The 44,332-nt window shown below is 49.9% G+C and carries 49 protein-coding genes; 34 read left to right on the plus strand and 15 right to left on the minus strand.

All coding sequences use genetic code 11. The annotated features are described in order from the left end of the window. Positions 1-485: 485 nt before the first annotated feature. Positions 486-1,211, minus strand: a complete 726-nt coding sequence (locus NP589_RS13655) for a hypothetical protein (RefSeq protein ID WP_256607497.1) — start codon at positions 1,209-1,211, stop codon at positions 486-488. Between the two features lie 61 nt (positions 1,212-1,272). Continuing rightward, positions 1,273-1,830, minus strand: a complete 558-nt coding sequence (locus tag NP589_RS13660) for a hypothetical protein (protein ID WP_256607498.1) — start codon at positions 1,828-1,830, stop codon at positions 1,273-1,275. Between the two features lie 782 nt (positions 1,831-2,612). Between NP589_RS13660 and NP589_RS13665 the strand changes: the two genes are divergently transcribed. The 26 genes from NP589_RS13665 to NP589_RS13790 all read left to right on the plus strand — a co-directional run bounded on the left by NP589_RS13665 (position 2,613) and on the right by NP589_RS13790 (position 25,655). Then, positions 2,613-3,548, plus strand: coding sequence for a DNA-binding protein (locus NP589_RS13665; protein ID WP_256607499.1), 936 nt, complete (start codon positions 2,613-2,615; stop codon positions 3,546-3,548). Between the two features lie 443 nt (positions 3,549-3,991). Beyond that, positions 3,992-4,270, plus strand: coding sequence for a hypothetical protein (locus NP589_RS13670; RefSeq protein ID WP_256607500.1), 279 nt, complete (start codon positions 3,992-3,994; stop codon positions 4,268-4,270). A gap of 84 nt (positions 4,271-4,354) precedes the next feature. Next, entirely contained in the window at positions 4,355-4,810 is a 456-nt protein-coding gene (locus tag NP589_RS13675) for a hypothetical protein (protein ID WP_256607501.1), read from the plus strand. A 160-nt stretch (positions 4,811-4,970) separates the two neighbouring features. Beyond that, positions 4,971-5,330 (plus strand): TrbC/VirB2 family protein, encoded by a 360-nt coding sequence (locus tag NP589_RS13680; protein ID WP_240348419.1) that lies wholly within the window; start codon positions 4,971-4,973, stop codon positions 5,328-5,330. Between the two features lie 3 nt (positions 5,331-5,333). Further along, complete coding sequence (locus NP589_RS13685) at positions 5,334-5,699, plus strand: VirB3 family type IV secretion system protein (protein WP_205454547.1); 366 nt, start codon at positions 5,334-5,336, stop codon at positions 5,697-5,699. 18 nt (positions 5,700-5,717) lie between these two features. Further along, positions 5,718-8,243, plus strand: coding sequence for a VirB4 family type IV secretion/conjugal transfer ATPase (locus NP589_RS13690; RefSeq protein ID WP_256607502.1), 2,526 nt, complete (start codon positions 5,718-5,720; stop codon positions 8,241-8,243). Further along, positions 8,240-9,022 carry a TrbJ/VirB5 family protein gene (locus NP589_RS13695; protein WP_256607503.1) on the plus strand — a complete coding sequence of 261 codons (783 nt, stop codon included), beginning with the start codon at positions 8,240-8,242 and terminating at the stop codon, positions 9,020-9,022. Before NP589_RS13690 ends, NP589_RS13695 begins: the two co-directional genes overlap by 4 nt. Before the next feature lie 11 nt (positions 9,023-9,033). Next, entirely contained in the window at positions 9,034-9,357 is a 324-nt protein-coding gene (locus NP589_RS13700) for a hypothetical protein (RefSeq protein ID WP_205454549.1), read from the plus strand. A gap of 13 nt (positions 9,358-9,370) precedes the next feature. Beyond that, positions 9,371-10,378 carry a TrbL/VirB6 family protein gene (locus NP589_RS13705; RefSeq protein WP_205454550.1) on the plus strand — a complete coding sequence of 336 codons (1,008 nt, stop codon included), beginning with the start codon at positions 9,371-9,373 and terminating at the stop codon, positions 10,376-10,378. A 45-nt stretch (positions 10,379-10,423) separates the two neighbouring features. Further along, positions 10,424-11,128 carry a hypothetical protein gene (locus NP589_RS13710; protein WP_256607504.1) on the plus strand — a complete coding sequence of 235 codons (705 nt, stop codon included), beginning with the start codon at positions 10,424-10,426 and terminating at the stop codon, positions 11,126-11,128. Further along, positions 11,125-11,295 (plus strand): hypothetical protein, encoded by a 171-nt coding sequence (locus NP589_RS13715; RefSeq protein ID WP_256607505.1) that lies wholly within the window; start codon positions 11,125-11,127, stop codon positions 11,293-11,295. The genes NP589_RS13710 and NP589_RS13715 overlap by 4 nt, the downstream gene beginning before the upstream one ends. Before the next feature lie 534 nt (positions 11,296-11,829). Continuing rightward, positions 11,830-12,552 carry a VirB8 family type IV secretion system protein gene (locus tag NP589_RS13720; protein WP_256607506.1) on the plus strand — a complete coding sequence of 241 codons (723 nt, stop codon included), beginning with the start codon at positions 11,830-11,832 and terminating at the stop codon, positions 12,550-12,552. Then, positions 12,549-13,379, plus strand: coding sequence for a TrbG/VirB9 family P-type conjugative transfer protein (locus tag NP589_RS13725; RefSeq protein ID WP_256607507.1), 831 nt, complete (start codon positions 12,549-12,551; stop codon positions 13,377-13,379). The genes NP589_RS13720 and NP589_RS13725 overlap by 4 nt, the downstream gene beginning before the upstream one ends. Continuing rightward, the gene (virB10, locus tag NP589_RS13730; protein WP_256607508.1) at positions 13,372-14,616 is read left to right on the plus strand and encodes a type IV secretion system protein VirB10; all 1,245 of its coding nucleotides are present in this window, start codon (positions 13,372-13,374) and stop codon (positions 14,614-14,616) included. The genes NP589_RS13725 and virB10 overlap by 8 nt, the downstream gene beginning before the upstream one ends. Positions 14,617-14,657: 41 nt before the next feature. Beyond that, positions 14,658-14,975, plus strand: a complete 318-nt coding sequence (locus tag NP589_RS13735; protein ID WP_240348423.1) for an ASCH domain-containing protein — start codon at positions 14,658-14,660, stop codon at positions 14,973-14,975. 73 nt (positions 14,976-15,048) lie between these two features. Next, positions 15,049-16,065 carry a P-type DNA transfer ATPase VirB11 gene (gene virB11, locus NP589_RS13740; RefSeq protein WP_256607509.1) on the plus strand — a complete coding sequence of 339 codons (1,017 nt, stop codon included), beginning with the start codon at positions 15,049-15,051 and terminating at the stop codon, positions 16,063-16,065. 3 nt (positions 16,066-16,068) lie between these two features. After that, positions 16,069-17,931 carry a type IV secretory system conjugative DNA transfer family protein gene (locus NP589_RS13745; protein WP_256607510.1) on the plus strand — a complete coding sequence of 621 codons (1,863 nt, stop codon included), beginning with the start codon at positions 16,069-16,071 and terminating at the stop codon, positions 17,929-17,931. Between the two features lie 9 nt (positions 17,932-17,940). Next, a complete protein-coding gene (locus tag NP589_RS13750) occupies positions 17,941-19,632 on the plus strand; it encodes an LPD7 domain-containing protein (RefSeq protein WP_256607511.1) in 1,692 nt (563 codons plus the stop codon). Continuing rightward, entirely contained in the window at positions 19,629-20,159 is a 531-nt protein-coding gene (locus tag NP589_RS13755; protein ID WP_256607512.1) for a hypothetical protein, read from the plus strand. Before NP589_RS13750 ends, NP589_RS13755 begins: the two co-directional genes overlap by 4 nt. Positions 20,160-20,171: 12 nt before the next feature. Then, a complete protein-coding gene (locus NP589_RS13760; RefSeq protein ID WP_256607513.1) occupies positions 20,172-20,759 on the plus strand; it encodes a lytic transglycosylase domain-containing protein in 588 nt (195 codons plus the stop codon). 2 nt (positions 20,760-20,761) lie between these two features. Beyond that, the gene (locus tag NP589_RS13765) at positions 20,762-21,691 is read left to right on the plus strand and encodes a DUF6685 family protein (protein ID WP_256607514.1); all 930 of its coding nucleotides are present in this window, start codon (positions 20,762-20,764) and stop codon (positions 21,689-21,691) included. A 99-nt stretch (positions 21,692-21,790) separates the two neighbouring features. Then, positions 21,791-22,192, plus strand: coding sequence for a glycine zipper family protein (locus NP589_RS13770; protein ID WP_256607515.1), 402 nt, complete (start codon positions 21,791-21,793; stop codon positions 22,190-22,192). 463 nt (positions 22,193-22,655) lie between these two features. Further along, on the plus strand, positions 22,656-23,204 hold the full coding sequence (locus NP589_RS13775) for a hypothetical protein (protein WP_256607516.1): 549 nt from the start codon (positions 22,656-22,658) through the stop codon (positions 23,202-23,204). A 317-nt stretch (positions 23,205-23,521) separates the two neighbouring features. Then, a complete protein-coding gene (locus NP589_RS13780; RefSeq protein ID WP_256607517.1) occupies positions 23,522-24,379 on the plus strand; it encodes a DNA cytosine methyltransferase in 858 nt (285 codons plus the stop codon). Positions 24,380-24,407: 28 nt separating this feature from the next. Next, positions 24,408-25,217, plus strand: coding sequence for a CDC27 family protein (locus NP589_RS13785; RefSeq protein ID WP_256607518.1), 810 nt, complete (start codon positions 24,408-24,410; stop codon positions 25,215-25,217). Positions 25,218-25,523: 306 nt separating this feature from the next. After that, entirely contained in the window at positions 25,524-25,655 is a 132-nt protein-coding gene (locus tag NP589_RS13790) for a hypothetical protein (protein ID WP_256607519.1), read from the plus strand. An 18-nt stretch (positions 25,656-25,673) separates the two neighbouring features. Here the strand turns inward: NP589_RS13790 and NP589_RS13795 are convergent, their stop codons facing one another. Together NP589_RS13795 and NP589_RS13800 are read right to left on the minus strand one after the other, a co-directional pair. Continuing rightward, complete coding sequence (locus tag NP589_RS13795; protein WP_205454568.1) at positions 25,674-26,672, minus strand: relaxase/mobilization nuclease domain-containing protein; 999 nt, start codon at positions 26,670-26,672, stop codon at positions 25,674-25,676. A gap of 151 nt (positions 26,673-26,823) precedes the next feature. Beyond that, positions 26,824-27,390 (minus strand): hypothetical protein, encoded by a 567-nt coding sequence (locus NP589_RS13800; RefSeq protein WP_205454569.1) that lies wholly within the window; start codon positions 27,388-27,390, stop codon positions 26,824-26,826. A 254-nt stretch (positions 27,391-27,644) separates the two neighbouring features. Here NP589_RS13800 and NP589_RS13805 point away from each other — a divergent pair, with 254 nt between their 5' ends. Genes NP589_RS13805 through NP589_RS13815 form a run of 3 tightly spaced genes read left to right on the plus strand, consistent with a single transcriptional unit; the run spans position 27,645 to position 29,267 of the window. Beyond that, the gene (locus NP589_RS13805) at positions 27,645-28,085 is read left to right on the plus strand and encodes a hypothetical protein (protein WP_205454570.1); all 441 of its coding nucleotides are present in this window, start codon (positions 27,645-27,647) and stop codon (positions 28,083-28,085) included. After that, the gene (gene stbB / locus NP589_RS13810) at positions 28,066-28,779 is read left to right on the plus strand and encodes a StbB family protein (RefSeq protein WP_256607520.1); all 714 of its coding nucleotides are present in this window, start codon (positions 28,066-28,068) and stop codon (positions 28,777-28,779) included. Before NP589_RS13805 ends, stbB begins: the two co-directional genes overlap by 20 nt. A 2-nt stretch (positions 28,780-28,781) precedes the next feature. After that, positions 28,782-29,267, plus strand: coding sequence for a hypothetical protein (locus tag NP589_RS13815; protein WP_256607521.1), 486 nt, complete (start codon positions 28,782-28,784; stop codon positions 29,265-29,267). A gap of 244 nt (positions 29,268-29,511) precedes the next feature. On the opposite strand, the gene NP589_RS13820 is transcribed toward NP589_RS13815, so the two are convergent. The 4 genes from NP589_RS13820 to NP589_RS13840 all read right to left on the minus strand — a co-directional run bounded on the left by NP589_RS13820 (position 29,512) and on the right by NP589_RS13840 (position 33,237). Next, positions 29,512-29,916: a hypothetical protein gene (locus NP589_RS13820; RefSeq protein WP_205454573.1), complete on the minus strand. Its 405-nt coding sequence runs from the start codon at positions 29,914-29,916 to the stop codon at positions 29,512-29,514. A gap of 81 nt (positions 29,917-29,997) precedes the next feature. After that, positions 29,998-30,618, minus strand: coding sequence for a recombinase family protein (locus tag NP589_RS13825; protein WP_205454574.1), 621 nt, complete (start codon positions 30,616-30,618; stop codon positions 29,998-30,000). Positions 30,619-31,270: 652 nt separating this feature from the next. Further along, positions 31,271-31,525 (minus strand): hypothetical protein, encoded by a 255-nt coding sequence (locus NP589_RS13835; RefSeq protein WP_205454576.1) that lies wholly within the window; start codon positions 31,523-31,525, stop codon positions 31,271-31,273. Positions 31,526-31,539: 14 nt separating this feature from the next. Further along, the gene (locus NP589_RS13840) at positions 31,540-33,237 is read right to left on the minus strand and encodes a DUF4942 domain-containing protein (protein WP_256607522.1); all 1,698 of its coding nucleotides are present in this window, start codon (positions 33,235-33,237) and stop codon (positions 31,540-31,542) included. 663 nt (positions 33,238-33,900) lie between these two features. On the opposite strand from NP589_RS13840, the gene NP589_RS13845 reads away from it, so the two are divergent. Next, positions 33,901-34,236 carry a hypothetical protein gene (locus NP589_RS13845; RefSeq protein WP_256607523.1) on the plus strand — a complete coding sequence of 112 codons (336 nt, stop codon included), beginning with the start codon at positions 33,901-33,903 and terminating at the stop codon, positions 34,234-34,236. 46 nt (positions 34,237-34,282) lie between these two features. Here NP589_RS13845 and trfA read toward each other — a convergent pair whose 3' ends face one another. The 5 genes from trfA to NP589_RS13870 all read right to left on the minus strand — a co-directional run bounded on the left by trfA (position 34,283) and on the right by NP589_RS13870 (position 38,129). Next, entirely contained in the window at positions 34,283-35,194 is a 912-nt protein-coding gene (gene trfA, locus NP589_RS13850; protein ID WP_256607524.1) for a plasmid replication initiator TrfA, read from the minus strand. Then, positions 35,191-35,511 (minus strand): TrfB-related DNA-binding protein, encoded by a 321-nt coding sequence (locus NP589_RS13855; RefSeq protein WP_205454578.1) that lies wholly within the window; start codon positions 35,509-35,511, stop codon positions 35,191-35,193. Before NP589_RS13855 ends, trfA begins: the two co-directional genes overlap by 4 nt. 118 nt (positions 35,512-35,629) lie before the next feature. Then, positions 35,630-36,742: a ParB/RepB/Spo0J family partition protein gene (locus NP589_RS13860; protein WP_256607525.1), complete on the minus strand. Its 1,113-nt coding sequence runs from the start codon at positions 36,740-36,742 to the stop codon at positions 35,630-35,632. A gap of 33 nt (positions 36,743-36,775) precedes the next feature. Further along, a complete protein-coding gene (locus NP589_RS13865; protein ID WP_256607526.1) occupies positions 36,776-37,537 on the minus strand; it encodes a ParA family protein in 762 nt (253 codons plus the stop codon). Positions 37,538-37,655: 118 nt separating this feature from the next. Beyond that, complete coding sequence (locus tag NP589_RS13870; RefSeq protein WP_256607527.1) at positions 37,656-38,129, minus strand: DUF2958 domain-containing protein; 474 nt, start codon at positions 38,127-38,129, stop codon at positions 37,656-37,658. Between the two features lie 261 nt (positions 38,130-38,390). On the opposite strand from NP589_RS13870, the gene NP589_RS13875 reads away from it, so the two are divergent. The 4 genes from NP589_RS13875 (at position 38,391) to NP589_RS13890 (ending at position 42,300) form a co-directional block, all read left to right on the plus strand. Then, positions 38,391-38,738 (plus strand): hypothetical protein, encoded by a 348-nt coding sequence (locus NP589_RS13875; protein ID WP_256607528.1) that lies wholly within the window; start codon positions 38,391-38,393, stop codon positions 38,736-38,738. 135 nt (positions 38,739-38,873) lie between these two features. Continuing rightward, positions 38,874-39,614: a DNA adenine methylase gene (locus tag NP589_RS13880; protein WP_256607529.1), complete on the plus strand. Its 741-nt coding sequence runs from the start codon at positions 38,874-38,876 to the stop codon at positions 39,612-39,614. 176 nt (positions 39,615-39,790) lie between these two features. Further along, positions 39,791-40,768 (plus strand): XamI family restriction endonuclease, encoded by a 978-nt coding sequence (locus NP589_RS13885; protein ID WP_256607530.1) that lies wholly within the window; start codon positions 39,791-39,793, stop codon positions 40,766-40,768. A gap of 5 nt (positions 40,769-40,773) precedes the next feature. After that, entirely contained in the window at positions 40,774-42,300 is a 1,527-nt protein-coding gene (locus tag NP589_RS13890) for an Eco57I restriction-modification methylase domain-containing protein (protein WP_256607531.1), read from the plus strand. 287 nt (positions 42,301-42,587) lie between these two features. On the opposite strand, the gene NP589_RS13895 is transcribed toward NP589_RS13890, so the two are convergent. Next, positions 42,588-42,944 (minus strand): helix-turn-helix domain-containing protein, encoded by a 357-nt coding sequence (locus tag NP589_RS13895; protein ID WP_256607532.1) that lies wholly within the window; start codon positions 42,942-42,944, stop codon positions 42,588-42,590. Positions 42,945-42,997: 53 nt separating this feature from the next. Then, entirely contained in the window at positions 42,998-43,453 is a 456-nt protein-coding gene (locus NP589_RS13900; RefSeq protein WP_205454585.1) for a JAB domain-containing protein, read from the minus strand. Between the last annotated feature and the right edge of the window lie 879 nt (positions 43,454-44,332).

Raw genomic sequence — 44,332 nt, forward strand, 5'->3', positions numbered from 1 at the left:
AGTACGGGAAAAGTGCCAACACGGGAATATACGATGCATCGCCTTCGAAGTATAGCTCTACCGTTCCGGTTACTAAGATACAAAACCAGCCTTATTTGGCACCTAGCCATAGACCACAACCACCACACCCGTCCGATGCTCCGCTTTGCGCAGAAAACGGGTCTTGTTATGGCGACATTAGTCCCATTACCGAACTGCCAAAAACCGTCAACGTACATGGATATTTTCGCAGAGATGGAACCTATGTTAGAGGGCACTATAGAAGCCACAGATAGACGCATCAATACCTAATGTTTGATACCCTTTTTGACAAACCAGTGGTTATGCAAAGCTTTGCATAACGGCCATATAGCTGTCTATCGAGATGAGTTTTTGAATGGCCGGTTTATATCAGAAATTGCTGGTTTAGCGCGATTCATAAGCGGCCGTGGTGAGCCACCTACTTGCACGGTGGGTGAGCGAAGTGAACGGACTTGATGAATTTGTTAGGCGACAAAGGTTTCATCGAGTGCGGCAAAGATTGTTTGTGAACCCAGAATATGGACTTTTCCTGAGGAAGCAGTTCCGCGGATGGCAATGCCACAGAAGGTTGGCTGTGCCGCATTGGCCGAACCAGTGAAGAGACTAAAAACAGGTGAACCGCTCAGCCCATCAAAGGAGGTTAGCTTTAGTGGATTTTGGACGGCCAGCTTGTAGCAACCAAACGAGAGGCTATCGCCGATGTAGGCTCCGTGAAGCAAGTATTGGCTCGAGATGACCTTCGAGAGTTCATAGTCCACGCCCGTTGCGAGTTTGGGGTATCCGAAGAGAAAGAACAGCGCGTTGTTGCGAGTTCCGTACCAGTCCGAATTATCAGGTGGGGTCAGATTGATAACGTGGTTTTCCTCCCGTGCCGCCACCGATACATTCGCGATGTCAGCCTGAAAGATAACTAGATCGTTCTGATCTCCGTTCTCTTCTTCATCCTCAACCCGGATGTTCCAGCGATCCGTGAAAGTCACGCAGTCACCAGCTTCCGAAACGATCAATCTAAGTTTGTTCGTTGGCCATTCACCAACAACATGTTTGGCGGTAAGCACTAACAGATTATTTCGAAAAGCAACGATAAATGCGGTCCCTGCCACCGAGAGCGGAGTTTCTGGCACGCCAGTTTCAAACACCATTGGGCGCGCGCAATATCGGAGGCGTTTGAGATCTGGGGTTGGTTCCATCTGTCGCCTAGCGTGGAGCTAAGGGCCGCGCGCTTTTACGCAGTCCCGCTTGAGCGCAGGGTTAGAGCGCACTATCGTCGCCTTCATGTGTGGATGTTGCGGCACGAAGCTTCTTAACTTGGTACTCGGTGATGTTGAGTACAAGTGCAATCTTGTAGTCGTTAAGCCCTTGCGACTTTAAGTCCTGAACTACAGACCGACGCACAGCGATTGCGTTCTTCTTGTCGTAGTAGTCCTGCATGATGTCTCCGCCTTCAAAGACAACGGAGTTCAGATTCTGCGCCGGTGTTTGCCAGTAGGTGGGCGTATGGCATCTTGCGCCACGAATATAGTCGAACCCCAGCAGGCGCGAAGCTAGGCGAAGGAAGCGGTACACAATATCCCACGAAGGTTCGCTTTCGCGCTTGACTAGAGCTGCAATTGCTTCCAACTCGCACATGAGCATTTGCTTATGTCGTACCGTGGTGTCCAGAGTGTCGACCTCTCGCGTGAGCATTTCAATTGCTTTAGTCAACCACGCGCGACGACCCTTAGTGCTGCCGTGTTGATCGGCGATGTGATGCGCCTTCTCTCCGAAGAGAAGGCGCATCGTTATCTCGAAGTCCATTGCGACGTCCATTTGTTCTCCAAGCAGGGACAGCTTGCTTTGCGCTCTAACTAGTAATTAGAAAGTTCTGTATATCCACCAAAAAATGACTTGCGACAAGATAATTTATTGATCAGCATATGATTTTCCCTTCTGTATATCATCAATGATACGCGGATATGACTGGTAACGATCCAATCGCTGTCATTGAATCGCATTAAGCGATACGCAGCAAAGGGTCGGTTGCGACAATTCACCACTCTCAAAAGCCGACATTCGCTACTGCTGGATTCGAATCGGAATCGATGGCCTGAGTGGAAGCCGAACTGGTTGCTGGAATACGCAAAATAGGTTTATTTATTAAGCGTGACAAAATTTTCTGGGGTTCCGGCCTACAACACCTACGGTAACGAAGGGCTAATGGAAATAGCCTAGACGCTATTACCCATTTTCGCACGAATCCTTACGGTTACCCAAACACATCAAGTAGGGCGCAACTGGCTAATCGATGACGCCAGTGCAGTTGCAAACATGCCTCTCATTTAGGTTCTAAGAACCCAATCCACTCGGATTTTTTCAATATTTGTGTCACGAGTTTTTTCACTAATTTGGCACTCTTTTCACTTTTTGTGGCACCCGACACAAAATTATTGAATAGCCTCAAACGCAATCGAATTATTTCATTATTTTCGTCACTCAATAGCCGTCCGCCCTGCTATATTATTACTTAGTTTCTTAGTTTCTTTTTTGTTTTCTTGCTTTCTTTCTTTATTTTCTATACACTATCCACACCCTCACAATTCATGGAGATAGCCATGATCGACAATATTGATACCGTGATCGGTCGTCCTGCCGACATCGCAGATGACCGAATTATTGAAGCAGGCCAGGCGCTGGTAAAAGCCAATCGCAACGTAACCGGATTCGCGCTACGCAAAGTTGTCGGCGGCGGCGATCCCAAGCGCCTTAAAGATGTATGGGACCGACACAACGTCAGTCAATCAGTGACCAATGCCGAGCCGGTTGCAGAGTTGCCCATAGAAGTGGCAGAAACACTGACAAGCCTCACGAAATCACTCACTGAAAAAATTAATGCCTTGGCAGTCGATCTCAACGACAAAACCGTTAAAGCGCAAGAACGCCGGGTAGCCGATGTGTTAAGAGCTGCCGGCGAACAGCAGGCACAAGCGGAACGCGAACTCGCCGACGCATCACAAGCCGTTGATGAACTGGAGGCCATGCTGGCCGAAGAGCGGGCCAGAGCGGGGGAACTGGAAAAGCGACTAGCCGATTCCCAGGCGGCAAATCAAGCCCAGGCCGTCAATTTGGCCACCTTGCGCGAACGACTGGAAGCTATTGAAAAAAGCGCAAAAGCCGCAACCGAGCAACATAGCGCAGAACAAGAGCAATGGCGACAACTATTAGAAGACCAAAAAAGGGTCGCCCAAGTGGCAGCGAACGAACGGGATAACTTAAAAACGGAATTGACTAGAGTGCAGACCAAGGCTGAAACCGCCGAGGAATCCCATAAAGAAGAGCGTAAAAGAGCCGCAACGGAAATTCAACGTTCCGCCGAAAAGGTGGTAAAACTCGAAGGGGAGCGGGATAACGCCAAAATGGAAACAGGCCAAGCCCGTGAAGAAAACGCGAAATTAGCCGGCCAACTGGAAGCCATGAGAACCCAAGTTGCGCAATTAATGCAAGCAATTAGCAGCCAGAAACCGGCGGCGAATAACCCTCAAACAAGCTGAGGCGCATTTTTCGCGCCCGCGAAAACTAAAGTGTGCGCTAACCGAATGAACAGGTATCGCCGACAAAGCACCGGCAACCGGAAATGAGTGGGTTATGACATGGTTCAATAGACTTCGCCCGCTGATGATGAATACAACGCCAAAAGCTGCATAGGAAGCGATTTACCCACAACGATTCGCTTTTTCGGAGGATTGTTGAAGTACCCCCTCGCGAACCGATGTGGATAAATCAAACATTTGAACGCCACCTCAACATTTTCGCGCCCGCGAAAATCGTTGCCTAGAAACGCCACGCCACCAACAATAGGCGATATGCAAGGCCTACTATTGCGGCCAGCATAGACGCCGCTGACTATGCTAAGCCCACCACATCATTTAACATAGGCCATACTTGAAGAAAATATTTTGTGGTCGCTATGCGACGACCGGCTGATAAATCAATGATGAACCCTGAACAAGAACGAGAAAAAAACCAGAAAGAATTTCGCGCGATTCTGGAGAAATACGGCATTACCCAAAAACATGCGGCGGAATTGATTTCAAACGAAACATTTAAAACGGTAAATGTTAGAGCCGTTAGGGCGTGGTTAGCCCGCGCGGAGGCCGCAACAGCAACACCATGCCCGATGTGGGCAATTGTTGCCCTAAAACGGGCCACCGAGTCGCTTACTCCAATAAAACCAGACCCAACGCCACACAAATCAATAAAGCGCTTGACATAGGCTGTCACGCCCTATAACATCAAAACCAATTACACAGTTTTCCCGAAAAAAACCGGGTAAACCTCACACAATGGACGATGTTATATGTACACTCATTTTCGCGCTGCAACTATAGTACTCACCATTGCCGTAGCTACGCCGACTCAGGCCCAAACACCGGCCACCACCGTTGACAGCAGTCAACAATCTGCCCGCGATTCCGAAAAACTCACCATATTGCAAGCTGAGTTGACGGAACAAAAACAGATTGCCGCCAACCTTCAACAAACCCGCGCCGTTCAACTTGCTGCCAACAACAAAACCGAACTCGACAAAACCGAGACCAGACTGGAAGAGGTTGGCGGCAACATTGCCCAACTGCAACAGGAAATCGACGTCGCCCAAGGCAAAACCCGAGCTGTGAAAACGGTTGTGGTCAAACCGGTAGAGCAGGGCAGACAACCCGCCGGCAAACCCGCCCAAACCAATCCCGCGCAAGCCGCCACAGCGACCGGCCCCTGGTGGGATTTATACAACAGACAAAACGCTGCCGCAAAATGAGCACCTTAACCACCGCAAACATTTTGGCTTTCTGCTCGTGTGAGGGCTATATGTTGGGTAACAGATTTGCCCGACAAAATCAGAATTAACGGACCGGGCGACTACCGCTAAATTTTTCGCGCCCGCGAAAATGCAACAGCATCTAAAGGACACGGAGGTTATGCAACACAATGTTTCAATAATCAAAACAGCAACAACTAACCCCAATATCGCGGAGATAGACCGGATGAAACAAACCCATCGAAAACTGATTCAACAACTTCTGATTGTTGTGCTTTGCCTGACTGTTGAGCACATCGCCTACGCCGCAGGCCCATTCACCACCGGGGCCGGCGCACTCAACGCCGACATACTAGCCATTTTGACGCCAGTCGCCGTTATTGCCGTTATGGTGTTAGGCGCATTAGCCTGGTTCGGTCGCATAAGCTGGACCGTTGCGGTTGCTAGTATGCTCGGTATTGTCCTCGTATTTGGCGCACAACAAATTGTGACCTGGGTACGTGGCCTGTTTGGAGTGTAGGTAATGAGCCGCAACAACGGGCTGCAAGCCGACCCCTTGTTTGTTGCGGCCACCCGCCCCCCCATGCGCTTCGGTGTCACTACCGGAGGCATGGTATTAGGGGTAATGGCGGTGGCCGAACTGTTTTTAATGACCCGAAACCTGCTGTGGCTTCTGGCCTATATTCCAATACACGGCCTATTAGCCCTGTTGCTCATGCACGAATGCCGCTTTTTCCATTTGCTAACCATGTGGGCCAGAACCAAAGGCTTGAATTGGCTGAAAGGCAATATTCGGCAGTGGAAGGCCAGCAGCTACACCCCAAACCGCCACAACCTGCCAAATACCAAAGGGCGGCGCAAACTACCCCCCCACCTCACCACACCTTAACTGCACAGGGAACCCAACATGTCGGCCTTACCAGATTTAAGAAATTACAAAGCACTAATGAGGGAAGAGGCCACCGCGCTACACATTCCCTACACCATCCACGTCAACGAACACGTCGTCAAAACCCAAAACGGCTACGTTATGGCCTTCAAGCTGGCCGGCATCGGTTTCGAAAATGCCGACGACGATCAGCTCAACAACTTTCACGAACGCCTAAACGTCTTTTACCGCAACCTCGCAAAACCCAACATATCCCTGTGGCAAACCGTCGTCCGCCATCGGGAAAACGCATACCCGAACGGAGAATTCAAACCCGGATTTGCCCACGATCTGAACGAAAAATACCGGCAACGCATTGCACGGGAAACCCTGATGATCAACGACATTTACCTGGCGGTTGTATACAGGCCTCAACCCGGCCAAGTCGGGCAAACCGCCATGAGCATCCTGAACCGAATCAATAAAGACGCCATTCATCAGGAGCAGGAAGAGGCGTTAGAGGAAATGACCAAACTGCAACAGCATGTAATGGCCGCACTCAATCGCTACGATCCGGAGCCGCTAGGCGTATACCAAAAAGGTGAACATTACTATTCGACCCTGCTGGAATACTTTGGCCTGCTGATTAACGGCGAATGGCAACGCATCGCCTTACCGCGGTCCCCCCTCAGCGAAGTCCTGGCAACCTCCCGGCTATCGTTCGGCGCGGAAGCCATCGAATACCGCACCGCCACCGAAACCCGCGTAGCCGCCGTTCTGGGTATCAAAGAATATCCGACGCCTACCGTCGTCGGCATGTTTAACGGCCTACTCAAAGCGCCGTTCAGTTTCGTCATGACCCAAAGTTACACCTTTTTAACCAAACCCTCCGCACAGTCGCTACTGGTCAACCAATACAACCGGATGACCAATATTGGCGACCTGGCCCGCACCCAAACCGAAGACCTCGAAACCGCCATCGATCAAATCTCAGGCAATGAGATTGTGATGGGCGATCACCATTTCACACTGCTCATACAAGGCGAACCGTTCGAAGGCGTCAAGGAAGCGGAAAGCCCCGCCCGTCTCCGCGAACTTAACCGCAATATCGCCTGGGCAAAAACCGTACTTGGCGATACCGGCATGACCGTCGCCCGCGAAGACCTCGCCATCGAAGCCGCATTTTGGGCGCAACTCCCCGGCAATTTTGCCCATAGAACCCGACTATCGCCCATCACCAGCCGCAACCTCGCCGCCATGGCCCCTTACCACAACTATCCCGTAGGCCGAGCCACCGGCAACCACTGGGGCGATGCCATGGCCGTACTCATCAGCAACGCCAAAAGTAACTATTATTTTTCGCTCCACGCCAGCGATCCGAAGGACGCCAGCGGCGGCAAAAAAGACGTGGGCCATACCTCGATCTACGGACAAGTCGGCTCCGGTAAAACCGTGCTCATCGGGTTTTTGATCTGCATGAACCAAAAACTCAACGCCACCCAAATCGTTGCCGACAAAGACCACGGCCTCGAAATCCTGATCCGCGCACAAGGTGGCTGCTACCTGCCTATTCAAAACAAACAACCAACGGGTTTCAATCCACTACAACTAGAACCGACACCCGACAACATCGAGTTCATGAACCAATGGGTACAACAACTCGCCTACCACCCCAACCAACCTCTCACCGTTCAAGAAATCAAAGAAATTACCGACGCGATTAACGGCCTATTAGTGCCGGAAATCGAACGCAAGTATCGCCGCCTATCACGGCTAATAGAATTTCTCTCAAAAAGCGGCACCGCCGCCGCCGCCGGGATATTTGCCCGGCTGAGCAAATGGTGTGAACAGACCGGTGGCGAATACGCTTGGGTATTCGACAACGAAACCGACGTAACGCTTGAACTCATGAACAAAAACCCGCTGATCGGCTTTGATGTCACCGACTTCATCGACAACAAAACCACCTGCACACCGATAACCATGTATGTGTTTCACCTCATCAAAACACTCATGGACGGTCGTCGATTGATCTGCTGGATGGATGAGTTTTGGAAACTGCTCGACGACCCCGCCTTTCAGGAGTTTTCAAGGGACGGTTTAAAAACAGCCCGTAAAAAAAATGCCGCTTTCGCCTTCGCGACCCAAAGCGTCGGCGACAGCCTGGCTAGCCCAATCGCCCGCGATCTGGTCGAACAAACCGCTACGAAAATCTTCTTCCCCAACGACACCGCCCAGCCCGAGGAATATATCGACATTCTCGGACTGAGCGAACGTGAATACTTGTTGATCAAACAAGAACTGGAACCTGGCAGTCGTCAATTCCTGATCAAACAGGGCAACAGCAGTGTCGTGTGCGAACTGGACTTAAAAGGTTTCGACTTCGAACTCGATGTCATATCGGGCCGGGCGCATAACGTCGAAATTGTCCGAGAACTCATCGCCGAAGTCGGCGACGACCCAGCCGCCTGGCTCCCGCTTTTCCAACGCAATCAATTCCGCCGCATGACCGAAAAAGTTGATAGAACCCAAACCGCCCATCCACAACCCTTGGAGTCAAAATGAAAGCCGCGACCAGCCCCAACAAAACCCTATTCGCCGCCGCATTAGCCCTAGTGCTATATGGCAATACAGCATCCGCCGTCGACATTGTGAACGATCCCATGCATATGGCCGAAACCATTGCCGGCTGGGCGGCAAACCATTCAGATGAAATAGAACAGATAACCAAATTGACGGAACAACTGCAACAGCTACAACAGACCTATCAAATGGTCACGTCAACCTATAACAGCATGACGGGCAATCGGGGATTCGGGGCTGTGCAAACCCTCACCAATGCCGCCCGCAATTACCTGCCGGATAGCACGAACGGCATGCTCGACACCATCAACGGGGCGAACCAAACGTACAACCAAATGAGCGGCATGATTCAGGGCTTCACCAATCAAAATGCCATTCTCTCGCCTGGCGCCATTCAAGCGCTCAACATGAATGCAAATCAGCTCAAATTATTCACCGAACGCCGCAAAAACAACGCTGCCATCCAAGCCACCGCCTCACAAAGCATGGACGCAGCCAGCCAGCGGTTTGGCTACATCCAGCAACTAATGAACCAGGTCAATAACACCAACGATCCTAAAGGCGTCGCCGAACTGCAAGCGCGGATAGCTGGCGAACAAGTCATGCTGCAAAACGATCAAACCAAGATGCAACAAATGTACGCCTATCTGCAAAATCAGGAATTGGTAAATCAACAGCAGATGCGTGAATTAGCCATTCAACAAGTAGGTCGCACAAGCGATTTGGTCCAACCGAATTATTCTGTTACGAACAACCCCTAAAGGAGAGCATCATGAACTCAAACTTAACGCTATTGACCGCGATTACCTTAACAGCAGCCGCCACGGCTGGCGGGACATACTACCTCACTACACAAACCCAGCCAGACAATGCGGAGGTGAACGCACCAAGTGCGGCCATCGAGGCGCAACCAACCGCCACCATTCCCGTGCAGGTCGCGGCGAATCAAGACCCCAACCAGCCCATCACTATTATTGTTAAAACGGAACTGACGGAACATAAACAACCAACACGGGACCATGTCGGACATATTCGGGATTTAAAACAACCTCATTATGGCGTTACGCAAGCCCCCACCATTCCGCTAAATCACTAAACAAGGAATCGCCATGGGATTTTTCCTAACATTTTGGAACTATTTGCAAACTAACGTGTTGGCTACGATTTCGACCGTAACCGCCAATATTGCCAATAGCCTGCAACCCGCTGCCGTCACGTTTGCCACCATGTACGTCATGCTGTGGGGCTATTTGCATCTACGCGGTTCGATTGAAGAGCCAATCATGGATGGCACCATTCGAATCATTCGGTTGGCGGCAATATTAGGCGTTGCCCTGAGTTTATGGGAATACAACACCGTGTTGGTCGATTTTTTCATCACCACTCCAGCGTCTTTGAGCGACGCCATTTTAGGCGGCAATGCCGCTCTTAATATTGTCGATACGGTGTGGCAACAAGGGGCTGGCGTTGCTGAATCATTAACTAGACAAGGCGGAGCGACCGCCATAGATTTTTATTTAGCAGGCATTGCCGTGTATTTGTTCGTCGGTTTCATCTGCGTTTGGATGGCGTATTTGTATTGTTTGTCGCTGGTCGCAGTCGGTTTTTTGTTAGCCATCGGCCCGCTATTCATATTGGGATTAATGTTCGAAACCACGAAGCGTTTTTTTGAGAGTTGGATGGCTCAATTGTCAAATTACGCATTGATTATTGTCATTGCCGCCGTAGCCGCAAAAATATTGCTGAACATGTTGCAAGCTTACGCTGCCGACGCAGCCGCCAAAGGGATGGCGATCACCATTGCCGAAGCCGCGCAGTTGTGCCTCGCCAGTTTTTTCATTTTATTATTCATGCGTCAAGTGCCGACAATTGCCGCCAGCTTAGGCAGCGGTGTGGCACTCGGCACATTCAACGCATTGAGCCGGTTGTTAAAAGGCGCAGGCGGCGGCGCAGGCCGATCTTTGTACCAATTCGGTCGCGGCGTCGCCGATGGCCGGGCTGGCGAAAAACCCAGCCGTTACCAATCACTCACTCGCAACCTGGGCAACCGGTTAGGCGCTAGAAGCCAACGGTCAGCGCCAACGGGCGGCAAAATCCAACGCAGCAATGTTTTCTAACGATGTGATTTTTCGCGCCCGCGAAAAATAACCATGGAGTGACCAATGAATTTAAAAAACAAACCCTGGGCGCTGTATATCCTATTTGGCGCAATATTTACCGTGATATGGGGGGTCTGGTTTGATTACAGCTATTGGCAATGGCTGATCTGCTGGGCATTGACCACCGGCGCAAGCCTAGCCGCCGCGCACCTTATCAAATACCAATATCTAACCCTCGACAAGCGCATCACCTCGGAAAAAACAACCGAATGGGATGTGTATATCAACAACATCCGAATGGGAACCGTGACGGATGCCCAATACGCCTCGATGCAGCAACGCGTCTATATCGATCCGAAAAACAGCATGGCTCAAATCGTAAACATAGTTTACGTACTCCAAACGGTCATCATCAAATTAGCGGTCGCCATTCCCTTGGGGGTGTTTTGGATGATGGTGTTTAGCCTGGGCTACTCGCCGGATACTTGGGTCGGAACGATTCAACTACTCCAGACCGCCGACGCGGCCAGCTTAACAGCCGCCGCTAAATCTTTGCACGAAATGTTCTTCATGCTTGCCCTTTTGACGGCACTAATCGCCGGCGTAATGATGGCGTTAGGGGTTAAATTCGGTTTTAAAAACGTTTATGCCGATGCGATCGGCGTCCTGTTACGCCAGCATTTCAAAGTCCCCGCTGACGGCGAAATCAGGCTATGTAGACCTGTCCATTTCGATACTATCCACGAACACGGCAAGAGCGCCCCATGATGCCGTTACATAACAAAATACTGAACGATCCTGCCGCGTCAGACTGGTTAAAAAACACATTGCGTGCCGCCTTGGTACGCGATCCGGTGGATGCCGTGAACGATGCCGAAATATTGCTAAATGCGCTGAACGAACAGCTCCACCACGCACTCCTGCAATCGGCCTGAATTGTACGGTGCGGCCATGAGGTCGCCGCACCTGTTTTCAATAAACATCATGGAAACCCCCGGATGGAACAGACTGATGAACGAGAAAAAAACCAGCAACAATTTCGTCAAATCCTCTCCACGTACAACATCACACAAGCGAAAGCCGCCGCTCTAATCAGTCGTGAATTATGCAAAACAGTGAATGTTAGAGCCGTTAGGGCGTGGTTAGCCCGCGCGGACGCCACAACCGCGACGCCATGCCCTATGTGGGCAATTGTTGCGTTAAAACGCGCAACTCAAAAACTGTCATCAACACAGGACAAAACGACAAATAGAGGCACTAATTAACCACTTGACATAGGCTGTCACAGCCTATAGCATCATATCACCCTAACAACTAACCCTCAGTGCCGTCATGAACCACAAACCCCCAATACGCCTTATTTTTGCTCTATTTCTACTCACCCTCGTAACCGCCTGTGCCTCAACCAAGCCGCTACCCCGCTGCACCGATGAATTCACCCCCATCAACACCGATAAGGCGGTGCAACCATGAAACGCGACCCACAACTGGATAAATACCTGGAGGAAGCCCGAACCTGGGAAGCCGACAAACTCCGAGACGCCCTAAAACAAATTAAATTTCAAAAAGTGGTCATTGTGGGCCTGATCTTCGGGATAGGAAGCATGGCCTGGGCCATCAAAGGACTAACCCCGTTAAAAACAACGGAACCGTATGTTGTCCGCGTCGATAGCTCAACCGGGATTGTAGACGTGGTGCCGATGTACAACGGCGAAGCTGAGCTATCGGACCTCACCACCCGCCACCTGCTTACCCACTACCAAATCGCCCGTGAACGCTACTTCTACGCCATCGCTGAAACCGATTACGAAATGGTCGGAGCGTTTCACAACGCCAAAACCAATGACGAATGGGCGCTGGCCTGGCAGGAAACCAACCCCGATTCGCCTCTGGTGAAATACAAGGACGGCACAACCGTCACCGTTCACGTCAAAGGCATTACCTTCCTCGAACCGGACAGCGGCGCACGGGATACCGCGCAAGTGCGTTTCACCACTGAAACGCGCAAGGGCGGCAACGGCGCACCATTGGTAACACATTGGTTATCCACCATCAAATACGCCTACGGCGAACCGTCGAAAAACGACAAAGAGCGCAGCCTGAACCCAATGGGCCTACGCATCACCAGCTACCACAAAGAACCGGAAGTCATTGCCGACCAACCGCAAATTTTGAATGGAGGCCCACAATGAGAATAGTTTCCAAACTAACCGCCGTGTCGCTGTTGCTATGGGGAACGGTCTGTGTCGGCGAAATTCGCCCCGTACCGGGCATTACCGACCCGAGAGTTCGCGAAGTCGTGTACGACAAAGACGATGTCATCCGATTGATCGGCTATGTCGGCTATCAAACACATTTACGCCTGTCGCCAGACGAGCAATTTATTGGCGTTGGAGCAGGGGATACCGGTGGTCTGGATATTACCGCCGACGGCAACGACACTTGGATCAAACCCAAAGCGGAGCTAGTGAGAACCAACATAGACGTTAAAACCAATCTGCGGGTATACCACTTCGATTACGAAGTCCGCAAAGACCCGCCGAAAAACCGTAACAGCATGATTTACTCGATAGCCTTCCGCTATCCGGATGAGGAAGCCAAACAACGAGCAGACCGCGCAACCCGCAACAATCTGCGCGATAAACTCCACGCAGCGGCAGACAAAATTAACCGCGACTATTGGTATTGCGGCAATCCGTCCATGAAACCGATTGAGGCCTATGACGACGGCATACAAACCCATATCAAATTTAGCGCCCACGCCGAATACCCTGCAATCTTCGCCGAAAACGCCGACGAATCGGAATCATTGATCAATTTCCACGTAGACCCGGACAACGAAGAGGTCGTAGTACACCGCATCGCCCACCGTTTTATTCTGCGGCGGGGTGAACTGGTCGGCTGTATCGAAAACCGGCAATTCACCGGCGGCGGCAAGCGCCTCACCTCCGGCACCGTAAAAGACGAAGTCATACTGAAAACACAACCTACCGAAAACGAGGCTGCTGGTCATGAATAATGCGAAAGACCCCTACAATGACGAACTGGAACAAGCCGATAATGTCGTGGGTGAGCGCAAAATGCCCAGCGTCACGAAAGGCCAATCGCTGCAATCCAAGCTCAACAACATTTTCGCCATCGGCGTCATCATCTTGCTGGGAGGCGGATTTCTCACGTGGTATTACAGCAACCTCACGGGCAAACAAAAACAGTTGGATGAGGCCAAGCGCAAACAACAAGAACAATTGTTACAAAACAACGGCAGTCTGCCGAAGCTGGGGGCGGTGCCATTTCCAAACCAATCACCAACCCCAACCACACCGCCGCCGGAAGCCTTCAACGCCGGCAACATGTTTGGCCCACCGCCCGAAATAGCCGACAACGCCGTCGGCAACAACAGTCAGCCCAAACCCAAAACCCCGGAAGAATTAGCGGTTGAACGTCGCCTCAACACCCCGGTATACGTCAAAACCGGCTTACATAACGGCGTAAGCCCAAGCGGACAATCCAATGGCCGCGTAGCCGGCCAGAATACGGCTTTAACGGGCAGCACTGGAGGAAACACAACGGCACTCGGCGATGCGCTAAAGCCCACCACCATGGCGACCGCCCGTGCCCAAATGCTGCCATCCATGACCTACCTGATCCCAAAGGGCCGGAAAGGCGATTGCACCCTGGAAACCGCCATCGACTCACAACTCCCCGGACTCGTTACCTGTGTACTGGCTTATGACATATTCGGGGCGGACGGCAAAGTGCCGCTACTGAAACGTGGCACCGCCATTAATGGCGAAACCCGCGCAAACGTCCAGCAAGGCCAAAGCCGCCTCTTCGTGATATGGACAGAAGCCCGCACCGAACACGGTGTCATTGCCCAACTCGACTCGCCGGCCACCGATTCACTGGGTAGATCGGGCATTGCCGGTGAAGTCGATAACCATTTTTGGGATAGGTTCGGTGCGGCAATATTGATTTCGGTCATTAACGGCGCAATACAAGCCGGCACAAACTATGCCAGCGGCGCAGGCAATAGTGGTGGCACAACCCTGAACTACAACACCCAGCAGCCTAACAGCGTCATGACCGAGGTATTGCGAAACACCGTCAACATTCCACCCACCATCAACATCCCACAAGGCGAACGCGTACAAATTCTATTTGCCCGCGACGTGGATTTCCGCCCTGTTTACTCACTGGAGGACAAATACCAATACATCTACGACGAAGCGGCGGCGAAATACAGCCTCCCTCAATAAACGTTAGGAAAACGTTTATGCCCCGGAATATGAGCTTTGCAATGACCACCCAACAGGTGGCCAACCAAACAAAAACAGTCACTCGCCGCTTTGGTTGGTGGTTTTTGAATCCGGGCGACGTTGTTCAGCCCGTCGAAAAAGCCATGGGACTTAAGAAAGGCGAAAAAGCCCGAAAGATAGGAGGGCAGATTCGCATTGTATCGATTCGCCGCGAACCCTTATCCGCCATAGACAAAGCGGATTGCATTCGCGAGGGATTCCCTGACTACGAACCGAAAGACTTTACCGCCATGCTACAGCGCCGCTACAACTGCGGTGCGCATGACGAAGTGAACCGGATCGAATTCGAATACCTGTAAGCGATAGCCTAGCCAAACATTTTTCGCGCCCGCGAAAAATAGAAAATCAACTCCAACATAAAAGGCGAATAACATGGATATGGTCCATAAACGCGATAACGTTGAATACCTGAGTTCCTTGCATCTGTATTTAGTCCCGTTGCGGTTTGTACTGGACGACGACGATGTAACAGAGGTTTGTATCAACAAACCGTTTGAGGCGTATGTTCAACGTTATAGCGGCAAAACCTGTGAAAAATTACCATTCGCCTCGCCGGGTTGGTGTCGTAACATGGCAAACCTGGTTGCGAACAAGACCTCACAAGGCGCTGACGAAAGCACCCCGCTGTTATCGGCAGACCTGCCGACAGGTGAGCGGATACAGTTCGTGTTGCCGCCCGCCGCTGAACACGTATCGATTACCATTCGCCGACCCTCGAAAACCGTGTGGACCCTGGATGAACTTGACGAACGCGGGCTATTCAGCGAATGCCAGGACGCCAGCGATGAACTCGACGCGGTAGAGCGGGAATTACTCGAACTCAAGGAGAAACGCCAATATAAAGAATTTGTTCGGCTTGCCATCCTCGCGAAAAAAAACATCTTGTTATCAGGCGTGACCGGCTCCGGAAAAACCACTGTCAACAAATCTCTGATCCTCGAAATACCTGAACACGAACGCATCATCACGATTGAGGACGCCAAGGAGCTGGTGATTCTCAATCAACCTGACCATGTCCGCCTGTTGTATTCGAAAGGTGGACAAGGACAAGCCAACGTCACCCCAAAAACACTACTGGAAGCCTGTTTACGGATGAAGCCAGACCGATTGTTTCTAGCCGAATTACGCAGCGATGAAGCGTTTGAATATTTGCGGGCAGTGGCATCACACCCCGGTTCCATCACCAGCGTACACGGCCACACCGCACAACTGGCCTTGTCGCAATTGATGTTGCTGCTCAGGCAAAGCCCAGCCGGCCAATCTTTACAATCCGACGAAATAAAATCGTTGATCTACCAGACCGTAGACATTGTTCTGCAATTCAACCACCAACGGCGTATATCCGAAGCGTGGTTCAAGCCCGAGAAAAAACGCGCACACGGCCTGTAACCTATGAGACAGATTGCCAAAATAGTCGCCGGATTGCTCATTGCCATCGTAGCCGGACTGTATTTGTCCGGCTATTTCTTTCTGGTGGTCAATCACCAGAATCCGGCACAGACCACGCCGTTGACTTGGCTGCAATACGGCCACTACTACAGCCACAAACCAGACATTCGCCGAAGCCTGGTCGGCAGCGCGGTAGCCGGCTTTGCCGTGATAGGCGGTGTGGTGGCTATTCCATTCATTCCCCGTCGCCGGTTACTGCATGGCGATGCGCGATTCGCGACCGTCCGGGAAATCATGCAACGCGGCTTGTTAGACTGTGACGGCATCATCATCGGCAAAATTGGCGAACGATACCTATCCATTCCCGGCCAACAAGGTGCCATCCTGGCCGCACCGCCAAGATCGGGCAAAGGTGTTGGCGTGGTCATTCCAAACCTGCTCAATTTTGCCGGCTCCGTGATTGTGGTAGATGTCAAAAAGGAAAATTGGGAAGTGACTGCCGGTTTTCGGCAAAAATACGGCCAGGCTGTTCACCTTTTCGACCCGCTTTCCGAAACCGGCCAAACCGCCCGCTGGAACCCGTTTTTTTACGTGTCCGACGATCCCGGCATTCGGATTAACGACGTGCAACGCATTGCCGAAATGCTTTATTCAGTCGAAGCGAACAAGGACTCATTTTGGGTGTTAAGCGCCCGGACCTTGTTTTTAGGCATAGCGCTGTATCTGTTCGAAACCCCAAATAGCTTGCGCACCATAGGCGAGGTGTTGCGCCAAGGAATGTCGGGCGGAACGACCGGCGAAGGGTTTGTGGAACATTGGAAGGGGATACTCGCAAGACGAAGAGGCGGCAGCAATCCGCTCTCGTGGCAATGTGTATCATCGATCTATGAAGTTATCGATTTGCCGCCGCAAACAGCGGGCGGCATCCGTAAAGAGCTAACCTCAAAACTGGCACTCTGGCTAAACCCTTTACTGGACGCCGCTACATCGGGCAATGACTTCGATCTGCGCGACTTGCGCAAAAGGCCCACATCCATCTACGTCGGCGTCAAACCCGACGACCTCGACAGGATAAGGCCCGTACTAAGCCTGTTTTTTCAGCAGGCGATAGGCCTGCAAACCCGCGAATTACCTGAGCACAACCCGGCATTGAAACATCAACTGTTATTGCTGCTCGATGAATGTACAGCGCTAGGCCGGATACCGGTCATTGAAATATCCAGTGGTTTTCTACCGGGCTACAACGTGCGGACCTTGCTCGTCATACAAACGCCATCACAACTACGGTCCGTGTATGGCAGGGACGGGGCGGATACCATCGTCAAAACGTTGGCCGGGCGCATTATGTTTGCCCCCAAGGATTTCATGGACGCACAAGAAATTTCCAACGATCTTGGCTCAACCACGGTGAAGGGCAAAAGCCGTTCACGCCCTATGTGGGGAACGAAAGGCAATAGCACAACGGAAAGCGACCAACGCCGCATGTTACTCATGCCGCAAGAAGTGAAGGAAATCGGCGAAGACAAGGAAATCATTATTTTCGAAGGTATCCGCCCAATCCTGGCCCAAAAAATCATTTACTACAAAGACCGGCAGTTCAAAAAACGGCTACTCAAAGCACCGACTGTCAAACGTATCGAACCGGTTATCCGTGCAATGGAGGAAATCTACGCCGAAATCGAGGCAGACGACGAACCCCGTTATAGACCTGTCACGATAGAAGAACTCGAAAATTTCGACAGCCTATCGTTAAACGATTTTGATATTGACCCCGAATACATACTACCGCCGACCGACCAACCAATGACCGCCGAGGACATCAAGGCGGCTGCACAACGTTACCTTAACTTAGTCATTGATAACTAGGAGCGCCACATGGCCAATCAACCCAATCCGTCCGAAACAGCCCAACAACAACCGCAAGCCGCCGCAATTTTTACGGTCATGGCAGGTAAAAAATCTAAGGAATACACGGACCCCGAAAAGGCCGGCGCAGCCTACTTCACCGCTGACCCGGAAAAAAAACCGAGCGTCACATATGCGGAAAACAATCGTGGCCGCATCATGGCATCCACCGAAATCCACGGCACCTATGAGGACGGCCAGCCGCGACATTACAAAAGCGTACCGGATGTGTTCCCGGAGGACAAAGAGTTTCAAGCCGGCTTCTACGGCGCTATGGAAAAATCGATACGAAAACGACTGCAAACACTCAACAAGCAAGCCGCCGAAGGCAAAGACGAACCGCAGCCTCAAAAACTGGACGACCGCCTGGCCGACGATCTGGAACGGTTTGCCCATATAAACCCTGAGAAGGCGCAAAAACTTTGGCAAAAAAATGCACTGGAAGGCATTGCAACACCCGCCTACCTGGAACATCAACCCGCACAACCGGACCGCAAGCCGGCAGCTAAAGGTCAACAAGCGCAAGAAAACATCATTGCCTTCTATGATCGGACGCAAGATAAAACCGCCGCACCATCCCAGCAAACCCCACCAGAACAGGCCAGCGACCAGCAATCCACGCAATCACCCAACCCAACCGGCAACCAGGAAGTACCTGAACGCGTGGCAGCACGATACCTACGGCTCAAAAATCAATACTACTTCCAAGATAAAACGCTCGCGTTTGAGGATGGTGGCAAAAAAATAAAACTAGAAACGGAGAACGTTACCGTAATCCGTGACGCGGTCGCCATCGCAGAGGCCAGGAGCTGGCAAGCCATCACCGTATCCGGAACAGACAATTTCAAGCAACAAGTCTGGCGTGAAGCCACGATGAAAGGAATTGAGGTGGTGGGCTACAAGCCTTCGAAATTGGAAGAGGCCGAACTGTTAAAAGCTATGGCCGCGCGTGACGCCAAAAGCTCGGAACCCCAACAAAAGCCAGTACAACGAGACGACATGACCACGGGCGTCTTGTTAGCTCACGGCGCAGACCATTACAAACACGATCCGGAAAAAGGCAAATCGTACTATGTGAAACTGGAGGTCAACGGCAAAGAAGTGACCAAATGGGGGGCGGACTTCAAGCGCGCATTCGCCGAATCGCAATCACAGCCACAGATCGGGGATACCGTAGTGTTAGCCAATGTGGGCAAACAAAGCGTGAATATTCCCACCCAAACCCGCGACGAAGCCGGCAACACAGTTGAAACGAAGAAGCCTGTGCAAAAAAACGCCTGGCGAATCGAAAGAGAGGACTATCAAAGCGCGTTGGAAGAAAACGCCCAAGCGCTACGCACCGGCAAGGAAATTGAACGGAAAGTAATTGCGCAAATGCCGGAAGTCGCGGCAGCGGTTACAGCCGCCAAACTGGGTGAGAAGATTGCAGAACAAGCCCATCAAAGCGGCGTCATTAAATCCGAAGACGAAAAAGCAACCCTGGTCTATTTAATCAAGGAAGGTATAGCCAGCGCATTGGAGAATGGCAAAAAAATCTCGCCACCGGAAATATCGGAACAGGGTAAACAAGCTACTATCGACGCCAACAGCGTACTCAATGACCGTAAGCCGCCGGTCATAGTCAAAGAGCCGCCGAAACAAGATCAGGCGCAAGTCAGATGAAGCCAGGCGTCACAATGGCCCGCTGGGCGCTGTTGCTATCAATTCAATCGGCTAACGCGGTTGAAATGGACAAGCAAACGGTTGAGAGCGCTAAACGCTTTTTAGCCACATACCTTGAGCTTACCAATAAAGCCAATATCAACCTGCTGACGTTATACAGAGACTCAGCCAATATAACGGCCACAGTCACAACGCTGGACAGGGCCACGAGTGAACGGCAGCTAAGCGGCCACAAATGGAAACAACTCTTGCGCGAAACTTGGTACAACGGCCAGCCGTCCGTTGAACCGATTGAATTACACGATGTAACCATTAAACGCCTTGGTGAAAATAACCTAGAAATAACGGCCCATCGGTACGCCATGCGCCGCTGTTACTGGGATAACCAGTATCGGGTGGTGATTGAAAAATCCGCCGGCGGGATGTATCAGATTGTGAGCGAAACCCTTCTGATCGATCATCAAAACCAATGCCAACGGCCAGATACCACCACCATCAAACAAGAAATCAAGATAGTACCCAATTAAGGAGAAGCCAGGATGAAACGACGACACCTAGCCATCGCCATGCTGGTAGCGCACAGCGCCTACGCCGCACCCAATCAAGAGGCAGTTATCCGCTTACAAGTAGCATCAATCGATGCCACCGTAGCGGATACCGTGCGCCAATCCGCAACACTAACCAGCAACGAACAACAATGGGTAGACCAAATGGACAGGGCGCTGGTCAAACAAATGACCGGCAACAAGGGATTATCCGAACGGCTACACAACGTGCGTTTGCGCCGTGAACTATTACAAACCATCCACTATGAAGCCAAGCGGGCAGGCTTAGAACCTGACTTAGTGTTGTCCGTCATCCGGGGCGAAAGCAATTTTCGAAAATATGCCATTTCATCCGCCGGCGCTAGGGGTTATATGCAGGTTATGCCGTTTTGGGCGGACATCGTAGGTGAACACTCATCAGACCTGTTTAACGTGCGAACAAACCTGCGGTTAGGCTGCGCCATTTTAAGGAGCTACTTAGATAAGGAAGGCGGAAACGTAAGTCGCGCGTTAGCACGATACAACGGCAGCACCGGTAGCCAAACCTATCCAAACTATATCTATGCATTCTGGGTGAACTAATTATGCCCATAACGAAAATTGCCAAGTGGTTACAATCGGGCGTTCATCTGATCCAGGAAGACTTAGGGTACAGTCCGGTCACGCTACACCACGCCATCGAGAGCTATTCGAATTTCCTCCCCGTAATTGAACCTACGCCACAGTCGATCCACGCGGGCAGCATGGTACGGTGGCATGAATGGGGAGACAGGCGCTTTCGCCCAACGATGTTCGCCAAACATAACATCATGTACGGCTGGCGATTCAGCCAAGGCCATTACAGCAGCTTCGAACTCGCCATGCCCGAGTTCGACGACTTCGGTCAATGCGAGATAGTGCCAGCTTGGCAATGCGAAATCCAAGATGTCGTAGGCTTTTCAAGCTCAAAATCGGACTTGCAACAATTCACCGACCTTGATCAGTTTGCACAAGCCAGAACCCCTAACTGGATCGAAGAAATCACGGAAGAAAACCTATTGCGCAACCTCGCGCACTCGGAAATCAGAATCGGCAATGAACTACATGCCGACACCACAACCGACCACTTTTGCCGTTATCGCTGGGATGGCCGTACATTTCTAATGAACGACGGCGGCTCACACCACTTTGCCGCAGCACGGTACATCGCCGACAAGCTGAACCGTAAAGTCTACTTAAACGGCAAACTCAAAATCTATTCGATCAATCCCAGCAGTGTTGAGGCCCTACGCGAACGCTTCGATATATTGGTGATAGACGACAGCGCCGAAGAGCAAAACCAATTTCATCAGGCCATGAAAGCGTTTAGCGCAACGTATTTATGGCGAAAATTACCGCCGCCCCACGAGAATAGCCGGGCCATCTTTCTACCCAAAAACGAAACCCGGTCAAGAACGGTCGCCGCCAATTTAAAGACGGCAGGCACTTACGACCTGGCCGCACTATTACAAGCCATCGTTGAGCAACAAACCTAAACACCGTGCATTTTCGCGCCCGCGAAAACACGAACCAAGGCAACAGAGCAGGGCGGCTAAAGCCGGCCAATTTAACCCACCCATGAAAAGGAACACGTCATGAGACAATGCAAAATCAAACACCGCTTAATCGTATCCGCACTACTAGCCGTAACCGGCTGTGCCTCCGTGAGCGGTTACAGGCCAGCGGTCGATACCTTTAACGATCCCAACGCGTACCGACTCAATCAAGACATGAACGAGTGTGAGCAACTCGCCACGCAAGCCTCTGGCGGCATACTAAAAGAAACAGCGACCGGAGCCGCCGTAGGCGGATTGATTGGCGGTGGCGGCGGCGCTGCCGGCGGTGCCGTATTCGGCAATGCCGGAACGGGTGCGGCTATCGGCGCAGCCGTTGGCGTACTAGGTGGCGCAGCCAAACAAGGCCTGGAAGCCAACAATCGTTATAAATTGGCGTACAACACATGCCTGAGAAATCGAGGCCATAATGTCATTAATTAAGCGGTGAATAACATGATGAGAGAAGAGCGCTATATCGTATTAAAAATACATGACATAACCGAATGCCTGTCATTCGAGGAAAAACAACAATTGGACGGTATTCAACGGAAACTGAACGAGTATAGGCTGCTAAATGGTAAGCAATCTCTACAATGCGCCGTTGTTGAATCTGACTGGCCCGAATTTGAACCCACTTGGCAGGCAATATCTGATCGAGTAGATTCAGCGAATTGCGCCATATAGAGCAAGGGTGCTGCTGACGAGTGTTAGTGATGTAATGCCATGTCACCAGCACCACGTCAGTATTTGACAACATCTATCGGATGAGCGAGAATTCTGGCGTGTTTGGTAGAAACACGCCGCCCGCATAGGCGAAGCCACCGGCACTACCCATTCAATTTAACGTGAATTGCACTCAAGACGATATTAGCGGGCGATATAGTGTCTCTATGAGGGGTAATTTATGTTAAGTACGAATCGTTCTATAAAGCAAATCAAGCTGGAAGCCAAACTACTCAAAAAAGAGCGCGGCATTCAATACTCAAAAGCGCTCGAAGAAATATCACAGCGCCATGGCTATCAAAGCTGGCACCAAGCCAATAAACAAAACCACGCAACGGACCAACTGCAAACCAAACAACAGTATCCGTTTCGGTTCATCATGGACCGAAAAGAAAGCGATTGGGACTTTTCGAAAGGTGGCAACTCAGACTATATTGAAGACGATGACTTGTTTGAATCCGTGTTGGCCGTAGGACTTGAAAAAGGGTTCGATATTCAAGAGGCCCACGAATGTATGGCAGACCTGATTTTTTTAAGGCACCAGTCAGCCACACCAACAACGCCTTTAGAGGCGGTCAAAATAATCACAGACCATTTTTTCTTTCCACCGCTTTGTATCTGGCTGGATGGTGTTGAATATACTCGCGCCGATGATCCTAACTTCCCGTTGATGGATATATGGCAAGGATATTCCCATAAAGAATTTTTCGATCAAGAAGAGTTTGGCTAAGTTAAATACGTAAAGAACTACGCCGCCCGCTCAACGATCCAAAAGCGGGCGGCGGCATCACTGATCGCTAAACGAGTCTATTGTGACTGGCATAGTCAAATCGAACTATGCGATATCACATCGCAGCCACCGGAACGACCCGTCCACCACAGTTATGAATAACTATGCGGTACCGCCAATCAGACATTCAAACACCCTAGACATAAATGACTAGGCAGGATCTCACAAACCTAAATGTGACCATCCGGAGTTTGCACGACCTGGCCAAGTCACAGTAAAGATGGGAAAATAACCTGAACTCATAGAAGGAAATGACTATGTCGGCCGCAATCAACCTAGTTCAGCCCGCCGTGACTGATCGATCGCCAACCAACCGCCCGATGTCACACCTCACGCTATCACTGTTTCCAGGCATCGACCTGCTGGGCCGTGGATTCGAGGCCGAAGGGTTTCCAGTCGTGCGCGGCCCTGATCCGCTGTTCGGCGGTGACATACGTTCGTTCCATGTTCCGGCTGGCCGATTCGATGGTGTAATTGGCGGGCCTCCATGCCCTGACTTTAGCAAAGCACGTCGAGGATCGCCGCCAACCGGCTACGGTCTGGAAATGATTGGGGAATATATTCGCCTAGTTGAAGAGGCTAAACCGTTGTGGTGGCTCATGGAAAACGTACCTGGCGTACCGGATGTAAAAATACCGGGGTACTCACACCAGCGCCTAGATATTAACTCGCGAGAACTCGGTTCTAAACAGAACCGGCACAGACATTTTCAATATGGTCATAGTCAAGGGCATGTAATCTCTATTCCTCGCCTACCAAAATCGATGGAATGGGAACCCTGTTGTATAGCCTCGGAAGGCCGGCGGACTAATAAACGAGACTGGAACCAGTTTTGTCGTTTACAAGGCCTAAGCGACGGAATTGACCTCGACAATTTAACACTGTCGGCCCGCTATCGAGCAGTGGGTAACGGCGTACCTATCTACATGGCCCAAGCCCTGGCCCGCGCGATCCTAGATGCCAAGCCGCCCAGTGAAGTTCGGATTTGTGGTTGTGGCTGCGGTCGAGAAATAGGCGGTCGCGCCCAGTACGCGGTGCCTGCCTGTCGAAAACGCATGCAGCGCCGAAGAGACACAAAAGATGGAAATCAAGTAACATCGCGGAAAACCGAGTAAATGTTCATACCAAAGAGAGAGGTTATTGATGTCCGTTGTAAAGCTTATTGAAGAATCGCCAAACAACTGGGTCTTTCGCCATAACCTTCCAGAAGGAGTAGAGGACAGTTTTGATGATGCGGTTGAATTATATGAGGTTGGGAATCTTGTTGAAGCTGAAGAAACGCTACGCAAATTGTTGCTTGTATGTCCCCACTACATCGACGCATTACACCATTTGTCTCTCATCTTCTCCGAAGATGGATTAGAACTTGAGTCTTATTTATGTTCGCGTGAAGCCGTTCGTATAGGACTAGAAGCAATCCCATCGAATTTCTCGTGGCACACGGGCCACATGAATTGGTGGGAGCTAGGCAACAGACCGTTTATGCGGGCCTATCATGCGTTAGGCTTATCCTTGTTAAAAAATCAAGGCCCATCGTCAGCCATTGAAATCTTTGCCAGGCTCGTATCCGTAAATCATAACGACAATTTAGGTTGTCGATACCTTTTGATGCAGTGCTATCTTGACCTTAATGAATGGCAGTCGGCGTTAAATCTGAGCGCCCAATACAGCTCTGACACAGGCCCGGATATTGTTTTTTCCAGAATAATTGCGCTACTACAGCTCGATCAAAAGGATGACGCCATTGATGCGCTGACAGGTGCCATTAAGAAATACCCAAATATTGCGAAAGAGCTTGGCAAAAATAAGCACAGTGAACCTAAATCATTACATCCAGGGTTTATAACCTCCGGCGGCGAAGATCAAGCCTATGATTATTGGCAACGAAACCGAATACATTGGGCAAGCTCTACAATGGCCTACAAATTATTGAAAGGTCTTTTGGCGAAATAAATAGAACTGATTATATTCAAGCCGACGTTGCTTATAGTACATTGATGAATGTTGGTCCAAATACATTGCCTACGCGAACGAGGTAGGCCACTCCCAAAACATCTTTTCGCGTTTAAAAAAGCTTTAGCCGGTTGGCTCACAGTTCACGAGGAACGAGATAACCTATTAAATCGGCACACCAGAATCGCTCGGCTGCGGTCGCCGGAAAATAGCAGCGAACTAATACCGGCGTTGCGGGATGTTCAGTTAGTTGAATTGACGCGTGAACGCTTAATACTATCCGGTATAGAACGACAGGAAGATATTGTGCTCAATAAGATCGAGGATTTCGCTCAAACCTGGGTATGCTGGCTTGGCGAACGGCAAGAGCACAGCAAGGATATGGAAGGTAATAAAGAACCTTCTACAAAAACCCGTGACCCTGCCGGCACCGGGTAACGTTTAGGTGTCACAGACCTAGCGAACCGGCGCATGATCATCACCCTTACCGGAAGAAGGCGAGTTCTCGACTGGAGCCGCGATAGCAACACGATCCAGCGTCGCCCGTAACCGGTCCTTATCGGCCAGCATGGTTTCTTTCAATGCATCGTAATCGGACTTTACCGGCGGAAGCGTCTTAATAAAGTCCACGACTTCATCGGCCTCTTTTTCAAAACCCGCTTTGCGCAACTCATGCTCGGTCGCGATCCAATCCTCTACCACGGCTTGACGAGTCGCCTTTAGCCTTTCCTTACCGGGTGAATCGGGGACAACACCATTCACAACCTCATTAAGCACATCTTCTACGCGGCCTTGAAGAAACGTCGAAGCGACAGGGGGCTTGCCATGTTCATCCTTTGGTCCATTCTGCCATTTTTCTATACGCTCTTGGTGTTGGTGCATCGATGTCTTGGCGCTGCTTTTTCCGCGCCCCCTAATAGCTGCCGGCGTAGCATTAGCTTCAACACCGTGATCCCGCAACGCCTGGGCAAATTGCTCACGCCAGTTTTGCAGGGTGTCCTTGCGGATGTAAAGCCGCTCACCGGTTTCGCTTACCGCTTTAACGACTAAGTGAACGTGCGGGTTTTTACCGGATTCGGTCTTGTCGTGCTTGGGATCGGTGGCCGGGTCGTGCAAAACCATGGCGTAACGATGAGTAAACGCGAAGTTCTCACGAGCAAAATGCTGTGCAGCCGCTAAAACGGATTGTGGCGGTGTTCCTTGAGGCATCGATAGCACAATGTTATGAACCAGTTTCGCCCGCTTATCCTTCTCGCCGGCCTCGGGTGCTTCACGGTTGCGTTTATTGATGATGGTATCGAGCTTCCAGTCGCGAACCAGAAACTCGGAAACGTCCTTACCCTTTAGATATTCACCCTCATCCGTTAGCACCTCTAACTCGCCTTTACGATCAATGTAGTCGATATGGGCCTCGGCAGTTTCAGGATCGCGCCCGCCGCCAGTTACTTTAACCATGACCTCCGGCACACGATTTAGCGTCCGTCGCAATGACTCCATCGAAGCGGGCGAAGAGGGGTGAAATAGTGCCTTCGGACCTTTCCGGCCATGGCTCACGAAATCCAGGCCTGGGGCGTTCCTATCCCTACTGACGACGGCGGTACGTTTCTTAGGCATCTTCGTTCTCCCAACTCATTAAATTGGTTCTCACCACGGCATCAATCTCGGCGCTGGCTTGTGTGGTCATTTGCATAGTTTCAGTGAGCATATCGACCAGCTCATTCGAATCAGGCCAATGGCCGGCATGGGCCAGCTTGACCAACTGGTTCAGATTGCGACCAAGGGCGGCTAACTGGTTCGAGGTCACGGCAAGTGCCGCCAACTCTTCTCGCGGCATGGGTGCGTTCTTGGTTATCCAGCCGCGCAGAATCAGCTTCATGACTGTACCTAGCTTCATCATACGCGTAGCGGCGTAGTCAATGGTATGTCGCTTATCGCCCGGCAACGGCATAAAACTTATTAGTGGATTCAATAAGTCAATATCGTCTAATTCATCATCTGTGGCAACGTCAGGCGGCGCTATGAAGTCGCCTGCGTCAGCATTTAATAAACGGTCAATCTCCGGCAAAATCAACTTAGTCACGTCTGTACGTCGTTTTTCAGCCAGTGCAATTAGCGCCGCCTTCTTGGCGGGAAGAATTCTTATATTAAGTGCAACGGTTCTGATCTTTGCCATGGGCCTCTAACCTCTCTACTATGGGTAAAGTGTAACACAAAATTATAACTTCCTCTATCCTGCCCTCGTTTTTGTGTTTTTACGTGCTTTTCGGTGTCCGCCAAGTGTTGAATATGTATTGAATTAATGTTTAAAACTACGTGAATTCATAGTGAATACATAGAAATCACTTGAATAATGATAGAATAGTGGTTTAAAGTGTTGATGAAATAGTGAGCTAGCGCCCTAAACGTTGAAGAAATCGAGGACTTTCATTGGATATTGAGGAATTTGTACAGTTGAATACGCCTGCCTCAACGTCCGGCTCCAAATTATTCCCATACCTGGCGGATCTGCATCGGCTCAGGGAATTGGGTTATTCGTACAAACAGATCCAAAGCTACTTAGCCGGGAAAGACATAACGGTGTCGATACAGGGCATCGCGTCATATCTAGCCAGGCATCAGGAACAGAAAGCCGCTGAGTTACAAACAAAACGGCCTCAACCAAGGACGATCCAGCCGGAACCAGTCGCCACGCCGGCAAGAAACCGCGACGATCACATAGAGAACGAACCGGAAAACAAACAGACCTACTTTGACCCAACGGATTTACGGGAGATATTGAGCGAAAAAATCAACCTGGATCAGTTAGCCAAACTGGGTAAGCCTCACAAACAGACAAGGAAAAAACCTCATGAAACTGGTAGTGATTAATTTTTCAGGCAACGTAGGAAAATCCACCGTAGCCGCGCACTTGCTAAAACCGAGAATGAACGACGCAGCGCTGTTCAGCATCGAAACATTGAACGATCATGCAGCCACGGACGGGGTCGATGTGGAAACGTTCAAGGGTAAAAAATACAAAGAACTTCAAGAAGAAATCTTCTTGCTCGATGATGCCATTATCGACGTGGGAGCTTCTAACGTAGAAGACTTTACCAACCTAATGACGCAGTATCACGACTCACACCAGCAATTCGATTATTACCTGGTGCCGACTGTGAAGGAAAAAAAACAGACCATCGACACTATCAAAACCATTAAGGCATTAGCAGCCATGGGGATTCCCAAAAAGAAAATCCGCGTGGTGATGAACAAGGTGGACATCGACGATGATATACGTGAAGAATTTGGGTCGCTGTTTGGCTTAGAGACGGTTGATAAGTCATTTGTCATCAATGAGAAATGCGTCATTTATAACAATGAAGCGTTTGACCAATGCAAAGACTTAGGTGTGCCGTTAGTTGAAATCATTAACGATAAAACTGATTATCGGGAACAAGCCAAGGCCGCAAAACTCGCAGGCAACACCGATGAGGCGGAACGGTGCGTAAAGATGGCGTTGCTCAAGATGATAGCGATTACCGCGAATCAAAATCTTGATCAAGTATTTAAAGCCTTGTTTTAGCCATGACCAAAACCGCCAAAAAAAAGGAAATCGGCGATCCAAGGACCATGCGCGACGCCCTCGCCGCGCAGGTGCTAGGAGATATTGACACACTGTTGGACAAAGCTGACGCCGTTGCCGGCGCAGTCAACAGCTCAGCCGCCAAAATGGATGAAACGATACGTCGGCTAGAAGGAGCCGGCGAAACCTACAATCAAGCCGTACTAGCCGCGAACATGCGGTCAAAAAAAGAAATGGTGGCTTATCTAAAAACCGTGACGACTACGGTGGTGGCAACAACGGGCGACGAACAGCGAGAGATTATTCGTGCGCTACTTCGCGAAGCGCTGAGCGACGAAATCACCACCTTAAAACGCAGCATTGCGGAGTCAAGCGAAGCCAATGGCTCACCGTTGGCTTTGAGGTGGGTGGTAACGATCCTTATCTGCATGTTTACCGCCCTGCTCTCTAGCGCTGGTACGGTTGTGTTCATTCGATTACTTGGGTGATTGTGGCCGGCACAGACAAATATAACTATGCGATATCGCCTTGCTCAACTGCAAGAGCGGCAATTCGGCTATTTTTGCCCATCCCCTCGAAAAGGTAAAAATTAGCAATAGCGAATGTTAAAGGTCGCTACCTTCTTCCAATTAAAACCGTCAAAAACCTTAACGTACTATTTTCGCCGAATTCTGCGACTACCCCTATAGCCAGCAATGGCTATGTGAGATCCTCGCAGTTTCCCTCAAGTCATTAGTTAAGAACATTGATCACATTACCGCGCGACAAAAAGACCAGTAGCGCGTCATAAAGGTACATAATTAAAAACGCACCAAAACATGCCAAACCGAACATCCAAACAAGTTGCGGATTGGCGGGATGAGTGACCAGGCAAATAACGAACGCGATCAGCAGAAAGCCGGACAACGGTCTAATCACGACAAACAGAATAGGCCGGAACCATAGCAATAACGTCAATACCATGACGCGCACAAATTCAATCAGAAATTCGAATGTGCGGGCAACCGCACGGCCACACCAAGGCACAAACCTGCTGCCGCCATGCTTTACGCTCGATGCAGAACGACGGGTAATATCAAGTACCCTTTCACCGGCACCAGATGGGTGAGCTTTTGGAAATTTAACAACTTTGGCCATAACCATCCCTCATAAATAAGTAAGCAACTACAACGGCTAACATGAGTCCCAATACCATCCCCAGTAACTCGAAATGATACGTTACGTTTCAGAACGCTTTGCTTCCGCACACACTTTTTTCACCTGGCTTGGGCTGCAACCGGCCAGCTCGGCGGTCTGCTTAATAGAATGCCCTGCACCGCGCAACGCAATGATGCGTCGGTGAATATCAGTGTTAGCCACTCGGCCAGTGTATTTACCAGCGCTTTTCGCGATTTGAATCCCTTGCTGCTGCCGTTCTCGGCGGGTTTCGTAATCATCACGCGACATTTGCAGCGCGAGTTTAAGTAATAAATCCTGAACAGCTTCTAAAACGATCTTGGCGACTCCATCGGCGCTGGCCGTTAATTCCGACAAATCAACAATCCCCGGCACGGCCAGCTTGGCCCCCTTCATCCTGATCGATGCTACCAACTTTTCGGCATCGGCCAGCGGTAGCCGGCTTATCCGGTCGATCTTTTCAGCAATCACCACGTCGCCGTGTTGTAAATCGTCAATCATCCGTAACAGCTCCGGGCGATCCGCCCGAGCACCAGACGCCGTTTCAGAATACACGGCGGCAATATAAAAGCCTTCTGCCCTTGCGCTATCGACAAGCGCCTTCTGCCGGGTAATATCCTGTTTGTCAGTGCTAACGCGAATATAGATTCGAGCGACTTTCATAAACTATGGTCAAAATGGGTATATCCATAATAGCCCACTATACACCGCATAGCCAAAAACAAAAATAGCAATCTAAAATGTCCACCATAGAAATAACCATCTATGTTGGCCGCTCAATGTAAGAAAAGATGTAAGAGGGCTTTGCCGCTAAATATGAAGCTTAAACCTATAACAATCGCGGCGAATCCTCCTATATTCATAAAAAGGAGCGTACCGCCGCTAAGTCCAACGGGTGGCCACGCAAACCTTAAAGCGAATACCCCAGCAATTAATATCGCTACGCCATACAATCGAATAGTCATAAACTCAACCCTCTACAAAAAAACATAAATTTCGCGCCCGCGAAAACTGCATTTGTTAAGCCTGTGGCGGTTGGTGGTCGTATCGCCATATTTGCCCAAGCCCCGCGAAGTCACATAAAAGCGCCCATGCGGCATAAGGGATTTCGGATTCATTCCCAACCCACTTCCTAACGGTTCTCGCGCCATTCTTTTTTAATCCAAGCGCGTTGGCAGCTACAGAGCCGCTAAAATCGGCCTGCCTCAACAACTCGGCTACTTCGTCGCCGGTTGGAGTGGGCCAATCAAGACTATATGGTTGCAAACACTCAGGTCTGATTGTTCTGTTGCGCGGTTCGTGCATAAGTTAACCCCTAAAAATCGCAATGATCTAATGCGTTAGTAATAGCCTCTTCGGCCATTGAAATTGAAAAAGCTGTTCCAGCCTTATGTTCGACGACCTGATCGGCAACGCCCCGATGAGTCCAGCCGCCGCCAGATTGAATACTCCATGCCCAAATGATCTGACCGCTTTCGATGATTGGTTTAATAAAACACAAATAACCATCTATTTCGGCAACAAATTCACTAGGGGAATCGCCTGTGCTTTGGTAGTAAAACTTAGCCATGTTAGTTTTCCATATTAACTTAATCTATCAGCCCGAAGAATTGCCACCGAAATACTGGTCCCACTAAACGCATTTTCAATCGGCGAGGACCACGTAAATGACCATTCGCCAGCAACGTCAAACGCCTTATTGATGTACGAGCTTGGTAGGATCGCCACTAGACGACCGCTGGGCTTAATCAACTGCATCGAGGTAATAACATGCGCAACTGCCCGGCCATCTGAAAAAGGTGGATTAATCACGATCTTATCGAACACCTGAGCAGGTTGATATTTAGCCCATTCCAAGAAATCGGCCTCAATCGTATTAAAACCCTTAGATCGTAATATCTCACAGTGTAAGGGTGATATTTCAATGCAGGTTGTACGGTCAGTCGGCATAAAAGCAGCAATGCCGCCCTGGCCGGCGCTGGTTTCTGCGCACTGATCGGTCGGTTGTATTTCGGCTTCTTCGACGGCCCGTTGTGCTAAATCACCATTGGTGGGGTAATATTGGTGGCTACGATGATCGGGAATGCATCCACTCATAACTATTTCGTTTATGACATTCGCAGGACAGTAGTTAAATTCATAATTACCTAATCTACGATCAACGCCACCGATGCTTTGCAAGACGCGACTAGCTTCTTCCCAAGCAAACTTGTTGGTAGATTGCGACCCAAATGGCAGCTGGACGCGTTTTTCATTATGCCTTGGTTTTGACTCAGCCAATATGCTAAGCACGGCGAATGGTAACGGATGTTGAAGAAGCGCAATATCTTTCGCTTTCCTTTCGGGTTTAGTACGGAATTGTGCCGGGATCGCGGCGGGGTAGAGACTAGCCAGCACAGCATTTAATCGCCAAGCCATATCCGGGTGAATCTCTAAATGCGCGGTTCCAACCATATACAAGCGAATCCTAATGGCACCACCATCCAGAACGTTCCACTGTCCATCTTTAGGGATGTTATCGATGGTTCGGCTGGTGATATACCAGGCGGGTTCATCTCTGCCCATAAACTTCGCGATGACCGAGCGAAGATCATTGATATACCCAGCCATAGAACTATTCTGCGAGTAAAAACCCTTACCGTGTACCGTATAGACCCGATTTAATATCATCCGCTTACCAAACCCAACCGGTGAGTTGGTGATGTGAACGCCGGATAAAGCTCGAAAGATGCCGTCTACACGTTCAGCAAAGAATTTTTCTCGACTCAATAACAGTTGCGTCAAGGTAGCTCTTACGGTGTCCTCTGTAAAATCCGGAATGGGCTGGATTTCCCACTCATCGATGTCCGTGGGTTCTCCGTTCTGAATTCTCATTGACCTATCGTAAGCGGATAAGTGTTTTTTAACACCCATTGGCTTGTCAATACTGGCCCGCCATTCATCCCGCCGCTTTTGCGGCATGTAATCCATGACATCGGTCATAGCGATAGCGCGTGACCAATAAGCAGATTTTAGCGCTTCGACGGCCCAATCTGCGCGAAAGGTTGTGCTGTAGTAATGGTGAGAACTACCAGAATGATTTTTGCTGCCTTCGGCAAAGTAATGAACAACGCCACCCGCCCCGCCATTCATAAAGTCTTCGACTAGGCGAATGTTGGTAAGATCGGCGTTATACTTAGCAAGTAGGCAATCGATTGCATCCGCTGAAACGGGTGCAAAAAAGTCGCCATCTTCATCAATAGCGATTGAGTGGGTAGGTTTGAGCTGTAGAGTGTTCATCATCGGTATTTCTCCGGTAAGCGACCATGGCGAAGCCCGGTCTAAAGAATGAGTTTAGAGTATAGAATAAAAAGGCCTAGATGTAAACAGATATTTGTTTACATCTGGTGTTACTTATTTGTGGTTATCGGGATTAAAGAAGGATTAAAAGAGGATTAGGCGAAAATTTGTGAAATGCCGAATGCCGCGCATTCTCTGGGCTGAGCAGGTGATTTAAAAATACGGGACGGGGGGGCAGGAACGGTACGCCGGGGGCGCGGGAACGGTATGCCGGGGGCGCGGGAACGGTATGCCGGGGGCGTCGGAACGGTAATTCTGGGGGCGTGGGAACGGTATTTTTGTGGGCATTTTGTTCATTTTGTCAATAAAGCCATAATACCGGCCAGAAAGCAGTACGCTAGGGGTGTGGGAACGGTAAAGTGTGGGGGTGCAGGAACGGTATACGCCGGGGGTGTCGGAACGGCAATATGGGCTTACCGGAACCGCGTTCATTTGAATAAAATAGTAGTCGCTCCATGTTGACGGCGGATGATAAGCCCTCCGGGGGTGTCGGAACGGTACTTTTTAGAAGTGCCTATTACTTTTGAACTAATAATTTAACCGGCTTTGGTGATGTATCGGGGGCATTGGAACGGTATCATCAGCCAGAGTTATAGGGGTTTTAGCATGACAAATGCCGTATTTGAGTTACCCAAAACAAGGCTGTGTGCTGCCGTTGTGTTGTCATGGGGTTATGTCGATCAACAAATGCTGGAAACTACGACCACGGCGTTACAGGCCGAACTTGGTAATGGTTGGTCTACCACAAGCGCATTCCAATTTATGGCAGGGAAAACCGCCAAAGCAGCATTGGATACCGCAGCCGCTGATGAACAAGTTTCGTTGCTGACCGCATACAATCTTGCGAAATTAGTGTGTAGTGAATTCGGGTTGGCCGCGGTCAATCAGCCTGATCATATAGACAGGGCTGAGTTAATGGCCGCTGTTTCAGCGCGGCATTAAAACGTATTAGTGAGGGGCGGCGGGGGTGTGGGAACGGTATGCCGGATTAACGTTTCTGCTGCTTTAAAGCTCGAACTCGTTTGGCAATGTGGCGTTGTTGAGACGGACTACCAGAGTGTTTCACAAAGACTAAATTGTTTTTAAATTCATAACGAAACCGCTGGCCGTTGGCGGAACATGCTTCGACAACATGATCGAGACTCCGCTTTAAATCCTTTTTAAAATCACTGATCAAAGCGGCTTGGCTACCGCAAAGTTCGTAGATACGCTGTACGCTCATTGGATAGGGTTTAGCGTGACTAGAATAAAAGCCATGTAACCATTGAGAAAGCGGTTTGCCGTCCAGGGCGTGACGAATAGCCCACTCGACCTGGGTAAACTGATCGGCTCCGAACAAGGCCACTAGTTTGGGACTCAGTGTAATGAAATACTCTAAGGTCACTTCGTCGCGGTAAACTTCGGCGATTAAGCTGCCCTCGTAACTGTGGTGTCCGATTTTTACATCAAGACCTGTAGCATTAAGCCGGCTAAGCCGGCGGCTTAATGTATCCCGATTCTTGCCGCTATCGGTTTTGCCAAGACTCTTGAGTAATTGATACGCTGTAACGCGGCATTCCGTGCCAAGCGACTGCACCCGCGCGATATGTAAAACGGTACTCCACACATCAAGGTCGGCCTGGTCGAGCCTAGCCCCGGTGTAATGGATCGCGATACCTTCTTGAGAGTGGATTTTTTGGCGTTCAAGATATGGCCTTGCGCCCATGCGGACAGCACCGAATAGGGCGGAACGCAAGGCGGCATTTGGAATTCCGCGCACCGCTTCCGGCCAAAGCGTAAGCTGGATGCAAGTCAAGTTTTTAGCAGGCGAAGCCTGTTGTTGATCGCGGCTTCGGCGTAGCCTGGCCTTTTCAGCCATCATCGCGGCCCATTCGCCGTTAAATTTGTCTAGCTCTGTCATTTGCTTGAACGACGCCGTGAAACGGATATTCTGAATTTTTCAATCAGGTCAACCGGTGCTGCCATCGATACCAAGTCCCACCCTTCCGGTAATAATGCCTTGATTTCATTTTGTTCAATCTCTTGAGCCGCCCGATACTTATCCCGCGCCCGCATAGCTGAGTTCACCGCGCCGTTGACCGCTTGCCGGGTCCAACCATATTGATCGGCAACAGCCTTTAAACCCGCGCCATTAACCAACACAGCATAGGCCGCGTCTGTTCGATCCTTAGTTAATTTCATCAAGTCTCGAACAGCGTTAAATTCGGCTTTACTCATTCGGCGTTCTTCTCGTTCTGCGCTCATATACTCGTGTATTGGTTTGGTTTGGCGTATCTTAACATTATGGTAAATTGACACTGCCGCGCACACTGATCAATCCCGATGCGCTTAGCATCTACGCCTTAACACTACCAAAAATATCCAACAAGCTAAATTTTGTATTACGAGCCACGCCATACATAAACGCTGCCAGCGCAAATGCGCCAATACCGTCCGCAGCAAAATGGTCTTTGCGCAAATGTTTCAGCACATCGCGGCCAGCATCTTTACTCATTACACCCATTTCATAAAAGGCCCGTAACCAGACATCGATCATTTCCCGGTCGTCATTGCTCATGGCATCTAATACCGATTTAGGTTTTTTGTCGTGCAAAAAAATCGCGTTATAGGCCACCATCAACACTAAATTAACTGTCTCTCCTGTCGGAAGGTTTTCAGACGATTGATTGCTATCGTCTTTGTTTGAATCAGTTGTTTTCGCGCCCGCGAAAACATCAACCTGGGTTGCGGGTTTTTTATCCTCTATTTTCTTGGGCGGCTTAACCTCGTCCTTAGCGGCTTTCACTATATCCCGCACATTCGCTTTTGCTCCGCCGCTTTTTATTTTATCAACCGCCTCCTTAGCTTTCGCTGGGTCGATTTTTTCGATGATCTTTAACGCATTAATAGATTCAACATCCGCGCTCAAATCTTCCGTTACCAGGCGTTTTGCTTGTTCCGGTAAATTCAGCAAGCCCAACATCTTTGATAAGCGTGTGCGGCTAATCTCGTACTTTTCTAACACCGCCTCCTGACTCATTTTCTTAATCTTAAGGTCACGTTCAATCTTCTTGGCTTCCTCGATCTGCGTGAGATTCTTACGATGAATGTTTTCGATAAATTGTGCATCTTCGGCTTCCTCGTCGGTGAAATCTTTCACGCTGGCCCGAAGGTGAGTTAATCCTTCCATCCGGGCCGCCCGATACCGCCGTTCTCCTGCAACCAACAAATAGGGTTTTTCACTGCCAGGGCGATTAGGGCGAATGACAATGGCCTGCAACTGTTGCTTACGAAGGCTGCGGCCAAGATCAGCTAATTCGTTATCCTCGTCCTCGAACTCTTCACGTACCTGAGCCTCGACTTCAATATCATCGAGAGGGGCTAATATTTCGTATTCGTTTGGGTTGCCACTGACACCAAAAAGAGCATCAACACCACTACCACTAAAGAGAGCGTTTTGTTTAGTCATAATCAAAATTCCGAAATGATTTTTAAAAGCCGATTAGTTCAAGCGTGCCAGAATGGCCGTGCATGCCGCCCGCCACTCGCCCGCCGCTTTTAAATGACCTTCGCCGCTAGTATGAGTCCAAACCGGGCGGCGCTGGGCAATGGCCTTGCGGACCGCCGCCCGCTCGGCCAAGGCTTGAGATAATATGATCGGCCCGTATTGATTCCGTAACATAGTCAGCGCATTTTTCGCCTCGGTGCTGCGGCTGTTGACCTTCATCGGCAAGATGCCGATGTGTTTGAGCCTGGGATTAAAGCCCTGGGTGCGAATCACATGGATTGTTTGCATAAGATCGGCAACACCAGCCAGCTCATAAAGCCCGATTGAAACCGGTGTCAGTACATAATCGGCTGCGGCCAAGGATGCCATCAAGCGAATACCCAACAGCGGCGGCGTATCGATCACGCATAGATCGAACTCAGCCGCGAAGCGGCGCAACGCTTGACCTGGCTGGCGTATCACTTGATTTTCGGCTTTGTCGATCGCAAGCAGCGCGTTATCGGCCCGAATGATAGACAGCTTATCGTTAAGAGGCTGCGGCCTTTCATCGACCACTTCACCCCCGTACAGCGTCGAAGCAACAAGGCCCGTCGGTGCGTTGTCTGGAGCAGGGAAGGACAGCGACAGACTCCCCTGTTTGTCCATATCAACCAGTAAAACGCGCATGCCGGCATCCATGCCGGCGTAAGCCAAATGGACGGCCAGCGTACTTTTACCAACGCCGCCTTTTTGATTTGCAATCGATAGAATTTTCATCGTTTTTAATGCCTTAATCGTGTGATTGGTGGGGATTATACGCCCCGTAAAACACTGTAAAGCCGTTCGCTCTACTGTGGATCGGTAATCCCGCCTATTACCTGGGCGGGCCATCGCATTACGCGGCGCGTTTCTCCCTCTCCGCTTTAATGTCAGCCAACGATCTTGGCGTGAAATAAAGATCCAATTCGACACCGTGAGAAATCAACTCGCGGATCGAAATGTAACCCAGTTCAGCGCATTGGTCGTTACCATTCAAAACGGTATAACCAAACGCCTGGTCAACATTACCAGCGACATCTTTTTCTGTGATGAACCAACTACTCCCGCCCCGGAAATAATGCAGATAAACCATGGCATCAGCGCCCTTGCCTTCCTGCTCGTCAGTCAGCGCCATGACATCAATCCGGTCGGCCAGGTCAATCACCACTTGCATAAAATGATTTTTTTCTCCCCCGCGCATACCGTCGAAAATCAACTCCGCTTGAGCGTTAGAGATAAACGGGGCGATGATAAGCGCAGCTTGTGCCGCACGAACCGCCAAGGGTTTAGGGAAAAATTCAGTCGGTTTTTTTTCAGTCGTGCTTTGCATAATTGCGCCCTTACTAAAAATTAGAGAAATGATACAAGCCCGGAAGCGTAACCGCTCACCGTGTAAAAATATTATATTAAAATCATTGCATAGTCAACTGTTTTTAGTTTACGGCTAGGAAAATATTTTTAAAATGTAAACTGATAATAGTTTACATTGTGGAGAAACAGCCCTACAATGAACACTTAGTCGCGCACGATTGGCGGCAAGATGAAACAGGCTTGTAAAAGATGGCCATCAACCCAGAGCGGAGCATAAAGTATGCAAATACCTGAAAAATCAATTACTGAAACCATTGATTCAGTGGTGGCAGAGTTCGCACGGCATTCGTCGCCTGAATATTCAACAACCATAGAATCGGTGAGGCACTTCCACACGGCGGCGGTTGGCATGCTGAGAGGGATTGAACGCCTTTTGTCATCGCTCAAATATTCGCAATTGATCGACGAAAAACGGAGTGCGTTGACGGCAATCTGCGTTCAAGCGGAAAAGCGAATCGCCGCCCAGCAAACCGTAGGCCTCGAAGCGGCTGGGTATGTGTGCGATCCTGGTACCCATAGCCCTGACATATCTTGTCGATATTGCCAAACTGGTACTTACGAACAATAACCATTCGCGGCTACCCCGTTAAAATAGGCGAATAGCGCCCAACATCCGCCGCACAGGCAGGCGCAAAGTCCAATTTTTCAATAATGGGTTTGCAGTGGAACAACAAACAAAAGAACGTAATGACAGAGGATTAGAATGGGCTATTTAGGCTCGAAAGGGGCTAGCGGGGTCTATCAAGCCATCATCGCGAATATGCCGCCCCATGACGTATATATTGAGGCATTTCTAGGCTCCGGCGTGGTCATGCGCCGCAAGCCGCCGGCATTCCATTCAATCGGTATCGATTTAGACGATACCGTACTCGATCCAGAGCATTATCCTGGCGTTGAGTTGATCTGCACAGACGCCACAAACTACCTGGCAGCGTTTGACTATACCCAATATAAAAAAGTGCTCGTATTCTGTGATCCGCCGTACCTACAGATTACCCGAACCTCTTCCTCGCGGTATAAACACGAATTCACCGACGACGATCATTTGCGCTTGATTGATGTCATAAGACAGGTGCCGGCGGATGTCATCATCAGCGGCTATCCCTCCGCGCTCTATGCGGAACATCTGGCCGACTGGCGAACGTTTCAATACCAGGCCATGACGCGCGGCGGTGTACGCACTGAACAATTGTGGTTTAACTATGCCCCGGATGCCGTCTATTGGTCCGCCTATGCAGGCAAGGATTTTATTGACCGACAGCGCATTAAGCGAAAAGCCAAGCGCTGGGCCGATAACTATGCAGCGTTGCCGCCGGCGGAGCAGCTAGCGATTCTGTCGGCCATGCTTGCACGAGCACAGACAGATTCATCTATGGAAGATCCAAATACCTCACAAGCATATACAGGCCCAGTGGGAGTAAAGCTAAAAATAGACGACATATAAGTTTTGTGATGCAGTAAGCTCGGCAACTTGATTTTTTAAAAATCGTTTTCGCCAGAAGTTAAGAGACAATAGTCTCAAGATGATAGCGTTTTGTGAAAAAATCCAGTCGAAAAGCAGTTGTAAACGTTATGGTGTGTTGCGGACAACGCTTAACAACTAACTTAAGAAGATAAACAATGGGTATTAACAGGGATAAACCGGACTTATGGAAGGCTGATATAGCGGACTCAGTGGATTTATACAATTCATGGTTCATGCAATTTGCGCCAAAGGCATTTCGAGAAACAAGAGTAAAAACCGCCGAACATGTCGAATTTGCGTTACGTTCTACAGAAAACCTCACGAACGTGACACCTGCTTTATTGAAAGAGCATCCGCGAGTGCTGCCAATGTTGCGAATGTCTACTTGCCCACCTATTGCCAGAGATAGATTGATTGGTTTAGCTGGTGTTTCGAAGAACTTAGTGGAAAGCATGGAGCACGGTGATAAGCCACGAATTCCACCAAGAATGTCTGCGGCCACACTCAATAGCGAATTAGAAAAAATTGGCACCACTATTGAGAAAATGGCCGATCCAGACATTTTTGTATGGCTTGGAAGGAAAGAAGCCGCAGCAGAAGCAGAGGTTTTGCGTGCAGCTACAATTATCGCTGATCGACTTTGTGGTTCAATGGCTGATCCTATTATTCGCAATGCACAGGAAAAAAGGCAGCTAGCGGCTATTGCCGCCTGGTTGAATGAAAGAGGATACACCCAGCACGTTGCTTCAAATGGCGTGAAGTTCAACCAAATGAAGCCTGGCACTTATTCATTTCGGATGAATGTCCAAGTGAAGATGCCGACCGACAAAGGCGAAGAAAAACTGATAAACATGCCAGTTGATGCGGTCATCATGCCTAAATCGGCTAAGCCTGGCGACTTTCCATTGTTAATCGAAGCAAAATCGGCTGGAGATTTCACTAACGTTAATAAGCGCCGAAAAGAAGAAGCCCAAAAAATGACCCAATTACGGAACACATACGGTAATGGCATTCTGTTTGGTTTGTTCTTATGTGGGTATTTTGATAGCGGTTATTTAGGATATGAAGCGGCTGAAGGCATCGATTGGGTGTGGGAACACAGAATTGATGATTTGGAAAAATACGGGCTTTAAAAACCATGAAAAATAGCACTGGCAATGAAGCCTTACGCCTATCCATCCAAGCCGAACTGGACGCAAAAAAAACATCATTAGAACGAAATAAGCTTGGACAATTTGCAACGCCAACCGTGTTGGCCAGAGAGATATTATCTTACGGCTTAAGTTTGATTCCGGCTGATTGTTCCGTTCGTTTCATTGATCCAGCGATTGGTACAGGATCATTCTATTCAGCCTTGCGAGAGACGCTTGGTGATAGAGTGTTAGGGGTCGCCAAGGGATATGAGGTCGACCCTCATTACGGCGAGCCTGCGCGGGATTTATGGGCAAATTGCGGGCTTGATATTGAGATTGCAGACTTCACAAAAATAAAGCCGCCCAGCGATGGTTTTAATCTGCTTATTTGTAATCCGCCATATGTTCGCCATCACCATCTGGACGGCACTGAAAAAAAACGCCTACAAGCTGAAAGCAAAAAATCTGCTGGTGTTAAGTTATCTGGCTTAGCCGGTCTTTATTGCCATTTTTTAGCGATTTCACATCAATGGATGAGCGCTGATGGCATTGCGGGTTGGTTGATCCCAAGTGAATTCATGGATGTGAATTATGGGCGTGAAGTAAAGCGATACCTTCTTGAAGACGTGACACTATTAAGCATTCATCGCTTCGATCCAAACGATGTCCAATTCGATGATGCACTGGTTTCTTCTGCTGTCGTCTGGTTTAAAAAATCAAAACCACCGGAAGGCCACACGGTAGAGTTTTCTTATGGCGGCACCCATTCTGAACCGGCTATCTCTCGGCGAATTTCATCTACCGAACTGCTTAATGAAGCCAAATGGACACGTTTTCCGAAACAGGAAGTTAGAGAGGTAAGCGATACACCGATATTGTCCGATTTTTTCAGCATTAAGCGTGGCATCGCAACCGGCAGCAATGATTTTTTTATCCTAAGCAAAGACAAGATCATTGAGCTTGGCTTGCCGATGGAATTTTTCAGGCCAATTTTGCCTAGTCCGCGCTATGTTAAGGCGGATGAAATCGAAGCCGACGAGCAAGGGAATCCAATCTTGCCTGAGTCGCTATTTCTATTGGATTGCCGATTGCCAGAAGATGAAATCAAGGCGAAATATCCTAGCCTTTGGCATTATCTTGAATCGGGAAAAGAAGAAATAGCATCACGTTACCTTTGTAAATCTCGACCTATTTGGTACAAACAAGAAGATAGAAGCTACACGCCATTTGTCTGCACGTATATGGGACGTAGTGATTCTGGATCGGGTAGCCCTTTCAGATTTTTGCTGAACCACTCCCAAGCCATTGTAGCCAACACATACTTAATGCTGTATCCAAAGCCTGGTGTTGCTGAACGGCTGAACAATAGACCAGACGTGATTCGCAAGATATGGAAGTCATTAAAAAATATTCGGCCAGAATCCATGATGAGCGAAGGTCGAGTTTACGGCGGCGGATTGCATAAGATGGAACCCAATGAACTCGCAAAGGTATCGGCATCTGAAATTTCCGAACTGCTTAGCGAAAGCTAATTTAAGCCCACATCTTTTAGGTGATCCAATAGATCAATCAGGTGCGCAATTAATTTTAAAATTTTGGTTATTGCGTCGATGTACTTCATGTTGATGCTCCTTTAACGATTGTTAGAGAGCATCGTGTCATGACTAAAATCGGCCAAGTGCGACGTTTTCCGAATATAAGTTTTATTAGAAAAAACAATAAGAAAGTCCAGGCAGCATCAACGGCGCACTTAGGACGTCGTGCAAGCAGTGGTCTAATCGGTCAATTTACCAAGCTATAACAACCCACAAAAAAAGGGCTAGACAGCAGCAACGTCTATGCCGGATGCTAAACCATCCTCGATAGATACCACGCCGGCATATAGCAACATCAAGCGCCAAGCCGAATAGGAAATTTCCCGATAGTCGTCTTTGTCTATGTTGGCCCGCCATTTTCGGATAGTCGATGAACCTTTCTTAGGGTTATAAGTGACGCCGACAAGCCGCGCGACGCCACTCTGTGACCAACCCGCCAGCTTAATCAACCTATCCACCTCTTGAGGCGTCGGCGGAATGTAGGCGGAATGCCCGAAAGGTAAAGCGCAAGGCCGATTGCGGAATGCATCAAGCGAAATAGGTAGCGATCCGCCGACATCATAAATAGGTGCTGTTTCCATAAAAACCTCTAACATCGAAAAAGGGCGGGCGGGTGTAACCCGCCCGCAAAAAATTAAATAAGGCCATGCTCCGCGAAGCTGTATGCGCCTTGGTTACTGACTATGATATGGTCGAGGATACGCACGTCGATGAGCGCCAACGCCTCGCGTAATTTCTGGGTAATGCGCATATCTGCGTCCGAAGGTGAAAGCACGCCTGATGGATGGTTGTGGTAAGCGACCAGAGCGCAGCCATTACATGCCAGTACCGCTTTAACAATTTCCCTAGGGTAAACGCTACAGCTATCGACCGTGCCTTTTGCTATCGACTCATACTTAATCAACCGATGTTGATTATCCAAAAACAACAGGCCGAACTCTTCATGTTCCAAGTGGCCGAAGTGAAGGCGGCAAAAGTCTTTAACGGTATCGGGTGAAGTCGCCGATAGGTCTTGTTTTTGGAAAAGGGTTTCCAGAATTGCCAGGGCGTTGCGGATAATGGCTTGTTGATCAGCGGTTAAGGTTGTCATCGGTCTAACTCCGGTTGGTGGCCTTGGCGAACTGCCCGGCCTGGTTAGTATATTACGCCCCATTGGGGCGGGCGTCAACCCCTAATTACTCCTTGATTCCGATTATTCGAAACCATCCCCCCCACCCTGGTCAAATCCATCTATGTCAGATCCGGACAGCCCCCCCCCGAACGGCCAAACGTCCACCCTAGCCATTGGCGACTATGCCGGCCACTGCATCAAAGTCCGCCCTACCTGATGACAGCCCCCGCCCCACCCGCCAGCCTTCCCCGTCAAGGGCGGACAGAAAAAAATCGACTCAATCAAGAATCAAACTGGCGTCTATTTTTTTATGACCGGGCGCAGCCTGTACCCTTGATCGGCTCACCCCCTGTATGCTCACAAGGGAGTCAGAAAGCGCTTTTCTTTCTGGCTCCCGCCGCCTCGCAAGCAAGAGGCCGTCGGCAGACCCCACGGAGTGCCGCCGGAGGCATCCAAACAACCCCTTCCTTATTGCCGTTTGAGCATTGGCATTTTCGCGCCCGCGAAAATAACGAACCCGAGGCGGCGACAGCCGCCGTTCAACTCCCGTGATTTATGCCCAACGAACCGCGTGGGGGTACTTTCCACAATCCCCCGAAAAAGCGCGTTCGCTGGGTATAAATCTTCCGCCTAACCTTTAGGGTTGTAAGCCTGAAAAGCAGGGCGACAGCCGTGCGCGGTGTTCGGGATAAGCCCCAGTGGCTAAGGGTGGTGGGCTGGACGCGTAGCGAAGCGGAGAGGTAAGCCCACGACCCTTATTGAGCGGGCAAGTGGTGGCCTGGAAGGTTGGACGCGATAGCGGCCAAGTCGGTACGACCGGAGCGATAGCGAGTCTGTAAGGGCATCCCGTTTTTTGTG

The sequence above is a fragment of the Methylomonas rosea genome (assembly GCF_024505055.1).
GTDB lineage: Bacteria > Pseudomonadota > Gammaproteobacteria > Methylococcales > Methylomonadaceae > Methylomonas > Methylomonas rosea.

What these genes read in the sequence shown, in the direction of transcription:
- NP589_RS13900 (WP_205454585.1), bottom strand. Translation starts at nt 43,453, where the DNA reads ATGACAACCTTAACCGCTGATCAACAAGCCATTATCCGCAACGCCCTG.
- NP589_RS13770 (WP_256607515.1), top strand. Translation starts at nt 21,791, where the DNA reads ATGAGACAATGCAAAATCAAACACCGCTTAATCGTATCCGCACTACTA.
- NP589_RS13690 (WP_256607502.1), top strand. Translation starts at nt 5,718, where the DNA reads ATGTCGGCCTTACCAGATTTAAGAAATTACAAAGCACTAATGAGGGAA.
- NP589_RS13785 (WP_256607518.1), top strand. Translation starts at nt 24,408, where the DNA reads ATGTCCGTTGTAAAGCTTATTGAAGAATCGCCAAACAACTGGGTCTTT.
- NP589_RS13675 (WP_256607501.1), top strand. Translation starts at nt 4,355, where the DNA reads ATGTACACTCATTTTCGCGCTGCAACTATAGTACTCACCATTGCCGTA.
- NP589_RS13750 (WP_256607511.1), top strand. Translation starts at nt 17,941, where the DNA reads ATGGCCAATCAACCCAATCCGTCCGAAACAGCCCAACAACAACCGCAA.
- NP589_RS13760 (WP_256607513.1), top strand. Translation starts at nt 20,172, where the DNA reads ATGAAACGACGACACCTAGCCATCGCCATGCTGGTAGCGCACAGCGCC.
- NP589_RS13885 (WP_256607530.1), top strand. Translation starts at nt 39,791, where the DNA reads ATGGGTATTAACAGGGATAAACCGGACTTATGGAAGGCTGATATAGCG.
- NP589_RS13865 (WP_256607526.1), bottom strand. Translation starts at nt 37,537, where the DNA reads ATGAAAATTCTATCGATTGCAAATCAAAAAGGCGGCGTTGGTAAAAGT.
- NP589_RS13735 (WP_240348423.1), top strand. Translation starts at nt 14,658, where the DNA reads ATGACCACCCAACAGGTGGCCAACCAAACAAAAACAGTCACTCGCCGC.
- NP589_RS13890 (WP_256607531.1), top strand. Translation starts at nt 40,774, where the DNA reads ATGAAAAATAGCACTGGCAATGAAGCCTTACGCCTATCCATCCAAGCC.
- NP589_RS13820 (WP_205454573.1), bottom strand. Translation starts at nt 29,916, where the DNA reads ATGGCCAAAGTTGTTAAATTTCCAAAAGCTCACCCATCTGGTGCCGGT.
- NP589_RS13715 (WP_256607505.1), top strand. Translation starts at nt 11,125, where the DNA reads ATGATGCCGTTACATAACAAAATACTGAACGATCCTGCCGCGTCAGAC.
- stbB (WP_256607520.1), top strand. Translation starts at nt 28,066, where the DNA reads ATGAAACTGGTAGTGATTAATTTTTCAGGCAACGTAGGAAAATCCACC.
- trfA (WP_256607524.1), bottom strand. Translation starts at nt 35,194, where the DNA reads ATGACAGAGCTAGACAAATTTAACGGCGAATGGGCCGCGATGATGGCT.
- NP589_RS13845 (WP_256607523.1), top strand. Translation starts at nt 33,901, where the DNA reads ATGACAAATGCCGTATTTGAGTTACCCAAAACAAGGCTGTGTGCTGCC.
- NP589_RS13705 (WP_205454550.1), top strand. Translation starts at nt 9,371, where the DNA reads ATGGGATTTTTCCTAACATTTTGGAACTATTTGCAAACTAACGTGTTG.
- NP589_RS13895 (WP_256607532.1), bottom strand. Translation starts at nt 42,944, where the DNA reads ATGGAAACAGCACCTATTTATGATGTCGGCGGATCGCTACCTATTTCG.
- NP589_RS13685 (WP_205454547.1), top strand. Translation starts at nt 5,334, where the DNA reads ATGAGCCGCAACAACGGGCTGCAAGCCGACCCCTTGTTTGTTGCGGCC.
- NP589_RS13765 (WP_256607514.1), top strand. Translation starts at nt 20,762, where the DNA reads ATGCCCATAACGAAAATTGCCAAGTGGTTACAATCGGGCGTTCATCTG.
- NP589_RS13800 (WP_205454569.1), bottom strand. Translation starts at nt 27,390, where the DNA reads ATGGCAAAGATCAGAACCGTTGCACTTAATATAAGAATTCTTCCCGCC.
- NP589_RS13680 (WP_240348419.1), top strand. Translation starts at nt 4,971, where the DNA reads ATGCAACACAATGTTTCAATAATCAAAACAGCAACAACTAACCCCAAT.
- NP589_RS13710 (WP_256607504.1), top strand. Translation starts at nt 10,424, where the DNA reads ATGAATTTAAAAAACAAACCCTGGGCGCTGTATATCCTATTTGGCGCA.
- NP589_RS13745 (WP_256607510.1), top strand. Translation starts at nt 16,069, where the DNA reads ATGAGACAGATTGCCAAAATAGTCGCCGGATTGCTCATTGCCATCGTA.
- NP589_RS13655 (WP_256607497.1), bottom strand. Translation starts at nt 1,211, where the DNA reads ATGGAACCAACCCCAGATCTCAAACGCCTCCGATATTGCGCGCGCCCA.
- NP589_RS13835 (WP_205454576.1), bottom strand. Translation starts at nt 31,525, where the DNA reads ATGGCTAAGTTTTACTACCAAAGCACAGGCGATTCCCCTAGTGAATTT.
- NP589_RS13870 (WP_256607527.1), bottom strand. Translation starts at nt 38,129, where the DNA reads ATGCAAAGCACGACTGAAAAAAAACCGACTGAATTTTTCCCTAAACCC.
- NP589_RS13755 (WP_256607512.1), top strand. Translation starts at nt 19,629, where the DNA reads ATGAAGCCAGGCGTCACAATGGCCCGCTGGGCGCTGTTGCTATCAATT.
- NP589_RS13795 (WP_205454568.1), bottom strand. Translation starts at nt 26,672, where the DNA reads ATGGTTAAAGTAACTGGCGGCGGGCGCGATCCTGAAACTGCCGAGGCC.
- NP589_RS13695 (WP_256607503.1), top strand. Translation starts at nt 8,240, where the DNA reads ATGAAAGCCGCGACCAGCCCCAACAAAACCCTATTCGCCGCCGCATTA.
- NP589_RS13775 (WP_256607516.1), top strand. Translation starts at nt 22,656, where the DNA reads ATGTTAAGTACGAATCGTTCTATAAAGCAAATCAAGCTGGAAGCCAAA.
- NP589_RS13875 (WP_256607528.1), top strand. Translation starts at nt 38,391, where the DNA reads ATGCAAATACCTGAAAAATCAATTACTGAAACCATTGATTCAGTGGTG.
- NP589_RS13840 (WP_256607522.1), bottom strand. Translation starts at nt 33,237, where the DNA reads ATGATGAACACTCTACAGCTCAAACCTACCCACTCAATCGCTATTGAT.
- NP589_RS13780 (WP_256607517.1), top strand. Translation starts at nt 23,522, where the DNA reads ATGTCGGCCGCAATCAACCTAGTTCAGCCCGCCGTGACTGATCGATCG.
- NP589_RS13670 (WP_256607500.1), top strand. Translation starts at nt 3,992, where the DNA reads ATGAACCCTGAACAAGAACGAGAAAAAAACCAGAAAGAATTTCGCGCG.
- NP589_RS13815 (WP_256607521.1), top strand. Translation starts at nt 28,782, where the DNA reads ATGACCAAAACCGCCAAAAAAAAGGAAATCGGCGATCCAAGGACCATG.
- virB11 (WP_256607509.1), top strand. Translation starts at nt 15,049, where the DNA reads ATGGATATGGTCCATAAACGCGATAACGTTGAATACCTGAGTTCCTTG.
- NP589_RS13720 (WP_256607506.1), top strand. Translation starts at nt 11,830, where the DNA reads ATGAAACGCGACCCACAACTGGATAAATACCTGGAGGAAGCCCGAACC.
- NP589_RS13665 (WP_256607499.1), top strand. Translation starts at nt 2,613, where the DNA reads ATGATCGACAATATTGATACCGTGATCGGTCGTCCTGCCGACATCGCA.
- virB10 (WP_256607508.1), top strand. Translation starts at nt 13,372, where the DNA reads ATGAATAATGCGAAAGACCCCTACAATGACGAACTGGAACAAGCCGAT.
- NP589_RS13825 (WP_205454574.1), bottom strand. Translation starts at nt 30,618, where the DNA reads ATGAAAGTCGCTCGAATCTATATTCGCGTTAGCACTGACAAACAGGAT.
- NP589_RS13725 (WP_256607507.1), top strand. Translation starts at nt 12,549, where the DNA reads ATGAGAATAGTTTCCAAACTAACCGCCGTGTCGCTGTTGCTATGGGGA.
- NP589_RS13860 (WP_256607525.1), bottom strand. Translation starts at nt 36,742, where the DNA reads ATGACTAAACAAAACGCTCTCTTTAGTGGTAGTGGTGTTGATGCTCTT.
- NP589_RS13880 (WP_256607529.1), top strand. Translation starts at nt 38,874, where the DNA reads ATGGGCTATTTAGGCTCGAAAGGGGCTAGCGGGGTCTATCAAGCCATC.
- NP589_RS13855 (WP_205454578.1), bottom strand. Translation starts at nt 35,511, where the DNA reads ATGAGTAAAGCCGAATTTAACGCTGTTCGAGACTTGATGAAATTAACT.
- NP589_RS13700 (WP_205454549.1), top strand. Translation starts at nt 9,034, where the DNA reads ATGAACTCAAACTTAACGCTATTGACCGCGATTACCTTAACAGCAGCC.
- NP589_RS13660 (WP_256607498.1), bottom strand. Translation starts at nt 1,830, where the DNA reads ATGGACGTCGCAATGGACTTCGAGATAACGATGCGCCTTCTCTTCGGA.